Here is a 55980-nt window from a genome sequence, read left to right on the forward strand (position 1 = left end):
GCTTTGCCTCCTATCTCGCCGGCCGCGGCATCGGCCATGGCGACACGGTGGCGGCGATGCTGCCGAACATCCCGGCTATGAACGAGCTGCATTTTGCGGTGCCGATGGCCGGGGCGGTGCTGAACGCGCTCAACATTCGTCTCGACGCGTCGTCGATCGCGTTCCAGCTCGACCATGGCGGCGCGAAGATCATCCTCGTCGACCCCGAATTTTCCGCCGTGATCGCCGAAGCTTTGCCCCTGATGAAAGGTACAAAGCCGTTCGTGATCGACGTCGACGACGCAGCGTTTGACGGCGGCACGCGGATCGGCGAGATCGAGTATGAGGCAGCGGTCGCGCAAGGCGATCCCGCCTTCGTGGAACGGCCGCCGGCCGACGAATGGGACGCGATCGCGCTGAGCTACACGTCCGGCACGACGGGCAATCCCAAGGGTGTGGTGACGCATCACCGCGGCGCCTATCTGAACGCCGTCAGCAACATCCTGGCCGGCAATCTCGGCCAGCATCCTGTCTACTTGTGGACCCTGCCTATGTTTCACTGCAACGGCTGGTGCTTCCCTTGGACCCTGGCCGCGACCGCGGGCATCAACGTCTGCCTGCGCAAGGTCGATCCGGCCAAGATCTTCGAATTGATCCCGCAGCACGGCGTCACTCACATGTGCGGCGCGCCGATCGTTTACAATACGCTGATCAATGCCCCGAGCGCTCCCGGCGCCGGAAAGGCAACGTCCGTGGTCGGGCTGATCGCGGGCGCGGCACCGCCGGTCGCGGTGCTCGAAGGCGCCGAGCGTATCGGCATCAAACTGACTCATGTCTACGGCCTGACCGAGGTCTATGGCCCCGCCTCCGTCTGCGCCGAGCAGCCCGGCTGGGACGAGTTATCGGCTGACCAGCGCGCGCAATTGAAACGGCGCCAGGGCGTCTCCTATCCGCTGCAGGAAGGCGTCACGGTGCTCGATCCCGAGACCATGCGCGTGGTGCCGCGCGATGGCGAGACGATCGGCGAGGTCATGTTCCGCGGCAATATCGTGATGAAGGGCTATCTCAAGAACGAGAAGGCAACGCAGGAAGCTTTCGCCGGCGGCTGGTTTCACACCGGCGATCTCGGCGTCCTCGATGCGCACGGCTACGTCATCATCAAGGACCGCTCCAAGGACATCATCATCTCCGGCGGCGAGAACGTCTCCTCCGTCGAGGTCGAGGATGTCCTCTACAGGCACCCGGCCGTGCTGTTCGCGGCTGTCGTCGCAAAGCCGGATGCAAAATGGGGTGAAGTGCCCTGCGCCTTCATCGAGCTGAAGGACGGCGCCAAGGCCACCGAAGCCGAGATCATCGCCTATTGCCGCGAGCACATGCCGGGCTTCAAGACGCCCAAGTCAGTGGTGTTCGGCGCGATCCCGAAGACGTCGACCGGCAAGATCCAGAAATTCCTGCTGCGCAACGAGGTCGGATCGGCGAAGGCGATCACGGCGTGAGAGAGGGCACTCAGCGCTCCGCAAGCTGGCTGAGCAGCTGATAGAGCAATTCCTTCTGGCCGGCCTTGAGCGGCGCCAACGTCTTGGCAGTGCATTCGATTTCGATCGGGATCAATTGCTCGACCAGCGCAACCCCGGTGGCCGTCAGGTCGATCAGGATCAGCCGCTTGTCCGTCGGATCACGCCGGGTCGCGACCAGGCGCCGCTTCTTCAGCCGCAGCACCACGTCGCGGATATTGGCGGGCTCCATCGCGACGAGCCGGCCAAGCAGGTTTTGCGAGAGCGGGCCCCGCTCATAAAGCCGGGCCAGCGTCGCATATTGCGGAGCCGTCAGGTCGTAGGAACCGATCTGTTCGACCAAATTGGACGACGCGCGCTGATAGGCGCGGCGCAGCAGGAAGCCGACCTGGTCCTCCAGCCTGTAGTCTGGCGCCAGACGTTTCGCCGGCACAGCTGATTTAGTCGACGTTCTCGGCATCGCGGTACATCACCTTGTGGCGCGTGGTCGAAACCCATTCGTCGATCTGGGCTTCGGTCATGAAGTGCGAAGCATCGAACCTGTTCCAGTTGCTTATGTCAGCTAGGCTCTTCTTCCAGCGCTTGTACGGCGCCTTCGCAGGCGGACCGAAACACATGATATCGAGCACCGATAGCTCCGCAGGTATGCCGAGCAGCGGCTTCATGGCCTGCTGCGCCTTCTCCTGCCCGATCGCGGTCACCCACCAGACATTATATCCGAGTGCCGCGGCTGCCAGATGCGCAGACATCGTGGCGGCTGCCACGCTCTGGAGTAGGATCCGCTCCGCGTTCTCCTTGTACATCTTGTCGAGTTCGGACCCGTCGTTGAGGACCGGAAACGCTTTCACCCAGCGGAAGTCGCTGGCGACGACGATGAAGCCCGGGGCTGACGCAAGTCCGCGATAGTCGGGCGTCGGAAACTTCATCTTGAGCCGGGCACGGATGACCTGCTCCTCACGGAAATACTCCGTGATCTTGTTCTTCAGATCCTGATCGGTGACGGCAATGAAGTGCCACGGCTGCGCGTTGGCGCCTGATGGTGCGTGCCGCGCCGCCTCCAGGATCAGGTCGTAATGCTCCGACGGCATCGCGTACCTGGAATCGAATGCCCGGGTGGTCAGACGGTTTTTCACGACGTCCATCAGCGCGTCGTATCGCGTCCGATCGGTGTAATCGCGCGCTGCTGCAGTTTCCGCCATCTGATCCTCCCTGATCTATTCGTTATGATCATAACGATATACCCTCTGCGCAAAAGGTCAATGCAAGACCGCGGGCGATCTTACGCAACCGCCCCCCGCCCGCCGGGCGGTCGGTCCATAGCGGTGGTGGTAGCAAGGCCCGATCCGCGAAATGGGGTGAATCCCCCCGCTCCTTTGTCGAAGTGAGGGAAGGCGCGGGCGACGGAGGCCGAGATATCCGGCGCGCTCCCGAAGACATCGACCGAAAGATTCAGAAATTCCCGCGGCGCTATTAGCCCAGTTCAGCGTAAGCGTTTCGGCGTGGCGCAATCAGATCGTCGTCATTCGCCGGTAGACACAGCGAGCGATGCCTTGCCGCGTCGATGAAGGCCAGAATTTCCGCAATCGCGGGATCCGCCTCCGTCAGTTGCCTTACCTCGTGCAGACGCGCGGCAAACACACCGGGGCCGCGAAATAATTTTTGGTAGAACGCTCTGACCACCGCGAGCCGAGCGTGGGTAAAATCACGGCGTCGCATGCCAACCAAATTGAGCCCGGCGAGACCCGCGTACTGGCCGCTTGCGAGGCCAAACGGGATGACGTCGCCACGCACGCAACTTGCAGCCCCGATCATCGCCTGCGCCCCGATTCGAACGAATTGATGGGCCGACGAGAGGCCTCCCATAAAAACAAAATCGCCGATTTCGCAGTGGCCGCCGAGCGTCGCTGATGTCGCGAAGATGACGTCGTTGCCTACGACGCAGTCATGACCGACATGGCTGCAATTCATGAAATAGCCGCGATCGCCGACTCGGGTAACGCCGCCGCCCGCGACGGTTCCGGCGTTCATGGTAACCTGCTCCCGGATTGTGCATTGCTGGCCGATCTGAAGTTTGGTCAGTTCGCCGCGATGGCTCAGGGCTTGCGGGGGCGTGCCCAGCGAGACGAACGGATAGATCGTGCAGCCGCCACCGATCGTGGTCTCCGCGGTGATGTGCACGTGCGCGATAAGCTTGCAGTTTGCGCCGATAATGACGCGGGAACCAATAACGCAATAAGGACCAATCGACGTGCCGGCGCCGATCACCGCCCCATCCTCAATCCGCGCAGTGGGATCGACGAGCATAGAGTTCCCTCAAAGTGGATTGTTCGCGACCCGCAGGAGAGGGCAAGCTCAAGCAGAGTGCAAGCTCAAATGCCGACCGCGGCTGTGTGACCTATTAGACCTATTGCGGCGCGACACAACGGGTTGCTTCAGTTCGCCCGCTCCAGCGTCAGGCGCATGCCGTCATAGGCCGGGATCACGCTGGCCGGCAGGCTTTGCCGCAACACCTCGTAATCGAGGTCGGAATGCAGGTTAGTGAGAACCGCCCGCTTCGGCTTGAAGCGATCGATCCATGACAGCGCGTCGCTGAGGCTGAAATGGCTGGGATGCGGGGCATAGCGCAATGCGTCGACAATCCAGAGATCGAGACCCTGCAGCGCCGGCCAGCTTTCCTCTGGAATGTCGTGGAGATCGGGTGTGTAGGCGGCGTCACCAATGCGGTAGCCGAGCGCGGGGATGTTGCCGTGCTTGACCAGGAAGGCGGTGAGTTCGAGCGGGCCCCCCTTCCCGTCGATCGTCCGGCTTTCACCGGCCTCGATCGAGTGCCGCGTCAGGATCGGCGGATAATCGCTGCCCTCGGGCGAGATGAAGCAGTAGGAAAACCGCGCCATGATGTCGTTGGCGGTCGCAATGTTGAAATAAACCGGGATGCGGCGGCGCTGGTGCAGCACGACCGAGCGCAGATCGTCGATGCCGTGGGTCTGGTCGGCATGCTCATGCGTCAAAAACACCGCGTCGATATGGTCGACATTGGCGTCGATCAACTGCTCGCGCAAATCGGGTGAGGTGTCGATCACGACCCGCGTGGTGCCCTGCGCAGTCGTGCGCTCGGCCAACATTGAACAGCGGCGGCGTCGGTTCTTCGGGTTGTTGGGATCGCAGGCGCCCCAGCCAAGCGCCGGGCGCGGCACGCCGGCAGAGGAACCGCAGCCCATAATGGTCAGTGTCAGCGTCATCGAGCTACCTTAGGTGCCGGCACCTTGGAGAACAGCCGGAAGAAGTTTTCGGTGGTCTGGCGCGAGATCTCGTCCAGCGAGACGCCGCGCGTTTCCGCCAGCACCTTGGCGACCTCGACGACATAGGACGGCTCGTTGCGCTTGCCGCGGAATTTGCCGGGCGCCAAATACGGCGCGTCGGTCTCGACCATGATGCGGTCGGCAGGTAGTTCCGCCGCCAGCGCGCGCAGCGTGTCCGACTTCTTGAAGGTCAGGATGCCCGTGAACGAGATCGACAGCCCGAGGGCGATCGCCTTCATCGCAAGCTCGCGCCCGCCGGTGTAGCAGTGCAGAACGGCCTTGAACGGGCCCTTCGCCACCTCGTCTTCCAGGATCCGGCCGCAATCCTCGTCAGCCTCGCGGGTGTGGATGACAAGCGGCAGGCCAGTCGCACGGGCCGCCGCGATATGGGCGCGAAAGCCGCGCTCCTGCGCCTCGGACGAGCCGTGTTCGTAGAAATAGTCGAGCCCCGCCTCGCCGAGCGCGACGACCTTCGAATGGTTCGCGAGTTCTATCAGCTCGCTTGCGGGAATGCCGTCCTCTTCATCGGCATGATGCGGATGCGTTCCGACGGAGCAGTAGACATTCGGAAAGCGCTCGGCGATCGCGAGCAGGCCGCCGAGCCGTTTCACCCGGGTTGAGATCGTGACAATGCGCCCGATCCCGGCCGCCTCGGCGCGCCCGACGATCCCGTCGAGATCGTCGGCGAAATCGGGAAAATCCAGATGGCAGTGACTGTCGACCAGCATGATGTCCGAACCGCCTACTCGGTCTTCGGTTCCACGTAGCGCGGGAACACGCCGACGGGTGCCGGCAAGACCGTGCCCGGCTTGATCCGTTCGCCAAGCGCCGCGAAGCTGCGCGAGTCCTCGGGGATACCGAGGCTGTCGAGCATCTTGGCGCAAGATGCCGGCATTACCGGCTGCGCCAGGATCGCGATCCGACGTACCACTTCAGCGGTGACATAGAGCACCGTCTTCTGTCTGGCAGCATCGGTCTTCGCCAGCGCCCACGGCGCCTCACCCGCGAAATAACGGTTGGCTTCGGCGACCACGGCCCAGACCGTGTTGAGCCATTGATGGATCTGCTGCGTGGCCATTGCAGACCGCGACGCCTCCAGCATGGCGTCAGCCTGCGCCAGGATCGCCTTGTCGCTTTCGCTGAACGCGCCGGGCTCCGGCAACACGCCGCCAAGCTGCTTGGCGATCATTGACAGCGAGCGCTGCGCCAGATTGCCGAAGTCGTTGGCAAGGTCGGCATTGATGCGCGCGACGATGGCTTCATGATTGTAGTTGCCGTCCTGGCCGAACGGCACCTCGCGCATGAAGAAGTAACGCACCTGGTCGACGCCGTATTGTTCGGCGAGATTGAAGGGGTCGACGACGTTGCCGACCGACTTCGACATCTTCTCGCCCCTGTTGAACAGAAAGCCATGCGCGTAGACCCGTTTCTGGACGGGAATGCCCGCCGATATCAGGAACGCCGGCCAGTACACGGCGTGGAAACGGATGATGTCCTTGCCGATGATATGAACGTCAGCCGGCCAGTAACGCCAATTCGCATCGGTTTCGTCGGGATAGCCGACGCCGGTGATGTAGTTGGTCAGTGCGTCGACCCAGACGTACATCACGTGCTCGGGATTATCGGGGACCTTGACGCCCCAATCGAAAGTGGTGCGCGAGATCGAGAGATCCTTCAGGCCTCCCCGCACAAAACTCATCACCTCGTTGCGGCGCGAATCCGGGCCAATGAAGTCGGGCTGGCTCTCGTAGAGATGCAGTAGCCTGTCCTGATAGGCCGACAACTTGAAGAAGTAGCTCTTCTCCTCGACCCACTCGACCGGTGTGCCCTGCGGGCCGCGGCGGACATTGTCCTCGCCGACGACGGTCTCGTCCTCGGCATAGTAGGCCTCGTCGCGCACCGAGTACCAGCCGGCATAGCTGTCGATATAGATATCGCCGTTGTCCTGCATCCGATTCCAGATCGCCTGGCTCGAACGATGATGCTGCTCTTCCGAGGTGCGAATGAAGCGATTGAACGAGACGTTCAGTCGCTCGTCCATTTCCTTGAAACGCGCCGCGTTGCGGGTGGCGAGCTCGAGCGGCGTCAGGCCTTCACCCTGCGCGGTCTGGATCATCTTCTGGCCGTGCTCGTCGGTGCCGGTCAGGAAGAACACATCCTTGCCGTCGAGCCGTTGAAAGCGCGCCAATGCGTCGGTCGCGATCGCCTCGTAGGCGTGGCCGATATGCGGCTGGCCGTTCGGATAGGCGATGGCGGTCGTGATGTAGAACACGTTGCCGCGATCCGCTGATCGCACCGTTTTGGGAGCGGGCGCGACGACGGGCTTGGGTTGCTTCAGAACCAAAGTCGCCTTCGGGGCCTTCTTGGCTGCTCGAGGTTTCGGCGCAGCAGGCTTCACGGGGGGGGGCGTAACGGCCTCTACGGCTTGCTTCTTCGGCGGAGCCGAAGCGGCTTTCTTCGGAGCTTTCTTGACTGCCTTTTTGGCGGTCTTCTTCGCAGCCGATTTCTTGACGGCCTTCTTTGTCGTCTTCTTTGCCTTCTTGACGATCCGCTTGCTTGTCTTGGCAGCGCGCTTTTTTGCAGTCGTCTTTCTGGTCGCGCGCGCCGGCGAAGCCTTCTTCGTCTTGGCCTTTTTCTTGGACGATTTTGTCTTGGCGGCCACCACGGATTCCTTTGCAGATCAGAACAAGATTGTCGGGATAGAGGTCAGACGAAGCGTCTATCGGGTTGCGTCCGCAAGCATGGAAAACACCGAGAAAACCAGCGGCTTGCGCTCCAGATTGTAGGCTTCGGTGTCGCGCGCGGCGCGGACGATCTTTTCCCATACCTCCGCCAGCCGTGCAAGGCGCGGCAGGTTGGCATTGGCGTCGCCGGTGCGCATCTTGTCGCTGATCCAGCGATCGATGCCGTCGACGAATGCGGCGAGCGCGACGCGGTCGCTGGTGCCGAGCGCTTCGCCAAGCGCATGCAACTCGCGCGGATCGACCATGGGAAGCGTTGCCAGCAGCGCGGCCGTGCGCTGCTGCAGCTTCAGTGCGTCGCCGCCGAGCAGCGACAGCGCCCGCCCGACGCTGCCCTCGGAGGCCGCAGCGGCTTCGATCAGCGCGGGATCGTCGGCTGCGATGTCAGTTGCGGTCGCGGCGCTACGTACGACGTCGCCGGTCTCCAGCGGCCGCAGCAGCAATTTCCGGCAACGGGACAGGATGGTCGGCAGCACCCGCGACGGCGCGTTGCTGACCAGCAGGAACAGCGATTGTTGCGGCGGCTCCTCGAGGATCTTCAATAGCGCGTTCGCGGCGTTGGGATTGAGTTCGTCGACAGTGTCGACGATGCAGATGCGCCAACCCTCGACTGCGGCGGTCGAGCCGAAGAAGGAAATCGTCTCGCGGGTTTCGTCAACCGTGATGACGGTCCGCATCACGCCGCGATCGTTGAGGCCGCGCTCCAGCACCAACAGTCCGCCATGCGCGCCGGCGGTGATCTGCCGCGCCACGTGGTCGGCCGGATCAACCCGCAATGTCGGCGCCTGCTGCACCTGGGACGCCTTCGGATTGCGGAACGCCAGCACGAACCGCGCCATGCGATAGGCCAGTGTCGCCTTGCCGATGCCCTGCGCGCCACCGATCAGCCAGGCGTGCGGAATTCGCCCGCTGCGATAGGCATCGAGCAAGGTGCTCTCCGCCTCGCGATGCCCGAACAAATCGGACGTCTCGCGCGGATGCCGGACTGCAATCTCCTGTTCGACCTTGCGTGCGCTCATGCGGAATTTGCCGCCGTTTTTAGCGTCATCACGTGCTCGCGCAGCGCGGTCCAGACCTGCGATGCGACCGTATCGGGGTCGGCCGTGGCATCGATCAGCACGCAGCGTTGCGGATCTTCGGCCGCGATCTGCCGGTAGGCCTCGCGCAGGTCCTGGTGAAACTTGACGTCTTCCGCTTCGAAGCGATCGGCGGCAGCGTTGCCCCGGCGCGCGGCGGCGCGTTGCAGCCCAATTTCGACCGGCACGTCGAGGATGATGGTCAGGTCGGGCTTGAGATCACCGATCGTGACGCGCTGCATGGCGTTGAGGAGGCCGGGCAGCACCTGCCCGAGGTGGCCCTGATAGGCGCGCGTGGAATCGAAGAAGCGGTCGCACAGCACCCAGATGCCCTGGTCGAGCGCGGGCAGGATCACGGTGCGGACGTGGTCGTCGCGCGCGGCGGCAAACAGCAGCGTCTCGGCGTCAGGCCCGAGCAGCTTGCCCATCCCCGACAGCACGAGGTGGCGGATGATCTCGGCGCCCGGCGAACCACCCGGCTCGCGGGTCACGATGGCGCGCAGCTTGGCTGTGTCGAGACGTTCGGCGAGCTTTCGGATCTGGGTCGATTTACCAGACCCTTCGCCGCCTTCGAAGGTAATGAAGCGACCGCGCAAGCTCGGCCGTTTGACTGCTGCTTCCGCCATGTCAGAGCTTCTCGGCGCCGGCGCGGAACATGCCGATGACGAGTTCCTGGACGCCGTCGAGCGCACGGCGCATCGTCGATCCGGTGCCGACGGCATCCGCTGCAAACACCGGTGTCTCCATCGCGACATTGGCGCCGCGCCAGACCCTGACCACGCCGATCTTCTGGCCGGCGGTGATCGGCGCCTTGACCGGGCCGCTATAGACCACGCGCGCCAGCAGCTTGTCGTTGCCGTTCTTGGACACCATCACCTTGATTGGATCGGGGCTGACGAGCTTGACCGAACGGCTCTCGCCCCCGAACACCCGGGCGTAGCCGACCGGCTGGTTGGCCGCGATCAGGATTCGCGTCTCAAAACTGCGGAAGCCCCACTCCAGCATCTTCTTGGCTTCGGTGGCGCGGTCTTCCGAATCCTCGAGGCCGTTGACGACGACGATCAGCCGCGTGTCGTTCTGCACGGCCGAGCCGACCATGCCGTAACCACCTTCCTTGGTGTAGCCGGTCTTCAATCCATCGGCGCCGGGCATCGCGTTCAGCAGCGGGTTGCGGTTTTGCTGGCGGATCTTGTTCCAGGTGAACTCCTTCTCGCCGAACAGTTTGTACATGTCCGGATAGGTCTGGATGACATAGCGCGCCAGCGTCGCCAGTTCCCGCACCGTCATCTTGTTGGTGGGGTCCGGTAGCCCGTTGGAATTGCCGAAGGTCGATTTGGTCATGCCGAGCTCGCGGGCGCGCTTGGTCATGAAATCGGAAGCGAAGGTGTGCTCATTGCCGGCGATCCCTTCGGCGAGCGCGATGCAGGCATCGTTGCCGCTCGGGATGATCGCGCCGTGCAGGAGGTCGTCGATCGAGACCTTGCTGTTGATGGCCGCGAACATCGTGGATGTGCCGGACGGCGCTCCGCCCCGCCGCCAAGCGTTCTCGCTGATCCGGTACTCGTCCGTGAGCTTGATGTCGCCTTTCTTGATGGCGTTGAATACCACCTCTGCGGTCATCAGCTTCATCATGCTGGACGGCGCGCGCAGTTCGTCGGCGTTCTTCTCGAACAGCACGCTGCCTGAGGAGGCCTCGACCAGGATCGCCGTCGGGGCATCGCCGTCGAAACCGCCCTCTTCCTTCTTGGCGCCCTGAACACTGTTGTTGGCGGCGTAGACGACCCCGCTGCAGCCGATGCCGAGCACCACGACGGCCGCGATCAGCCCGCGCCAGCAACGCCCGGCGCGAGCGGCGAACGTGCGGGAAACTGCGGTCTGGCTTGCCATCGGCGATGTCCTGAAAGGCTGCGTTCTAACAGGTGGAAGTATCGCAAACAACTGAGGTATTTGCGCTCATGCACGGACGGTTGGATTGCCGCCTGCGCCGAACGTCCATATCGTCGGAACGACAGCAAAACCGGCAAACAAGGCGGAACCGCGATGCCTTCCTCACGCACCATCTCCGCCAACGGCATCGACATGTTCGTCCGTGAGGCCGGGCAAGGCCGGCTCGTCGTGCTCTGTCATGGCTGGCCGGAACTGTCCTACTCCTGGCGGCACCAGATCGCCGCGTTGGCGGACGCCGGCTTTCGGGTCGTCGCCCCTGATATGCGCGGCTTCGGCCGGACCAGCGCACCGGCTGAGGTCGGCGCCTACACGATCTTCGATACCGTCGGCGACATGGTCGCGTTGGTCGCGGCGCTCGGCGAGACGCAGGCCGCGATTATCGGCCATGATTGGGGAGCGCCGGTGGCCTGGCATGCCGCGCTGTTCCGGCCGGATGTCTTCACCAAAGTCGCCGGCCTGAGCGTGCCGCCGCCATTCCGGGGACGCGGCCGCCCACTGCAGACCCTGCGCGAGAGCGGCATCTCCAATTTCTATTGGCAATATTTTCAGCCACCCGGCGTCGCGGAGGCCGAGTTCGAACGCGACATCGCCCACACCATGCGGCTGGTGCTCGCGCGCGGCATATCCGACCCCAGTTCGATGTTCGTCGATGAGGTCAAGGGCTTCCTCGGCAATCTGCCGGGCGGCCAACCGCTGCCGGCCTGGCTGAGCGATGCCGACATCGCCGAGTTCGCGGCGGGCTACGCCGTGTCCGGTTTCCGCGGCGGCCTGAACTGGTACCGCAACCTCGACCGCAACTGGGAGCTGACCGCGCCCTGGCAGGACGCCCAGATCCACCAGCCTTCGCTGTTCATGGCGGGATCGAACGATTCGGTGATCACCGGGCTGATCGGCGCCAAGCGCGTCGCAGACATGGAACGGGTGCTGCCGAACCTGAAACAGAAGCGGATCATCGACGGCGCCGGTCACTGGATCCAGCAGGAACGGCCGGACGAGGTCAACGCAGCGCTGATCGCGTTTCTCAAATAGTCAGGCGAAAGTCTTGATTCAGTAGAGACCGCGCCCGCTCAGGACCTCCGACGGGCCGCGCGCATCGATCGGCACATAGGCCGACGCCGGGCTCGGGCTCGCCGCATAGCGGTTGTCGTTCTCGTAGGACACTTCCCGCGGATTGTTCATGACGCGGCCACGCGAGCGGCTTGAGGCGGACATTTCGGACGTGGCGGTGGTCGAGGCGTAGTCGGCCGAGGTATTGCCGAGGCTATAAGGCCTGCCCTCGGGCACCGGAACGTCGCCGCGGATGCGGCCAGAGGATGAGGACACCTCCGGCACGAACGGCCGCGCCGAGGCGACCCGTACCATCGACGGCGATGGCGCCGGCGTGCCGGTGCGCAGGGTCGCGATCAGCTGGCGGTCGTCGGAGCCTTCGAGCGGCGCCCGGCCGACATATTCGACGCGGACGCGCACCACGCCATTGCCTTTGAATTCAAGCAGTTCGGCGGCCTTGTTCGAGACGTCTATGAGGCGATTGCCGTGATACGGGCCACGGTCATTGACCCGCACGACGAGCGACTTGCCGTTGCTGAGATTGGTGACCCGGGCGTAGCTCGGCATCGGCAGGGTCGGATGGGCCGCCGTGAGCGACCCCATATCGAACACCTCGCCATTGGCGGTCAGGCGGCCGTGGAAATCGTCGCCGTACCAGGACGCGATGCCTTCAGCGCGGTAGTTGACGTCCTCTTCAGGCACATAGGTGCGGCCGCCGACGACATAGGGCTTGCCGATCCGGTAGGTGCCGCCGCCCTTCGGCACGGGGTCGCCGAGCGCCACGACGCGCGGGCTCGAGGAGACGCCGTATTTAGGATCGACGCGGCTTGCGAACTGGTTCGACGAGGCGCAATTGGCAAGGAGGAGGCACGTGGCCACCGCAACGGCGCCACGCGCCGTCCGGACGATCGAATCTGGCCGTTTAGTCCCCATTGCCCCAAGTACCACTCTGCCGGACGCCCGCCTACTCCGAGGCAGATGCGTCCAATTCGCCACGATGCGGCCCACCTTCCGCACCACATAGTGAAGATATCGCAACCGGAACACGGCGGAAATGGGGTGAGCCGCCCCGTGGTGAATGGTTCGTTGCGCACCCCTCCGTTGATCTACGGACTTCTCATCGCGCAACGCCGCCGCCCGTGGTGTCGCCTGTCCCGCGATCAGACACACTGTTGCAACAAATCATCAGTCAGGAGTGATCTCGATTCCGACAATTGAATCTTTTTGACTGTGCAAGCCTGCAATCGTCTTCTCCCCGGCGTGGGGCGCAAAGGAACGTTTGCGATGATCGAGACGGTTACAGCGGTTATGGGCCTGGTGAGTGTAGCCATCTTTTTGGCTCATGCCGTGGAAGGCTATCGATACCGGGCCTGAAGGCCCATTGAGGCGGAAAGACGCGTCACCTCTTTCCAGGAGCGACTGTACTGAAAGCTTTAATCAATTCGGACGAGCATCGGATCAGGCAGGTGCATCATGCGCAGTCACGATTTAGTCTCCGACGGATTTCTGACCCTGACCGCAGCCAGCCTTGTGCTGCTGTGCTCGAGCTTGCTGGCCTTCGCGTTTAGCTGAGCATCCGAACGCTAGGCGCCTCGGCGCCAATCCGGGGCTGCAGCTTGCCCCTTTCGCGTTTCTTTCCCCTTTGCTATGCCGCTCGCATCCGAGAGATGGAAGGGTGGCCGAGTGGTTTAAGGCACCGGTCTTGAAATACGAACGGCGCCGTCTCATTGGGTACGGCGCCGTCTGCTTTTGTAGCGATTTCAAACGTGTTCGGCACCTCACCATTCCAGCGCTGTCCGGCTTGTTAAGGCCTGTTATCGCTGGTTCGGGTCCAAGGTTGGGTCCAAATTCGATCGCGTCGGCCGCTACACGGTAGCGCTCAGCCATGACCAGCAGCGCGTGCCGCGTTTCCAGCAGCACCGCCCGCTCCGCGTCCTCTCGGCAAACCCGCTCCAGGCGTCGATAGTCGGCAAGCTCTCCCATGGGGCGGATCAGACTCCCGCCGGGATTCGCGGTCAAACGGCAGTTCAAGTGTTCGTGCTGGTGCACGGGGATGCTTCCCGGCCGTGCCGTGCACGCAACGCTCGGTTGCCAATCGATCTTGTAGCACCGCTTCATTCTTTCAAAAGAAAATCCGTTCGCTCATGCTCAAACTTCCCCGGGGGTACGGGCTTTCTTCTCGTAATCGTTTGATTTCCCGGAGGAAGGGTCAGTTTTTAATGGGGTAGTGTTATGCAACGTTGTCACCGATGCGAGGATGAGATCGCGGCAGAGAGAGCCAGCCTCAGAGCACGAATTGATAAGCTGGCCGCACTAATTGCGAAGTTAAAGGAGAGCGAAGCGTTCGCTCGGAATAATCGGCGACAGCTCGGGCCTGGTGCAGTTGTTTTGCCTTTCAAGCGCCGCCGAGGAGGCTGAGGCGCCTCACCGCCGCCGGAAGGGGCTGGCCATGACTCTGGCGAGGCCGCTGATGCGGGTCCAGTTTCCCCGCTGCTTGGGCCGGTCGATCGATGCCAGCGCACTGGGCGGCCGTCATTGCTACTCAGAGAAAAAGCCGGCGGGCGTTACACCGTCGGCTTCTCCTTGCGACTGCCGGCTCGATGTCCGGTGCCATCGCGATGTCGCTAAATCTGCATCCAGCCGATTAACGAGAGATTAATCACGTCGGAGAGGTCTCGCCGGTAGCCGTCAGCAGAATACGCGTCCCGCTCGACGTCGCTGTGATCCGCATCACTAAACAAAGAGCGGTTTCGATGACCGTGTTCTTACGGCCCCGCAATTGGCAAGCCGCTTGCGATGGATGCTTCAACTGTTCGGCTACCAAGGATCTGGATGTGCCGAACTCAGACATTCGGAGCACGCTCATGAATATGCAACCTCAGTCTGGGACACCGCGCGAGGTCATCGTAATTGGTAAGATACTGGTTGACCTTATTCGCACCCTGGAACTGATCGAGTCCGACATCGCCGCCGAAGAAAAGCGCGCTGGGATTTCCGACCGATCCGTCGTCAAGTATCCGATGTTGGCGAGGACACTGATCGAGCGGCGGGACAATATCAAGATGACCATCGCCGCCCTTGAAGAGCGTGAGCGAGCGAAGCACGAACAAGCAGCAACTGCGGCCTAGCGGCACGAAAAGCCCGGCAGAAAGGACCTGCCGGGCCATTCGCAAAGTAAGAATACGTAAAAGCAATGCTGCGATTAAAAGCTCACCCGCGTTACAAAGCGATGAAATTCGCGCCAGTATGATTGCGGAGACCCCACCGGTGAGCATCAGTGTTCACCGGTGGGAACACAGGCTGTAGCCTCCCCGCCCTTCCGTTACCGCCTCAGCCGGCGGGCATGTGCCGCCAGCCGCTGCCGGTTGCGCTTCCGGTGTGTTCGTCGACGGTGCTTCATTGATCGCACTCCGGGTATTTCTTGGAAATGGGTCCCGCGCCTTCGAGCAGCCATGCGAGGCTCACACTGTGCTTAACGGCAAACTCACCGATCTCCTGATGCTTGAGCCTCAAGACGGATTTGATCTCGTCATCCGGAAGATTGCGCGATGCGGCTAATTCCCTGATGCGCTGCCTCACCACCTCCTTGAACTCGCGCGAACGCGCCATTGCTTCGCTGTTTGACCGACGCGTCGGGTGAGCCTTAAGGAATGCGTCGTCTTCGTCGATTACCCGTTGGACACGCTCCTTACTGACGGGCAGATAAGGAAAACCGCGGCTCGAAAGTTGCTGCCGCTTCCATGTGACCGCGCGGGTATCTGGCGCCGGGGTAAGCAGCAATTTTGCAACAGCCTCGCGCCATTTGTCGACTAGCCCAAACCGGTTTTCATTCTCGGCCGGCGGGAACGAGGCGCTGTCGGCGATTCCGTATCGCTGGGCAATCTCGAGCCGGTGAGCAGTCGCCCGCTTGCAACCCATGGTGAGTGATGCCGATGCACTCGGCATCGCGCTGGCTGACGACGTGCTCGTGATGCCCGATCGCAAACGGCGGGACCGCATGCGGGAAGAGCGCAAGAACACTTTGCAGGAGATTTTGAGGGACCGCGCGGACCGCGCAAACAGACAGGGGGAAGGCAATGACTAAGCGATCACACGGCGAAGGCGGCATCGATGAACGCGGCGAGAATGTTTTCCGGCTGCGCTGGCGTGCCAACGGCCGGCGCTGCGCCAAGACGTTTCGCGGCACAAAAGCGGAAGCGCGGAAGGAATTGCGCTCGCTTGTCGGTGCTGTCGACACGGGCGGCCACGTCGACCCCAGCAAGCTCACGGTTTCAGTCTGGATCGACCAATGGATCGAGGCCGGCGCACCTGGCCGGCGCAAAAAAAAGGTCGGGCAGCGCACCTTGGAGCGCTACACCGAACTTCTGAACACCCACGTCAAGCCGGCGATCGGTGAGCGACCGCTTCAGCAGTTGCGGGCTCCCGAAATTGACAAACTTTATGCTGGCCTGGAAGGCAAGATTGCACCGCGCACCGCGCATCATGTGCATGTCGTGCTCGGCGCCGCGCTCGCGACCGCACACCGCAAGCAAATGATCGCCGCAAACCCGATGGCTCACGTTGAGCAGGTCCCCAATCCCGACCGACAGGTTTCCGAGGAAGCCGGCGACGACGATCTCGGCGAAGGTCTCGACGAAAAGGAACTGGCTGCCCTGGTCGCCGGCTTCAGGCCATCGGCCAGCATGTTTGCTCCGGTTGCGGTCGACGCGGCGACCGGCTTGCGGCGCAATGAACTGCTGGCGCTGCGCTGGTCTGATCTCAACGAGGAAACGAAAAAGGTGCGCATCGAGCGCGCCCTCGAGCAAACCAAGAAATTCGGTATCCGCGTGAAGCCGCCCAAAACAAAGCGCGGGTTTCGCACGATCGACCTGGATGACGGGACGATCGGGATACTCCTCGCCGAGCGGTCGAGATATCAGCGTTTGATGGCTGGGATCCCCGATGGGGTCGACGTCGACCTTAGCTTGGTCCGGCTGCCCGCCGGCGCGCTGATATTCCCCGCCCTGCCCGAGCCCGGCGCGCCGATTGATCTCAGCACGCCGCGCAACCCGCGGAACTTCTCAAAGGAATTCGCCCGGCGTGCCGAGGTGATCGGGTTTGGCCGGGTCCGGTTTCACGACCTGCGCGGCGTCCATGCGACCGCCCTGCTCGACGCTGGCATTCCCGTCCACCGGGTGGCCGAGCGGATCGGCGACGACCCCGCGGTCGTGTTGCGCAATTACGCGAAGCGCAAGCGCGCGAAGCAGGCGGACGAGTCCTTGTCGAATCCCTGGCCGCGATTGCCGGTGGTTTTCTCGGCTCCTGACCCCTTTGGGTCCATATCGGGTCCAAGTTCGCATTGCGTTCGATCCCGCCCTCGGCTAAGTGCCTGACTTTCCAGAGCTGGAAGGGTGGCCGAGTGGTTTAAGGCACCGGTCTTGAAATTCCATTTCGAAGAGTAACGCTTTTGTTCTGAAATACAGGAAACCCCTACCCTGTAAGGGTTTTTGGCACTTTTTTCCAATCAGATTAGACGCCGTAAACGCCAATAAAGCGCACTAATGCGGTTCGAGTGGCTACGATAATGGCTACGGCGTTCGTTCACGCCGTATCGTTGGCCCATGCGTTGCCGTAGGTTCGTTTCGTTCCTGTTTCTGTGTCCGTTCGCATTCAGCTAATGGTACTGGCCTGTTTCGACCCTCAGTGGCCTAATGGACCATAAAGCGGCAAGAAGCCGGGGTAGGAACAGTCTCCTCCAGAGCGCGTTCAAAGCTCATGACGCGGTATTTTTTCGACATTCGCGAAGGCGAGAGCGTCGCCCCAGATGAAGAGGGCCTAGAGTTCCCGCATGTCGAGGCGGCCCAAGAGGAAGCCGCCCGCGCCCTTGCCGATTTGGTTCGCGACAAGATCAGGGGTCACCCCAATAATTACATGGCGATAGAGGTCCGGGACAATGACGGGCCCGTTGTAGAAGCCAAGTTCGTATGGGAACTGAGACCTATAAGGAAGTAAGGCCGCCTCAGTTGGCGGCCTCTTTCACGGCCTGGCAGTTTCAATTTGCTCTTGCTATTTGAATGGCTAACGTCCCCGGGATCGCAGACACCCGACTAAGATGCCGAAATCAAAAGGCGGTCGAGGTGGCGCACGCACTGCTCAATTTCCTCGGTGAAGAGGAGGCATGCGGATCGCCTGACGGGATCGTCTATCCGCTCCACCAATTGGCGCATGTTGGAAATTTGCGCCTGTTGATCCACCAGCACGGCTATCTCATCGACCATGAGGCACGATACCCTTAGTTGAGACGTTGAGACCCGTAAAGAGGCCGCCGCCTCAGTTGGCGGCCTGTTCATTTCGAGAACCTCTAGGTCATAGCCCGAAGGAACGGTCCCGGCTGGGGCTTGGGGGGCATATAGGCCGGGACCGTCCGGGTCAAAGGTGCCCGCTGTCGGGCACCCAACATTCCTACGGTGCCGGTTCCACGGAAGTTCCAGAGCAAGCCCTAATTTCCTTCCGAAGTCCCTGAACCTTAGCACCATCCATGCAGACTCACGTATGTCCGAGATTTTGTCCGTTCCCTCTCGGGGCTGGATTGGCGCCGCTTAGCGATAGTTTTCAACGCTGGGCGGCGTTGTTATTTCACCGCTTAAAGAAGCGGCCCCAGCATCGGGGGCTGGCGCAATTGCTGGGGCCGTCCTTCACACGGACGATACAGGCGTGTCCCCACCTGTCCCGCCACGGGTCAGGTTAAACCCAAATACGACCCGGTGCCTGTCTGGCCCCGACATTGGGAGTGAACTCATTCCCCGCCGCGAGTGTCCGAACCAGGACAGCACCCGCACCACCAACCTGAAAAGCATCAGCGATACAAATCGGCTTGTAGTGTTCAAAAAAGTGCCGGTCGATTTCTCGGCCTGGCTCGAAACCCTCTTGCACGTGCGGCCGGGAGTGGAAACTTGAACTTTCACCTCGTCTGACCGTTGGTGCGGCAGGAGACTCCGCATGCATCGAGTGATGACCATCATCGAAGTCTGGCTTGTGCTAAATTTCGCGGTCCCGGCTTTTATTATCTACCAACGGTCCCCCAACTTTAGACTTCAGCTGTTTCGGTGGACGTTCGGCGGCCTGACGCACCCACGAGACCGCCAACTGGCGCATGTTTTGGTACATGCTGCCCGTGAACGCCGCTGATTGCGGGCCGATCATCTTCTGAACTGACCCGGCCCCGACAATCATCGACTAATCTTTTCGTTGCCAAGGGCGATTGCCGTCGGCGTCCCGATCCCACGGACGCGCCCCTGGTGCAGCTTTTTCCTCGGCTGCCATCCTCGCGCGATCGGCGTGGATTTGCTCGCGATGGGTCAGCGGCAACTTTGGCGGAGGGCTAGTTTGCGGCGGAGTGCTAGTTTGCGCCTGAGCAGGGTACGTCGCGAGCAGCATGACCATGATCAGTCTTTTCATGCCAGCCCCATTAGCACGCGGGCAAGGCGAAGTGCGATTTTGTTGCGACGCTTCTGATTGTCAATCACCCGCCCGGCAGAGCGCTCGTCCACGGAGGCTTGCTTGAGGCGCACGCAGCCAACGGCCCGCTTCATTTTGCGCGAGGCAATCGGTAGCGAACGATCATGCCCGCTGCATTGTTCCGAACTGCCATTAAAGTGTCGCCGGGCTTCATTTCCGCCAGCATGGCTTCGCAACAAAGTGGCATTCCGTGCACGGAGCCGGGACGCCCGCCAAGTTCACGAAGCAACTGCCCGGAGTCAATTGTAACGTCGATCCGGCCAACCTTTGTCGCTCGGCTCATTTGAGCAAGTAAGCCTTGCCGAAAGTAATCGACCGATACCATCGAAGGTCCCCACGCGGCCTCACATAACACAACTCCGCTCGGCGCTGGGTTAAACTTCCTTACAAGTTTACAGACGCTGGCACCGCACCGCTCACGGCGGTTATTTGACGTGAGCAACACAATGCCAGCAATTTCGCTGGCGATTTCAAAAAGTAGAAATATGATCGATAACAACAAGCTCAATTGCATCGACAGCCTTAGCTGTAGCCTAACCCGCACAGCCAATTGGCGGCGGGGATTGGACGCACGCTACAACGATCCAAGAAACGGAAAAGCATTCGGCTTGCTTGTTCGGCTGGCCGGTGAGACAGGCAACCTTACCGACCATGCTTGGTCAGAGCTTCGACCGTTCTACAATTGGTCTTCACCGACGTGGAGCGAAGCCGTATCAGCAGCGGCGAGAAAAGTAGGTTTCCACAACGTCGATACTTTCCCTGCATTTACAGAAACTCTAGTCGGCATTTTGTCCGAACAGAACCCAGCCACCTAACTTAAATGCTTGAGGAGAGTATTAGTGAAAGACGTTTTATGGACTCGATTTCTAATTTTGATGACTCCTTGCCCTTGCCCGATGAAGTCGCGCAAGAATTCTTCGACAAGGCCGGTGATAATTTGACTGCTGTCGCGTGGCTTGCCGAACACGGGGTTGAAACCGCCCCCGAACACATTGCCCTCATTCAGTACGGCATGATCTGGAATCCAGAAACTGGCAGATACCGATTTTTGATCTACGCGCCCGATCACGTCGGGCCGAAACACCCGCCAGAGCTAGCAATTCCGATCACTGAAGACGGCCAGCTTATTGATTTGCTCGTTATCAGCGACGAAATGTCCTTCGATCGCATCACCTGCCGTGCGCCGTGGCTGGGCCGTGAATATCTCACACTGCCGGTGGTACGGCTGCACGCTCACCCGATGGATTGGCTTGAGTCGGGCTGCACAGGTGTTTGTCATATCGAACCGATCAGTCGTAAGGCTCTCAAGGACCTGTCGCAGGCCACGACAATCGAGTGCAACGACATTCACACCGCACTTGAAGCGTGGGATTGGGGCTTTTCGGACGATGACGGCAAGCTAGCACGGTTTGTTATCGATGACTCGCCATTCTCGATTCGCTCATACTTCGAAGACGAAGTTAGGTGGCGTACCGCGTATCTGGCGCGGGCTTTGTCATGAAGTACAGCCTAAAGGACGTTTTTCAAGAAGGAACGTACTTCGTTGAAAAAACGGTCGCCAGCGTTGTTGCCGAAGCCGAAAGGATCAAGGCTGCGAACGGTAACAAGCCGAAGTCCCTGCAGTCGCCCGACCAGATAAAGGCCGATCTTAAAGAGCGTTTTCAGTTCACTTGGTTTGACGACGTTAATGCATCGGTGATCAAGGACGAACTTATCAAGGGTTTCTTGGGCGCTGGCGAGTTCTCGTTGTTTGTCGCAAAGCCTGGTAGCGGAAAAAGCGCCTTGATGGTCGATATCGGGTGTCACATCGCGGCCGGTATCGAGTGGCACGGCCGCAAGGTCAAGCAAGGCATGGTCGTTTTCTTCGCGGCGGAAAGAAAGCCTCTGACCGAGCGACGTGTTGCAGCTTGGCGAAAGAAGCATAACCTCTCCGGCATTCCGTTCGTTGTTGCCGGTGGCAAGCTCGACCTAACTGGCGGCATCGACGCCAAGATACTGGCCGCAGCTATCGCGGGACTTGAGGGGAAGAGCGGCCAAAAATGCGCTTTGGTCGTCTTAGATACGGTAACGAGGACCTTTGGACTCGGCGATCAAAACCAGTCCAAGGACATGCAACGGTACATCGCCTCAGTCGACGAACTGCACCGGGCCACCGGGGCGCATGTCGCCGCTATCCACCACTCCGGCTGGGAAGGCGATCGGGGCAAAGGCGCAATCGACCTTGATGGCGCAATTGACGTGTCTTTTGTGGTCGACGTGAAGGGCACCGGCCACGCCAAGGTGTTCACACTGACTTGCACGGGAGCGAACGACGGTGACGGCGAAGGCGTGGTCACGGGGTTCCGGCTGGACTCGGTTGAACTTGGCACCGACGCGGATGGCACCGTGACGACCGCTCCGGTGGTCATGCAGGTCGATGCCGTACCGTGCAAGACGGATGGCTCGAATCTCACAGGCAACGCTGCCAAGGCTTTCAAGAGCTTTGAGCTTGCCTTGGCTGAACACGGTCAACTTAGCTCGGAGGGCGCTCACGGCTTTCCGGATGGCTTGACGGTGGTTTCCCGCGACAGGTGGCAGGATCAATTCTACTCTGACGCCAGAGCCAAGGAAGAGAAGGTAACCGAAGACACGCTTAGCAAGCGGTTTAGGCGGGCTATCGTGGATTTGGTGAAAAGCCAGCAAATCGGAACATTAGGCCAATGGTTCTGGCTGGACACCCGGACAACCCCGGACATGTCCGGACAATAAGTTTTTTGTCCGGACCATCGTAGCCGGACGGACAGGACAAGGGTTTACCCTTGTCCGGCTGTCCGGTGGTTTGATTTGAATTAATATAGCTTGCGCGTGCCTTCAATAAGCCTCACCGACGGCGCGGCTCGCTCCGCTACCCTTGTTGTCCCGAGTCGCGCCTATCAGGGTTCGGCCCCATTATCATCGGGTCAGAGCGCATCTGTTGATGCGTATTTCGCTGGAAGCGCCAAGCTGTCTCTCGCTTTTCGAGGTCATGCCACCTATCGGCTTGGCCGAGCCACTTCCAACTACGTTCAGGGTCAGCCTTCGCGCGCTGGCGACACATCAATTCCATGGCGCGGCAGTTTGAAACTTCGTTCATGGATTTCCTCGCTGATTTTGCTTCTTGGAAATGTTTCGCAAGCAGCAAGCGCCTTGCCGGACGGAATGAAAAGACAGAGCTATTGACGTTCCAGTGCGACGTTGCGCGGTAAAGCGAGCAACGCGCCGGCCTGTCGATTGGTTTTGTCCGAGAGCTAACCATGCGGCCCGCGATCGGTGAGCCGCTTGCTTGCGTCTCGATGGAGCGCAGCTAATAGGATGGCCGGTGGTACCCCATAGGGGGAGTCATTTCTTCCAGAATCGACGGCCCCGCCGACCGACCGGTCCGTTCGCTCGCATTTCCGCAGTGCGGATTTTTTCATAACCTAAAGGACAAATTACATGACTAGACGAACCCCACTCGCAAAAGCCATTGCCACCGGGCGCGTGCTTCACGACCCCAAGCGATTTGCAAACCGCAAAGAACCTGAATCAACCGGACCACTAGGCCCGCCTCCGGCTTGGCTAAAAGAACCCGCAGCCGACGCTTGGGAGTCCTTCGCTGATGAATTGCCTTGGCTAAATCGTTCGCATCGATGCATCGTCGGGATCGCATCCACCGCACGAGCCGAACTCGCGGCTGGCTGCGCCGACACCCGAATGCTGAACCTGTTACGCCAATGCCTGGGCCAGCTTGGCGCGACACCCGCCGACTCCTCCAAGGTCACGCTGCCGGGTGAAGAAAGCCCGGAGGACCCTTCCGACAAGTATTTCGCCTAGCGCGATCGGGTTGGCCCTACCGACTCCTCGGCGGTCCTGAAGTGCCAGCCCGGCTATATGGCCGGGTTCGCCGCCCGGTGGAAGCCGGGCCGTCGCTGCCACCGTCAATCTGCGATTTGAAATGCGACAAGGCGGATTGTCCGCTTTCCGGGGTAGACCGGAAGTCATAGGCGGGCGAACAATATGACGCGATTGACCCGAATCGGACATCGGTCCGGCATAGGCGCATCCGAATTCGTCTACCCGCACTTGCTCCCGGCAAACGAAACCCATAGCATTCGTACTAATATTTCTCGCAACTTAATTTGTGCCGGTTTCCGCAGTGAGATAACCATGACCGACGTAAAGCAAGAGCGTTTGCAATCGGCTTCCAATCCTCGTCGCGCCACACTTGACGACGTCATTCCGCTTTCCCGACTGTTTGCTTCAGCATTCATGGACGATCCAGTCTTCGACTACATGGTTCGTTCAGGAGAAAAGCGCAGGGCGGCTCTAGAGACGTTTTTTAAAGCAATGTTTACGGCTCGCGACATTCCTCAAAACGAGGTGTGGATGAGCAACGACGGCAACGCCTGCGTAAGCTGGCTCCCCTCCGGAGCGCGCAGGGGGGCCAGCGGGCTTCGAATTCTTAAATGGCTTCCTTGGGCTTATCGAGTTTTCGGATTTGAAAAATTTGGTCGCGCAATGGCGATCCAAGAGGCGATGGAGAGGAACCACCCGAAAGAACCGCACTCCTATCTGGCTTTCATCGCAGTTTCATCGGAGTTTCAGGGTGCCGGTCTCGGATCACGCATTCTCAAGGCAACGCTTGAGAAGATCGATGCTGCCGGAATGTCTGCGTACGTTGAAAACAGCAGAGAGAGAAACACGCTTTTCTATCAACGCGCCGGGTTTGTCGCGCAAAGTAACATCTCACCGGAAGGCGCGCCGCCGCTTTTGGCGATGTGGCGCAAACCTCATATCTCCGTCGGTTAGTCCCAAGTCCGAAATTGGCCCTTTTCAGACCCTGCACAGTGTCGGCGACAAGTCCGCTGTGCGTCCCCAAGCGGACCATTCGAGCAACGCACGCCGTGAGTACGCGGCCAGCGCAAAGGCAACCAAAGCCGGGTTGGCCCGCTACGACCGCGCGGCGCAAGTCCGCCTGTGGCGTGCCAAGTAAATTTGTAAAACCACCTATCTCTTAATACCGTGGCCAGCTACAACACGAACACTGAGCACCCACCAAAAACAATTTCCTGACGCCCCGCGCGCGAGAGCGGCGCAGATTAAAAGTGTCCGCACCTATCAATTTGTAGGCGAATTCGTTACAACCGGTCTCGTTATAAAGAAATAGTGGACACAGGTAGAATCTTGCGTCGGAATTCATTACACCACTAAAGTTGATTTTTTTGATTTGGCCGCACTTTTCGCGGCACCCGACACCACCAAAAGTTATCCGGCCGGCCAGCGCTCACAGCGAGCGCTTAGCCCATCATTACAAGGAGACCTTGCGCGCGCGTTGGCGGGCGGCATGACGACCCGCGACCGTAATAGCGGCGCTGGTGAATCTATTTCAAATGGGGAATTCATGATTAGCACTGACGGCGGCATTATCGCGCGACTTGTTCCATTGGATGTAACGGTTTTAAATTGCTTCGATTCGATTGACGATGAAGATACTGTCGACGGCTCGCGCGATGAAAAGCCGAAGAAGCCCGAAACTGTCTTCGACGACACCGGCTTTGGTTCAGATACGTTCGAAGAACCGAAAGCGACAAAAGCGAAAAAGGCGATAAAGAAACCTTCCGAAAAGAAGAGCGACGCGCCACGAACGTTAGCCGAATACACGCCCTGTCAGCGTCGTATCGAGTTGTTGACACGTCCTTACGAGCCATCCGATTTCGATAAGGACCCTCGCCCACAATGGGCACCGCCGCAAGCTGCAAACGACAACCAAACGAGAAAGCACAACTTTCCAGCATTGAACGAAGCCAGAAACAACACGCTTATGGCCGGACGCGGCTTGGCACACACGAAGATTCAGAACGAATGGGCTTTCGATATTCTCGTTGAGACCAGCGAGCTTTTGGACGCCGCTGCGCCGCGTTCAGCCTGGCTACAACATAGCGGGCATGGCGCTGCGGATGAACAAGAAGCCGATGACTCCGCCAACTCAGGTTTCGGAATGGATGTTGTTCACGACTACGGGCCGTCAGAGGAGAAGATTAAGAAGCTATGGGAACGTGGCAGCACAAAAACGCCATCCAAAGACGGAGAGCCGTGGAATCTTGGAACAGTTGGGGATCTGAAGGAAGTCCTGTCTGAACCATCCAACACCATGGTTAAAGCGCTAAGCAGCGTGGGTGCGTTGGAAAGCAATCATCGTAATCACATCACTCATCTTCGAGACAAGAATGGCAAACCGCTGAAAATACACACACGAACTCGCCACGCAAAAGGAACGCGTCCCGCTTCGCAACTCGTTCCCGATCCGAAGACGTTGTGCGATTATCGTGACGCGGCCTTGCCCCGAAATAAGAGAGGCGAACTAAATGTTGGATTCTTCGGAGGAAAGATTGTTTCGTCGAACTCTATCCGACCTAATAGCATCCACTTTGCACCCGAGTCCGGCCCGACGCATTCTTCCAGTGATCCCTGGGCGGCTGACATAGCGGTTGAGAGAGCCCGTGACGACGCTACGACAAAACTGGCCGAATGCCGTTTGCTAGTCGGTGACAGGCCTTATGACGCGCTGACCCAGGCGGCTTCTGGCTTTCGCATTGGCGAGCTTTGCGGGGGCCGACTCGGCAACACTACGGATTCCGCGAGGGGCCGAAACCTATTGCAGATCGCGATCGAGCGGATAATCGAGGCGCGAACGGCGATCAAAACGGCCGCCTAAACAAGCGCTTATAGCGATCGAGCTAAACCGGACGCTCGGAACCTATAGATTAGAGGAGACGGTTACCCCTCCTTCCCTCCCGAAACACACGCGCACCCGGTGTCACCGCGCCGGGTGCTTCTTTCTCAAGTTTCAAAACCATCAATCTAATATTTGAGGAGTTACCATGCCCGCTCCGGCGGCCACCACGCATTACACGCCAGCCGAAGTTTTCAGCGCAACCGGCATTTCGGTCCCGAAACAAAATCAGTGGTACGATCGCCAAACCATTAAGCCGTCACGTCCCGACAAACTGCCGTCAGGATCAGGAAGCTACCGGCTGGTATGTGCAGCCACCGTCCACCAAATCGCGCTCACGGCAACGTGCGTCAATCTCGGTATGCCTGCGAGGCAGGCCGCAGAATCCGTGCGGTTGTTCGCCGTCGACCAACCAGGTCGACCGGCCAACGCGCTCTATGCATTCGACCGGACTTTGTTGGTTGTGAAAGCATCCGGCACGCAAATCATAAACGCTGACTTCAACGCCCCGCTGACTGAAATTTGCGGCCGCCCGTTTGAAGCCGCCATGATCGTCGACATAGGACAGACCATTAGGGCAGTCGATGAGGCTCTAGCTAAACAAAAGAAAGACAACAAGTGACGTTCAAGATCAAAAACCTTTCAGAATATCTCACTGAAGAGGATATCGCGCGAAACACGCGAAGAACCGAACTGGAACTGACTAGCCGTCGTTTAGACAATGATATCACCGCTGTTAAAGCGCTACAAGATGACGGTGAGAACAGGCAGCACGACCGTTACATCGACGCCCTGATTGAGGGCAAGGATGCGCCTCTTCCCAAAACTTCGTCAACGCAACTCAACGAACTTCGTCAGCAAAAGTGGAATGTCGAAAAGGCCTTGGATGTTTTGGCCAGCAAAGACGTTCACGCACAGACGGAAGCAAAAAAGCGACTCTGCCTCGACCTAAAGCCGCAATCGGAGTCGATGGGAAAACAGCTAGCGGAGGCGACGTCCGCGCTAAACAAGATTCATCTAGAATACTTCAAGATCAAGCGGCACCTCATAAACGAAGGCATTGGCCTCCACGGTGGAGTATTTTCCGTAGACCTCGAACGATTCTTCGGGATTCCCTCGGATCGAACCGGCCCTCTAGCGGATTATTTTCGCGATTCCGTAAAGGCCGGGCATCTCAAGAGCGTCCCAGAGGCATTACGCTGACATGGTGTTCCACCCGCAGCTTGGTTATGAAATCGCGTCGTATAACGGTGATCTTGAGTACAGCGATGGTGGTTTCATTACAGCCATTGATCGCCGCGCGGTCAAACACGCCGCGCCACGAAAGGCTGCCTCGCGATACGAACCAAAAATCGTCGAGGGTTTCGCGGTACTTAATCTCGTGCCCCATTACCACAAGAGTCGAATAGAGGCTCACCTGCAAGGCTGCTTCAATGAGACGTTAGAAAGCAAAACCAGAGTCGATTTCTGCATTGACCACGATAGGTCGCACTCTCTTGGAAATACCGACGATAACCTCGAATTGTTGGACACGCCGAAGGGATTAGCCTTTCGTCTGCGAGTTAGGTCTCAGGAAGATTTGGACCTTTTGCAGGGACGTACTGCGGTTTCAGTACGGTACATTGAGCGGGATTTCGACGTTCGTAAGGTCGAAGGCGAAGACGTGCGCTTTATCAAGAGCGGTCAACTGGTTGAGATATCGGCTGTCTTTCAGTCGGCGGTACCAAAGACGCATCTCATCGTGAGTGACGCTAAAGCAGTCGGTAACTTTCGTGATGACTGCGCGAGATTCGCCAGTGACGGCGCGTTCTTGGAGCTAAAACGGAAACTACAGAAATTGAACTCCACTCGCCCTTAGTAGCCTCTATCAGCGCGCTCGCCACGGACTTCCATGTTCCTTTGCTGTGGCGATGCTGCGCGATGCTGGCGCGGCTACGGCTGTACGAAGGCCGTAGCCGCGCAACGCCCTACCGATGGGTTGCCTCGCCAGGAACTACATCCGCGCGCTGGCTTTTAAGAATCTCTGACGAAACGGCCACCAGCACCGGATGCCAGGAAAACTTACATTTCCGCAAAATGGGAAAACCGGCGCCTTCCCCGAAACCATGTCAGAAAGCAATCTTTGAGCTACGATCTAACCATTACATCAACCTCGTTGACGCTCGCGCCAAATACTCCGATCCTTCTTGTACCGCTGAACCCTGCCCGCCGATTGTTGCTGCTCGCCAACACTGGCGTAAACCCTGTGACTATCAAGTTTCAATCGGCACCAGGTTCGGCAGTTGACGGGTTTTGTCTGGACGGAGCGTCCGTATCCGGCGGCCAGGGAGGCAGCATCCTTTTCAAGGATGACTCCCCGGCCATACAAGGATGCACCCCAATCGATGCGGTGTTTGCCTATTCAATGCTGGCAGCGACGGTCAGCGTTCAAGAAGGCGTAGTTGCCGGGTTCTTATGATTGGTAGGCATCGCAATTTGGCGGCTAGCCGCGCGTGCTCAGCGAGATTCCGAGCAACGACGCTTTTACCGTCGTGGCTGGAACGGTCCGCTTCAACGCTTTCGAGATTTTGTCGACGCCTGCCCCCTTCTTCGCGAGCCCTTTCATTTTTCGAATCTCGGTTGCGGTCCACACTCGCCGGGCGGCAACTTTCTTCTTTTTAACTGGCATTGCTTCCTCAATTTGTGAAGCGGTCTCGTAGCACGACTCAATATATTTCAGCAACACGCGCCGCAGTGCGCAAGGCGAAGGCGGGACGAAATCTATAATGGCAATCAGGGGCGGCCTACGGGCCGCTCCATTAATAGAGGCCACGCGCGCATCTACCTTCCGGCAGCGCAATCATTTCGGGTTGTGCAACGATGGTATTTGTAACACGCTCAATTCCGGCAGGCTCTGCTCACTCAGCACATATGCCCTGCCCCACGGTCTCAAGTCTGGCATTTTCCACGTCTCGTTTTCCGCTATCATTCGAAAGAGAGCCGGACCATCCGGATGTGTTGCCATCGCCGCAATGACCTTCGGATCATGAAACTCAGCATCTCTCCACGTATAGGCCAGCTTCATAACTTCCCGATCTTCTCGCAACAAAAAGGGCGCGGTATTTCCTCCAAGCGTTCCTGCCTCCGACGCCAAGCGCGCCATCAAAATCGGAATGTGCGCAGCTGGGAACATCTCCTTTACATATTGATCGCACTGTCGTCTCACGTGCTCGTCGAGGACCAACGCAACACCTTTGGCAACGCGCTCCCACACTGGTTGATCGCTATATTTCTCACCGGACCAATAGTTTACGATCCATTGTAGATCGTTGACAGTGATGCGACCGTCCTTTGCAAGCGGCGCATAGGTGATCCAATTTGCATCAACGTCCGAGATGGGCTCGTTGTAGTAGAGGTCTAGTTCAAGAAGATTCTTGGCTTGAAAATATGGCGGCCATTCAGGATCGTCAATTCTCGCTTCAGCGTCGGCACGTGATCGAAAGAAAAACATTCCGCGCATGCGCGAGATTTGTTGAGGGAAGTAAGTCAACCGCACTCTCTCGATCAAATCCTCATTGAACAGCCTTCGGTTATTAAGCGTTTCAACTATGCCGGCCTGCATGAACGAAATAAAGCCAGGACTTGGCGGGATGTACGCGTAGTCGGCTGAGACAAGCATGCCGCGCATCACTGCCCAGGCAACTACAGGATGCTCAAGGTCGAGGAAACAAAATACGCGAGTTGATTGCCTGAAATCAGCAAATGTAAAGCGGGACATGCGCGGCACCGGGTCGATGTGGATAGCTCGCGTTAAGAGCAGCTAAAACTACTGCTGACAACCTTGCCTACCTAGGGGAGCGCCTTTATGACCATGCCGATGGCCGACGGGATGGCTGTTCCAACCGGAATATCGGGAGCGTCCGCAGATTTCTTGGTAGGACGTATTTCGCCGTCGCGTACCGCTTTGTCGTAGCGAGCGCGATCGTTGGTGCAAGCCTTTTCGTCAACACAATTCCAGTAAGGACATGGGTCGTAGCCAGGGCGCGTGACATTTGTTTTGACGATCGCAAAGCAAAACTTTGAGATATGTTCGGCTGAACCGGAAAATTGGTCGCGGTAATGAATTGCTCCGGAGACGTACCATTGCTTTTTGGAATCGAAAAAAGCAACAGTCGGCATCCCCGCTTCCACGTGAATTTGCCCCTTAGGTGCGATAGTCGGCTCAAAGAACGCATCCGTCTCGCTGGGACGCTGGAATATCTCCTCGGGATCAAGCGAAAAATCCGCAGACGATCTGATGACATATCGCAATTGGGTGGGCGGGGTTCCGCCGCTATTTTCAAGAGTGGCTTTCAATGCCCAATAGCCTGGGAATCGGTCGATATCAGCACTAAGACCGACCCCAGAAATATAGGGTCTCAAACCAGCCCTATTCGTTTCATCAGTTTTTTCGAAGGTCCACCATTGCAGACTTAGTACCGCGACGGTGATAAGGCCTACGAATACGAGTCCCCCCGTCCAATCACGTAGAGATTTAGTGTATTGTTCCAAAAGCCCCTCATGTGGAACGTCTCCGGCTTTACCCGTTTGACTCTCGTTCGGGCTGGCAGAAGTTTGCGGAGTGATTGGCGCGGAAACCAATGGGCTTGTCGGGTTGCCTTTCTCATCGCCGTTATTGTTATTATTCAGGGCGTTCGTTGGTTTAATGTTTTTCGCGCGCCCTTTGTTTTTGTGGTCTCCACGCTTGCTCATCTAGCATCCTGATTGGGTGATGAAAATGTCCGCAGTGGAGCGGCACTGATTGCCATCGATCGGCTCCGGCCTGCTTAGTCCGTAATTATGGTAGAGATTTATTCCCCCGTGCGTTTTTCCGTTATCCTTCTCACCGCATGGCGCGAGATAGACTATTGAGAAACCGGCTGAGCATCTCGTCTCTCTAAACGGTGCTTAATGCCAAGCTTTGTTTCTAGCGCATCACGGAGCTTTAGTAGAACAGCCCACAACTCTTGACCGTCTTGGTCACACCGCTGCTGCATTGCTGCGACTAGCCCATTCAATTCGGTAGCGCGGGGGGCCAACCAATTCGCTTGTTCTTGTGTGAGGCCTGTCACGCCGACGTTGCCCGCCATTACGGCGCCAAAGCGATCGAGAACCTTTTGACGCATTTTCCCATACGCCTCGAAAATCGCAGCGGTACTGTTGTGAAGCTGATCGAGGGAAGCAATTTCATTGAACAATTTATCGTCAATAGACAATATGAGCGCCATTTCCTCTGGCGTGAAATTCACGGGATCGGTTGCCGGGACCATAGGTTGAACGATCTGCCAAGGAGCACCTCGAAAACCTTGCTTAGCTGCCTCATCGAAGCAACTCCTCATTGCCTTACTGAGGTTTTCCATGTTCGACGCCATTCTTATCATTTTGAATAAGAGGGCGTAGCCACGAACCTTTCTGACATCAAGCCTATCTTCTTCTCGTTGCTTCTTAGCCGAATCCAGATTTCGCTTCTGCACCACGAATGCAACGACCGTGCTAACTGCGCCACCGAGCAGCGACCCGCCAATGACACTGAATACTGCCCAAGCTGTCGATACCGTACTTATTTGTCCGGTTACTTCCCCAGGCATGTGTGCCCCCTACGGAATGCCTCCGGCCTTCCTACTACCACCAATCGACTGCGGCTTATTCAGAAAGAAGTCCCGGTTGCCAAGAGCAGACTCCGCGTACTGGTCGATCGCGACGATGATTGCCTGAACATGTTGGTAACACCACCCTTCGCGTGTCGCCCTGTGCCGCACTTCGGCAAGCGCTTTGATCCACGGCGGGTTGTCGGCGTTGTCGTCGTACCACTGCTTCACCAACTCCGACCGCCCAGCACGTTGCCCTTGGGCGCGGGCAACTCCTTCTTGAGCCGATCGCGCTGGGCGCAGAGATCATCGATTTTGGTGTGCATGCGGCCGAGAAGCAGTTCGGCGGAAGCTGTCGAAAGACCCGCTCGCTGAAGCTGGAGAATCTCTCTGCGCTGGCGCCCAACTTGGACGCGCATGTGTTCGATTTCCCGTCTGAGGTAGTCGAGGTCTGGCATTTTCGGCCCTTTGGATAGATCGGACCAATAAGAACAAAAATAGAACATGATGGCAAGTGGCCGGGAAGAAGCCGCCCGAGAAATTTATAACTGAAAACGACGCATATTGGAGCTATCGGACTTTATACCTATCCGCGAAAATTAAGAAAGTGGTTGCGGCACAGTCGCTTCTCTGATTATAGGAATAATGCCCTTAGTTGACAGATAGGACTAATGGTCCTACTTTCAATGACTTAGCGACATTTGTTCACTTTTCGTGCGCGATTGACTTACCTTGGGGTTCCAACCCATGTTCTGCCCTGGGCGCGGCCTTTCCGAGTCGCCCGGAGATTGAACAAAAATGAATATGCACGTCCAACCGGACATTTCCGGTATCGAGAACCTGTGCAAGCCGGGCTCTTCCCGGAATAAATCTGCGCGTGTTGTTGCAGCCAAAAAGTTCTCGGAAATGGCGGCCGAATATCGAGCGGCTCAAATCGTCAGCAACGACGAAAGCGTAGACGATGAGACGTCTTATAAATTCTTCTGTAAGTCGCGCGATGCCGTGGAAAAAATGACGAAGCCTAATGTTCCGATGAATAGATCGGATGAAGTCGCGCTGGCTAAAATCATTATTGAGGAAGTCGGCTATGGAGCTTTCAACGATACGATTGTCGAGGCACTTGTTATGAAGCTCGTGAACAACATGATCACGAGAAACGACATCGCTCCACTGTGATCCGCTATGCGTGGCCTACGAACACCCGCTCGTGCGATTTAGCGCGAGCGGTTTCTAGGCCGCCAACTGAGGCCCCTTACTGCTTTGCCTTAAATTCGCAAACCTTGCGATCGATTTGCCATAGCTCGACATCGTGACCGTCAACGAACTGCCTAGCGTGTTCTTTGGCGGTCTCATCATCTGCGCTGATGAAGTCGATACGTCGTCGGATATGTCCGTTCGGACCCATAATGTAAGCGCGGTACTCGCTCACTTCGGTGACTGTAAACCTGGTGAGGAAAGCCACTCATTCATGTGGCTGGCCGTTTCAATCTGCCTGATCTTTTTGAGCAGCGCGGCCTTTTCCTCACACATTGGCAGGACGGAGATTTGCGCTTCGATCTGGGCTTTCTCGGCCGCAAGATAGTCTTCGAGTGTGTGGGGGGTGGATCGTTTTCGACGTTGCATCGTGCCGACTCGCGCTTACGGGTCCTCGCCGTAGGGTTTGCACATCGGAGAATAATGCGGCGGTTCCCGCTCGTCGGTTCCCTACCGGACATAGTTCCGGGAACATTCACGCAAACAGGCCACTCCCAAATCCAACTTAGGCCACCAGGGATAAACTAGGCCAGCACCCCGCGCCGAATGAGAACGGATCACGAAACGAGAACGGAAAGGAATTTCCAAAAAGGGGCAAGTCCGGATCAGGGACCGGTCGGAACGTCTTCTTCAGTCGATCACGCTGAGGCTAACAGAGCCATCCCCGACATTCACACCCAGTTCGCGCTAAATCGCACGAGCTGGGTTTTCATTGCTCTTTTAATCGAACGCCGATTCCCTTCCCGCCTTTGGCCGGAATGAATTCGATTCCAGCCTCTTCGAGCGCCCGTTTGATTGCGTTGATATTGGCTGGCGTTGTCTCGCGTCGGCCACTCTCAAAATTCTTGATCGTGGCCAAGCCTAATGTCGCCGCTTTGGCTAAGTCGGCTTGCGTCCAATCTAACAGGCCGCGTGCTCCGCGCGATTGCTGGGCAAGAATAGCCATTTGAGAACCTCAAGTCCTTTTTCCCGATTGTCACCAAAAAGATCACTTGACTCTTTATAGTTTAGCTTTGTTTGATAGGCAAATGGACTCACATGATAGCTGCGAATGATAATCAAAAGGCTGAACGCGTTCACATTGAAGACGTAGTCGCGATTCTCGGAATTCCTCTGCGTTCCGTTCAAACGATGGCTTCGCGGGGAAAGATTCCGTCAGCGGCAAAGCTAGGTCGTCGCTGGACGTTTAACGAGTGCGCAGTGCGCTCTCTTCTGAAAGAGGAAGAAACTAAGTGGCAAAGCAGCGAAAGGCACCTACCGGTACATATTGGCGCAGTGGCGTCCTCTGGGGCCGCGTTCGGCTTACGGGCAAGCCAGCCTTCCAGCGATCACTTGACACAGACGATCCGAAAATTGCAGCGCGCCGTATCGAAGCGATCAAAGCTGAACTGAATGGTCGTGTAAAACACGGCGAAGCCCGTTACGCGTTCAGCGAGGCAACGGCTGCATGGGGCGTCAATTTGACAGACCGTGTTTCCGCTAACACAGCGAGCCGATATCTATGCTCGCTTGGCCAGCTAGCTCCGTATCTGAACGATAAATTCATTGACCAAATCAACGGCACGCTTATTGCCGAAATCATCAGGGGTCGCAGGGCGGACGGAGTGACGATCTCCACTGTGAAACGGGACCTTGTGGCTCTGTCGAGCGTCATGGGGTTCTGTATCGATGAAGGCTGGCTTGAGGCTAACCCGGTTCTGCCGCGCCTTGGCAGGCTCAAGGAACGCCGTGACCCTATCGTGCTGCCCGAACCCGACCATATCAAGATCATCGTTCAGCGGGCACCGGGCCGCCTTGCGGACCTGATCCAGGCGGCGTTGCTGACGGGTTGCCGAATGGATGAACTTGTTTCGGCAAAACGTTCGCAGTTCGTCGACAACAAACGGCAGCTAACGGTCGTCGGCAAACGGAATAAGATGCGGACGATAGATTTGAGCGATGCTGCCATGGAAGTCTTGCGCCGGACCGCGTCGGACAAGGCGGATTGGCTGTTCTCTCACGATGGGCAAAAATACAAGCAGGTATCGAGCCGGTGGCGAAATCTCTGTGACGGTAGCGCTGGTAAGGCGGGACCGAACAACGACGGCATTGTCCCCTTCCCGTTCCATAACTTGCGTCACCGGTATGCGGTCGACTATCTCAAAACGCCGCTGCCCGAAGGCGGCACGCCAAGCATTTACCTATTGAGCCAACATCTGGGCCATACCTCCGTAAAGACGACCGAGATATATCTGGCCTACCTGTCACCGACCGAAAAACAGGCTGTGATGTTCGGCAAGACCGGCTAAAAGGCGGCCGGTGGCCAGCCTTGCCGAACTGGCTACAATAATGGCTACCGGGCCGATTTATGAGAGCTGGAAGCAAGATAAATAACTAAATTATATCAACGGTTTGGAAGGGTGGCCGAGTGGTTTAAGGCACCGGTCTTGAAAACCGGCGTGCCCGCAAGGGTACCGTGGGTTCGAATCCCACCCCTTCCGCCAGTCAAGACCAAAAAGCCAATGATTTCAGGATTGGGCGGTTTTGGCTCACCAAAAGCTACTAACCAATACCGTAGCTTGCGCATAGGGGAGCCAAGGCCTAACTGCCTAGACAGAACAAAACGTGAACGATATAGTGCGTGTCGAATCTGCGGGGTAACGTGCATGCTGGGGACGTATCCACCCGAAGCTGTGCAAGGACAACTCCATTGGCAGGTGCGAAATTTTTTGATGAACGATCGGATCAATCGGAAACTAAAGCGAGGATTATCCAGAAATACTTTTACGCGTGGGCCAACGTGATCATACCGAGCGCAAAACTGCACGGAGGCAAGATTGCGTACATCGATCTTTATGCTGGACCCGGACGTTACAAGGATGGCGCTGCGTCAACGCCGCTGCTCGTGTTGGAGCACGCTATCGAAGATAAGAACATGCGCGACATGTTGGTGACTATCTTCAACGACGCGGATGGAAACCATACAGCGACATTGCAAGCAGAAATCGACGCGCTGCCCGGCATAGAGAAGCTGAAATACAAGCCGACCGTGAACTGTGGCGAGATTGGTGCCGACACCGAAAAGGAACTTTCCGAAAACCGATTGATACCTTCGTTCACGTTCGTTGATCCGTTTGGCTATAAGGGGCTGTCGCTCAAAATCGTAAATGGCGTCATTAAAGATTGGGGATGCGATTGCGTCTTTTTCTTCAACTATGGACGCATCAATGCCGGTCTTTCGAACCACTTGGTCAAGAAACACATGGACGCTCTGTTCGGCGTTGAACGTGCAGATGAACTGCGCAAGAAGATCGAAGGAAAATCGCCTGATGAGCGTGAGACGCTTATCCTTGAAGAGCTATCACAGGCGATCAAAGGCATGGGTGGAAAATTTGTGCTGCCCTTTCGTTTCAAGCGTGGTGCGCGAACCTCGCATAGTTTGATCTTCGTATCGAAGCACTTTAAAGGCTACGAGATCATGAAAGGGATCATGGCGGGCGAAAGCTCGACTGATGATCAGGGCGTTGCTTCATTCACATACTCCCCGGCAGACGCTTCCACTCCCCTCTTGTTCTCGCTCGCTCAGCCGTTTGACAAGCTACTAATCGACTTACCAAAGGTATATGCCGGCGAAACTTTGACAATGCGGAAAATCTATGAGGACCACTCTGTCGATACTCCATACACGGACAAAAATTACAAGGAAGCCCTCAGGCAGTTAGAAGCGGCAGGAAAAATTACGGCTGATCCGCCAGCAGCGGAGCGACCCAAGCGAAAAGGCATCGTTACTTTCGCTGAACACGTCAAAGTAACGTTTAAATAGGAGTTTCACGATGGCCACCAATTCACCAATCGAATGGACTGAGGCGACGTGGAATCCAGTTGCTGGTTGCACGATCCTGTCACCGGGTTGCACGAACTGCTACGCAATGCGCCTTGCTCGCCGATTGGAAGCGATGGGGCAACCAAAATACGCGGGCACCACTCGCGTGACCGGTGGCCGCGCTAAGTGGAATGGCAAAATCGTTCTAGACGATGCCGCCTTAAACATACCGCTGAAGTGGAAGACCCCAAAAATCATCTTCGTCAATTCGATGTCGGACTTGTTCCACGAGAACGTGCCACTGGAGTTCATCGGCAAAGTTTTTGATGTGATGCAACGTGCTCGACACCACACCTTTCAAATTTTGACCAAACGTGCAGAACGGCTCGCTAGTGTTGCGAACCAGATTCCGTGGCCGAATAACGTTTGGATGGGAGTAAGCGTCGAAAACAATGAATATACCGATCGAATTGACCATCTGCGTTCGACACCGGCATTCATTAAGTTCTTGAGCCTCGAACCGTTGCTTGGTCCACTTGAAAACTTAAATCTTGAAGGCATCGACTGGGCTATCGCTGGCGGCGAAAGCGGTCCAGCCGCGCGTCCGATGGACCCGGATTGGGTACGATCTATTCGGGATCAATGCGTAGACGCGGGCGTTGCCTTCCACTTTAAGCAGTGGGGTGGAGTGCAAAAGAAGCAAACCGGTCGGGTGTTGGACGGGCGAACGTGGGATGAACTTCCAACTGCGAAGGCCTCCGCGATTTTGGCTTAAGCTGAGTTTTCACACCAAATGGTCAGTAGTGCTGGTGAGCAGTGAAAAATGTCGAACGGTTTCAACGCAGATTACGGATGATGTTTCCGCGCTGGCTCTCAATTGAATATAAGGACTGACAATTAAGACAGCCGCCGCGGCTAGACTCTGCGGTTTTGGGATGGGGGACACCTTGGCGCTTTCTGATTTAACGGTTGATGCAATCCGGCAAGCGATCACGGAATTCGACAACATTGGGCGCGATGCCTTCTTGCAGAGGTACGGCTACGGCAAGTCCCGCGGCTATTTCCTCCGCCACAACGGAAGCAACTACGACAGCAAGGCAATTGCCGGCGCCGCGCATGGCCATGTCGCTGGTCTTCAGACCCTTTCGGCCAACGAATTTAGCGGAGGCGACAAGACCGTAGCTAGACGTCTGCGCGACCTAGGTTTTGAAGTGCTCGAACCTTCGGACACCCCTACCCTGGGCATCCCGTTCGAAGTTGGAAGTGTCTACCATCGCCAGAATGACATTCATCAAGTTTTTGGCGGCCAAGAGCGCGGTGGCATAGCTACCCCTGGCGATTGTCCGTTCGTTTTTCTATTCACCGGAGAATCGGGCGAGCAATTTGGCTATTCAGATGGCTGGCGACCTGACGGGGTCTTTGTTTACACCGGAGAAGGTCAAAAAGGCGATATGACTTTTATTCGCGGCAATCGCGCAATCCGTGACCACATGGCCGATGGCCGTGACCTGCTGCTCTTTGAGGCCATGAAGACTAAGGGAAACTATCGCTTCATGGGCTGTTTTGCGTTTGCGGGTTGGGAAACAGTCAAGGCTCCAGACCGCGACAGACAACAACGAAACACAATCGTCTTTGAGCTTGTTCCGGTCCCGGACAGTGGGCCGGCCCCGCATGTGGAACCAATTGAAGTAAATCTTCGAGACAAATCGCTGAACGAGCTCCGTTTGTTAGCGCTCGCTGCGGCCGCAACGCCGAAGGTCCCATCAAAAGAGTCACAACGAACCTATTACGCCCGTAGCGCCAAAGTGAAGGCTTACGTTCTGAAGCGGGCAAACGGGCATTGCGAAGCGTGCAAGAAACCTGCGCCATTCCTGAGGAGTGACGGCACTGCGTATTTAGAGCCGCACCACATCAAGAGAGTCGCAGATGGAGGCCCAGATCATCCCCAGTCCGTTGGTGCGGTCTGTCCGACCTGCCATAGGCTTATTCATCACGGCGATGGGGGCGCCACACTCAACCGCGAGCTCGAAAAATATGTCCTAGAGATTGAGCAGGTCCAAGAGTTGGGAAGCGCGGTCAAATAACTGCGGCCGCCCAGCGCTAACGGTTAGCTGCTCTGGTGAGTGACCGCAACTTATGAACCATTTCAAATCGAACGGCGGAGCATGGGTCCGCCGTTCGTCCGCTCTGGCGCGCATCCCCGGGCCGTCTAGATAGTGGCGCTTTCTGGTGGAGGCTCTCCATGGTTGATACACGCGTCCAGTGGCTCAAAGAGCTTGAGCGTTTAAGTAGCACCATCCACGGTTACGGCCTGAGTGGAACGCAGAAGGACGTGGCTTACGTCACGCGCGAGGGCGGGCAGTCAGTTTTCTCCGATAGCGATGCGTTCAACGTCGCGAATTCGCCGCCGCACAATGCGATCGTCGTAGATGCTATCGACGTTCTGCAAGGTAAGATGGCCGAGTCTGCCATCCGCGTTTTGTTGGGCGAACTCACCTTCCGCAAGACATACGGCGCGTTCAGCGAGGTGATGGCCTACAAATGGTTCGGAGATGCGGGGGTTGATTTCGTAGCCCAGGTCCCGTTGACAAAAACGGACGTGGTCAATTTTAACGGCTCGACCCTCGACGGGCAGGTGTCACTGGCGGGCGAAACGAAGGCCTACTTCGACGTCAAAGGTTTTGGATTCGTTGCACACAAACTCAAGCTCTTGCGGGAGCGGTTGGAAACTCAGCTTCCGGGCAAAAGCGTCCTGATCGAGGGCGATTGGAACGTGTCGATCGATATGCTTCAGGACTTGCACGACCATACCGGATTCTCCGCGCTTTTGAGCGAGTTGCAAGGCCCCGGTCGGGCCACGCGCGGTTCTCTTGAATTCCGTGCGCAGCAACAGCGGAGAATCACGATTTCGGCACACGCCAGCGACCCTCTGTCGCTCGCCCGGGAAAACCGGGATTATCCGTTACGTTTCGCAGGGCAGTATGCGCGCAACGCGCCGTTCTTGCTGGTCTTCGTCATTCACTCATGGTTCAGCCAGGGCGAACTCCATCAGAACTTCGGTGGATTTGTGGATGCCTTTACCAAAGAGTTGTCCAGGCTTGCCTTCGAATCGTTTGCGAACGATCAGACGCAATTGTTAGGTATGTCGCACGCTGATTTGACGCGGCTGCTCTCCGGTCTCGTCTTCCTCAATGGATGGCCGGCCGCCGGGACCGATGCGCCCCGCCCCAATCCATTCTGCCGAATCTATCTCAATGGACATGCCAAACATAAACTGAGGGTCTCCCACTTTGCAAAGTTCAAAGAGGCGTTTGGCGATGGTCTCGTCGTGGAAGAAATTCCACCTCCGCGCCGGTCAAGTTCACTCATGGCCGGGGTTGCATTGCTTGTCATTGTCGCAATCGGTTTTATAGGTTTGTATCTCGCGTTCAACCGTTGAAACGTGTTGTCTCCGTCCGCTTTGGGTCGAAATTCGATGCCGATGCGTTCCCGTCAGTTGTCCGGCCTGAGTTCAAGAGCAGACATCCAGGCCTAACCTGGTACATCACTCCTGCGGAGCAAGTGGCGCCAAATACGTCAACCGGTAAACGTTTTGGTGAGTGGGCATTAGTTCGTGAGTCATTGCAACTGAACCAGCGGACGAGGCGTCCGCCCTGGCGCCACTCCGAACAACTTTGTGCGTCCGACAAGGTGTCCGGGGCTTGCACGAACCGGGAGTACGCGACCAACCACCGGGGTATTCGTTTAACGTTTGTCGGGGGATGCAGCCGCAAGCAATGAGCGCAGATGATCGCTGTGAAGTTCTAGCTTCGCGTCATCGCCGTGCTTCTCCAACAACTCTCGCATGTAATCGAGATGTGAAAGCCCGGCTTCGCGGCGTTGTTCATCGGTGAATGCTGTTGCCATGTTTGTTGTTCCTCTGTTGCGATGTTCTGACGATTGATGGGCGGCCCGTCAGATCAGCCGATGGGTTTAAAAGCTTCACGCAATTCCGCGAATTCTTTAGGGTGTCCGTTGCGGACCTTTGCGCAGAAATAAGCGGCATCGCCCGGAGCGGTGTGCTCAATGCCTGCCACAACGCGGCACACTGCGCGCGTGATATCGTTGATGTCACTCGAATTCGGAAATAGCCGCATAAACGCATTGTTGAACGCTTCATCACGCAAGCCGGTCGTGTGCCATAACCATGCCATTACATCGGTCAGGGCGAAGCCGTCCAAGCACAGACAATCATCAGCGCTGACGTGGATTGGATCCGTTGTCACGTTGAGTGATTGCACGATGATTGCATGCGGGTTGATAGCGTTCGCGCGTGGTGCCTTCTGAATTTTGACGATTTTTCCGTTTAGGACGAGAATGTATAGGCTGGGTTGTTCAACGTAAAACAGCATAACAGTAATCCTGATAAATTCGCGCGGCGTCGGTGTCGGTCATGGTCGCGGTGATCGTCGGCATCGGGTCATAAAGCGCCTCCGCTACATCCTTGCGTAACGTCGGCAGTTTCTTGCCTTGCAAATCGGCCGCGTACATCCGCACATCCAGATCATCATCGAGCGTAACGTCGGCTTTACATTGCGCGATGAATGCGTCCATACGTTCGGAATACCGGTCGTAAATCTTGCGATGTTCGTCATTCAATCTTTCTACACGGGCCACCAGTGAATTGGCGGGCTTGACGATCGCCCTCAATGCGGCAAGTTGTTTCTTGATTGACGCGATTGTCACTTGTTTGGCTGTTGCTTTGCGAACGCTGTTAGTTCTTGCAAGTGACGCATAATGTCATCCATACTTGCGACGTTTTTCAACTTCTCCAGCGCCGCCGCTGCTGACTTAATCTCATCTGCGGTCATCTCCCCATCAATAAAAGCATTCTTGATCGTCTCGGGTTCAGCATTGTCTAGCTCCACAGTGCGTGCCGGTGGAAGGCAATAGCGCAAGATCAATTCCACCGCTTTCCAATGCGAAGGGTTGTCTTTGTCCCTGAAAGTATCGCGAACTCGCTCAATTGCTTCCGGCCCCATTTGCTTAATGCTCGCGAGCATTTCAGATGACAGCTTGTTGCGCGATCCGCGAGGCCTTCCGGTGTTGCCCGGCCCGGATACAAACCGTCCGAGTTCATCCTTAGCTGTGCCCGTTGAATTACCGGGAATAACGGCAAGGTTGCTCTGCGCGCTCATGGCTCTAAACCCAAATCACCTTGATTTCACGATAGTGACACCACTGTGCAATCGCTGCTGTGGGTGTCCACCATTCGTTGCCGCGACGTGTCGCAACGGGGAGGTTCTCCACCGATCTCCAACGGCTCAAGACCGATTTCGAACGTTTGAAAGAATTTTGCAGCGTCGCGGCATCGATCTCCGGTGTCGCTCGCAACACGACGACGCTTGGAAAATCCGGACGGCGCCCCCGCCTCATAGAAAAGCCCTCAGTGTTGATGGCCGGGCGATGTTGTCCGCCCGGCCATTTCGTCACTATTTGCGATCAAACGTTTTGTAGATGTCGCGCGGCGGCATATCGGTTGCGAGCGACAGAACATCACAAATTCGACGCAACATATCTTCGACGTTCGTGACTGCTTCGCTGCGTGCGTTCAATTTGTCGATTTCGCGCTTGGCGGCCTCGCGTGCTGCACTGTGATCCACTCCGGTTGCGAGCGGGCGCTCAAAGCTGGGCTGGATTTCGTGTGCAGCGGTTGATCCAGATTTTGCTAGCCAACGTTGGGCCATATAACGTTCGATCGCAGCATCGCGCGCGCGATCGGATACAGACGACAACGCGCCAATCTCAATCAAAGCAGCCGTCGTTTCATATGACGTTGCGTCTGACGATGCGATGGTTTCCTGCCCGGCTCGATCGGCGGCGTTCCATTTAACCAGAGCGTCGGCGCGTAGGTGCGCGTTTGCGATGGTTGCCGGATCGACAGCCGTCAGCGTGGCGCGCGAGGTGGCCACGTCCCGGGTTTCCTTGAGCCCAATATTCTGAATCTGTCCGCAGGTCTTGCCGAAGCGCGCGGCAGCCGCACCGCGTACCCGGTTGGTCAGTTCGTCACCTTTAAAACGTTCGTGCAAGCCAGCAACGTCAGCAACAAACGTTTTCGCAGCCTCGCCTGCATACGCAGTCATTTGCGCGAGCGGTGAAGCCTCATCGAGTTTCGCAAACAAGACGGAACTGGCGGTTCCGTTGCTCGCGTTAACGGTAAGCACAACACCACGTTCGTTATCGTCTACGCGGAACTGAGATGGCTTTTTGTCGCCCGACGTGTCGATAACCAATGGAAATTCTTGCTTAAGGGTCTTTTCGCTCATGGCAGTTCCTTTCAACGACATGGCGGGGTGCGCAACACTCCGAACGCCAAATTATTCACGACGCGTCGTGCTGCTATGAGTCATCCATGGCGCGTTGTCGAGAGGCGTCACCGGCACGGCGGAACGCCGCCGCACGTTGCGAAACGTGAGTTACAATTAATTTTGCGATGGTCATGTTTGTGATGCGTGGCGCTATTGCGACGTTACAAATTGATACGGGCAATAATCGCGAATTGATGCCCGCGAAAATTTCGATCGGTAGCAATTGACGAACCGTGCAACTTAACTGTTGATAAGTTGCATGGCTGCAACTCGCCCACGCGTTCCACCGATGCGTCCGATCTGGGGAGGGCTGGCTCGCGCGATCCGGGCAGCGGCGGCGACCATCCCTATCATCAACCGCAAGAGCATCGGTTCGGCTCGATATCAACACGGGTAATTGGTCAGCGGCTTTGGTGAACCGCGCGAAATCTAAAATGATTTCATAGAAACCGACGGATGGGTGATCCGCCGAAGAAACGACGCATCCGGTACATCCACAAGGATGGTTTATAGTGGATGCAGAAAACGCTCTGGTTTTCAGGCGTCTCATTCAGTGCATCCACTACATCCAGTAGAAATGATCGGAGGCGTACAAGAACGCTCCATAAATTGCGTAATTGTGGACAGCGTTGTGGGGCTCTGCGCGCATCTAGTCCGGGAGTGGATGCAGCGGATGCAAAATGCATTATTTGACATAAAGCCACGGTCCGCCGCGCTGCAACTGTCGGCGCTGGTATCCGAGCGCTTTCAAGATCGTGGCAACGCGTTTGTTCGTGGCGGCATTCAGCCGCTCATACGGCATGTTCAATGCTCGGAACACGTTGTCCATGCTCACCGGCATTCCGCCGACTGCCACGCAATGCCGGGCGACAATATCGTGCCAAGGGTCGATTTCGCGACGTTCCTCTTGTTCGGCGCGCGCCATTGTTTCTTCGATAGCTGTCAACCACCATTGTTCGCCGCGATTAAACCGCGCAAGTGCCTCAGCCCACAGTTGGTCGCGATCATCATGCAGTGCTTTGATATCAATCGTGCCGCATTTGACCGGCCAAAATCGACGATTGCCGGTTTGATCCTTCAAGTATCCTTCATCGTTCGTGGTCGCGACAAACAGGCATTGTCGTGGATGATCGCTCGCTATTTTCTCGTAAGGTGCGCGATACCGATCAATCCGTCTGGACATAAATTTTTTGGTTGTCTCAACATCTGATCGCTTCAACGCCGAGAGTTCGGAGACTTCAATGATCCACTTCCCAGCTAATTGAATTGCTGCATCCTTCGATTGAAGGTCGGGGAGTTCATCGGTAAACCAATCACTACCGGCTAGAATGCGAAAGCTAGTCGACTTCTGAATTCCTTGCGAACCCTCAAGAACTAGCACGTGATCGGATTGGCAACCGGGCCACATGATGCGGGCGACTGCACCTATCATAAAGCGAGTGCCAACTTGTGCGATGTACGGCGATTGCTGCGCTCCGAAATGCCGCGCCAGCATTTGGGGCAATCGTTGAATACCATCCCATTGTAATCGGTTCAAATAATCGCGCACTAGATGGAATTGATTGCGGTTGGCAATGATGCTTACGGCGTCAAAGGCTGTGTCTTTGCCCGGCGTTTTAAACAGTGCGTTCGCGAATAGTTGCGTATGTACGGTGTCAATCTCAGCCCAAGGTCGGGGAAACGTGCCGCTGCGATCCCACGGTAGCGGCGCCATCGCGAATATTGTTTGGGAAAACTCATCAAATGCGAGACTAACCGTGCCGTGAAGTAATTTTACAATTTCGATTAGAGTGCTTTTTCCACCATCCTCCGGCGCCGTTGCGATGATGTTCTGGTAACCGTCCAGTGGTGTGATTACTTCCCCGTTGATCGTCTGCGGGATTGTCGGTTGACCAAAGATTAATTCAGCCCGGACTTGTGGTGATGCTCTGCTGACCAGATAGGACCATCCAAGTTCTGTTCCATTTGCTATCGATCGCCAAAGCTTCTCATTGTCCGCGCTGCTGTTCTTTCCGTATTGAGCGCACCATCCATCCCATGTCAGCCGTATCATCGCATCATCGACGCCAAGCCCGGATGCCGACTGCCGGAAGGCGCATGAAATGTTGCGCCATTCGTCATAGTTCATTTCGTTCGGAATCGTCGAATAGAGCGCCTTAGTTGCATCGGCGAAACTAGGCGCATTGTCCGTTCCGAGCGGCTTGCGACTTTCGTGCGGTACGAGTTCGCTCTGAATTCGGATATCGCTGGTCATCCATGTTGGTGGTTCGGCCAACTGAAGGGACAAATTCGCACCGTACCATACGACATAGCCGCCCTCACCCCGGCGATCTAACCCCATCCCTATTTGGTCACTGTCAGTTTTCCAACGGCGTTGATCGCCGCGTGGAACGAAAAAATAGTAGTGTCCCCCGCCCGATGGCGTTTGCGTGGCAACGGTATTGGGAATGATCCAATTGTTCGCGTTGATTGTTGCAAAACCGTCTTTGTCGTTTTTGCGGTCAACATCCAGAACGTATAGACCGGATATGCTGCCGGTTCGGATGCCTATCAACGCGTCTGGCCAGCGCGTCCACAACGCTCCGATCGCGGCGCCGTCCGTGGTAGCGAATTTAAGACCGCCCTCGCCCTGGGGCGGCTCTGGCGATCCTATGGCGGCTGCAACATCGACGTTCGCGAATGGCCGCTTCGTCGCTGGATTGAGGGGAAAGACGTGGATCCCGAGAGAGGCCAGCCATCGTGCGTAATCAAGCCGCGACGGTGCGTTGCGCGCCTCGATCGGCTGCGCTATATCGGTCATTGCTGTATTCCTTATTGCCCGGCTCGCTCTGATCAGCGCGTCGGGCATTTTCTTAGGTGCGGCGGAAGCACTGACTGCTTACTGTCTTGAAATGATTCACGGATTGTTGGTGCTCACCAAAACGACTGGCCATTTAGGCGTTGGTTGAGCTGCCTGCCGCTTCATACCGCCGTGCAAGGTACCGTTCGACATCGCTGGCGAGATAGCCGACGCGGCGCGGGCCAAGTGGGATTTTGCGCGGAAAGTCGCTGACAGTCTTTGCGTAGCGGCGCAAAGTGGGCTCTGAAATCGTGAGCCGTTGGCACACCTGATTAACGGTCAGAATTGTAGTGTCAGGGGACATGGCGGATGCCTTCGGGCTTCGGGGTTGTGCAGGCATCCACCCGCGAACGCCGCTTTCTTCCTGCGGCTGAGGCCATCCGACCCGTACGCCGCTGTCATCCGATCAGGCGGCTAATTTGCAACTCTCATGTTCGCACATGTGCGTCAAGAGTCCCCAATAGAAAAAGACCCGCGAACGGGCCTCATCCCTAACTTATGCACCGATCCTGTTTCGAGACATGCAAAAAACCTAGAGCAGGAAAAGAACGTAGCCAGAAGCTGCTGAAGCAATGAGCCACGCAGCGAATGAGAAGGCCCCGAACACAAGACCTAATATATATCGCCATGGGCCGGGCGCATATTCCGGACTACCCGAAAGCGATGGCTCTTGATTTATGAAGAAGCTGGCCAAGCTGCTGTAGGAAAACGCGAACAGGAAGACGCCGCCGAGGTACACCGCCGTGATCAACTTTAGCAGGTCCATAATATCGTGAGATTTCGCGCCGAAATAATAGATCGCGACAAGCCCGCCAAATAGACCCGAACTATTGGCCGTCCCCACCTGCTTCACAGCATCAAAAAGGCGTTCAACATAAAACGAATAAGGTGGCGCGCGGTCAGAATCGCGCGCCGGTTGCTGGAAGTTCATGTTCTTATCACCCGACGATCCCGAAGGCTCTCGCGTTCGCGGATGCAAGTTAAGGCTGAGTCGGCGGTAAGAGACAATGAAAAGATGTTTGATGTAGTAGACGCGCGGGCTAGGCAACCAGTTTTTCCCAATTCGCTCGATAAGATTGCGGATCACTCAAGAGATAATCGCACCATTGTTGCATCAACGCCTTCCGGCGTTCGAAAGCATTGCCGCGTCTATATGCTTTCTTTGTTTTGTTCTTTATCGCGTGTGCGAGTGCCATATCTACAATCGTGTCGGGATGGAGTGTCGTATCTTCGGCCCAATCTTGAAACGTTGATCGAAAACCGTGAACGGTGCAACCATCACGCATTCCGCGTAGCATTTCTAACATTGCCATGTCGGATAGTGGCTTATTTGGCTTCATGCCCGGAAACACATATGGGTTTCCATCGATCCTGTGCAAATTGGTTAGAAGATCGACTGCGGCATTCGACAGGGGAACGCGATGGTCAACGCCAGCTTTCATCCGTTCAGCCGGAATAGTCCATATCCGCTCATCTAAATCGAATTCCGGCCAGATTGCGTTGATCGTTTCGTTCGTTCGCACGGCGCAAAGGATAGTCAGAAAAAGGGCCTTAGCCGAATAGTCCGCTTTTTGCTGTAGCTCTCGCACGAATAGGGGAGCGTCATTCCAATCCATGGCGGGGAAATGTTTCTTGGACTGTTTGCCGTTTACCCAATGCTGCATGTTATCTTCCCATCGCGCCGGATTGTGGTGATTGTTCCAAAGATCGCGTGTTTCGGGGTTGGACAAGCCTTTGGCTTTCGCCGCGCCGATCACAGTTTCAATGCGGCTTCTTACTCGCGACGCAGTTTCGCGCGCATTGGTCCATAGGGTGCCCGCTTTGCCCTTTCGCTCATGTTGTTGTTGCAGGATGCCCAAAACGTCATTCGTGGTGATCTCGTGCGGTAGCAACTTGCCGATTTTCGGATAGACGTATGTTGCGAGCGTGTTCTGCCATTGGGTGAGGTGCTTGCGATTTTTCCAACCATCTTTGTGTTGCGCGATGTATTCGCGCGCGACGTCCTCGAATGTATCAGCGGTCGCTCGGCTGATCGTCGTGGCAATCGTTTTGTTAGCGGCGGTGTTGCGTTCGGCTAACGGGTCGCGACCGGCTTTGACTTGTTTGCGATAGTCTGCCGCCTGCCATTCGAGCGCCTTCAATTTGGCGGCGTCGATCGGTTCGTATTGTTCGAGGGTCATCAATCGACGCTGGCCCGACCTCGTGGAATAGCGGAGCGCCCAAAAGGCCGATCCACTCTTTGCGACCGCAAGGCAAAGGCCGCGTTCGTGCGACCACATTCCCGGCTTCGCCGCTTGAACAAGCGCTTGGATGGTGCGGAGTGTCAGCCCCTTTTTTGGGGGACTGGATTGGCGTTTCTCAGGGGTTGTTCCGTGCATGAATGGCGACCTTGCTGGTTAATCGCCACGCTAGACACTCACCATTCGGAGTTCACCACTGCGTTTTGACCCTGATCGCTAGTGGCGATCATGATCGTCTAAACTTGTGGACAATCAAAACGGTAGTGGCGCTTCTGTCTGTTCGTGTCGTCGCGTGACGACGCAAAGCTACGGGCACCCCTTCCGCCAGTACACTGTTCTCCGTTGTTCGCCACCGTTCGGAACTCACAATAATATCAATAGCTTGCTTGGAGACGGAGTGCTTCAGTACTCGCTGATGTTCTCGTTGATCCGAGTGCAAACCGTAGCTTTTGACCGTGGGATCGGAGGACGGTTTTCATCGGAGAAACGGATGGCTGGAAAGCTCAAACCCCTCGACATTCAACGAACAGAGCAGCCCGGCAAGTATGCCGACGGCGACGGTCTCTATTTGATCGTCGGTGGCCCGACCTCGAAGAACTGGAGCTACCGCTACTGGTTCAAGGGCAAGGAGCGTTGGCATGGACTCGGCTCCTTCAAGGACGTGTCCATGAAAGACGCCCGCTTCGCCCGAGACGCCGCCCGCCTGCAGGTACGCGCCGGCGTCGACCTCGTTCAGGAGAAGCGAGACGCTCGCGAAGTGCAGAAAGCCGCTGAGGCGATTGAGAAGGCCAAGAGCTTCGAGGAGTGTGCGCAGGCCTACATCGACGAGCATTGGAACAGCTGGAGCGCGAAGCATCGCGCACAGTGGCCATCGTCGCTGAAGGCATATGCCTATCCCGTGATCGGCCAACTTACTATCGCCGAGATCAAACCCAGCCACATCCACGATCTGCTCAAGCCGATCTGGGTTGGGAAGCGGGAAACCGCGAACCGGGTCCGCGGTCGAATTGAAACCATCATTGCGAAGAATGTCGACGTCGACGATACGGATTTTCGTAATCCCGCGGAACTCACCAGGCAGTTGCGTGAGAAGCTTCCCAAGCGGCCCAAGCGCGTCGTGCAGCATCATCCGGCGTTGCCTTATGCCGATGCGTCGCGGTTCATGACCGATTTATCGGGCGCGGCCGGCACCGCCGCCGCGATGCTGCGCTTTCTGATCTTTACCTCATGCCGCACGAACGAGGTTGTAGAGGCGCGATGGTCCGAGATCGATAGGCCGTTACCCATGCTTGCGAAGGATTCTCTTCACCAAGACGCGCATTCGCGCACGCGCGCTTTCCCGGTGTGACCAATCGGGAGCGCGGATGTCAGTGAGGACGATGGACTGTCATAAGTGCCGCCCATTCACGACCGGTCAGCCTAGACAGTGACGCAGGATCTCGGCGCGCTCCAGACCGCCGTCCCCGCCCTGGAAATCTTAATCCGACAATAGTTTAGACAGCGGTATCGAAAGAGCCTCTGCAATTCGGGCCATCACCAATAAACTAGGATTGCGCTTACCTCGTTCAATTCCGCCCACGTAGGTCAGATCAATCTCAGATTCAAATGCGAGCTCTTCCTGAGTCATCCCCCGCTGCTTGCGAAGTCTGCGAACATTTTTGCCAACAATTGCACACCAATCCTGCATTGCGGGATCGGGCATCGCGGGGTATATAGTCTCTAGGGAATATAGTCCATATTTTGCGTTTCGCACCAAGTTCTCAGGGTGACTAGCGGCAATGACTGCAGCTATCGCGGGTCTTCTCAGCTTGGACGGCTGTTTGCCATGATTCAGCGCGAATATCGTGTGGACGCGCCCCGCCTTTCAAATGAGGATCCCCGTGAAGAAGCCGCCGCTTGATCCAGCTGTCGAAGACGTTGCTCCGGCCGACGCGATGCTCACCGTCTATGATGAGCAGCACGTGATTACTTATCTGCGTTTACTCGATGCCGATGCGGACGGCGCTGACTGGCGCGAGATTGCACGGGTTGTCCTACACATCGACCCTTCTCGTGAGCCCGCTCGTGCGGAGCTAGCGTTCAAGAGCCATTTCGCACGGGCCAAATGGATGACCGAGCAGGGATACCGCCATCTGTTGCGCGGCGGTGCCTCCAAATAGCCAAACGGGCAGCCTCCACCCAGAGGCGGAGAAGCTTCGACCTTGCCCCTTGTCGCGACGGGAGGGGACTTGTTCCCATTGCGCCTTACTGCCTTGGCCAGCCCTTGCCGGGCCGGCGACGGCCGGTCAGGGCCGCCAGCCGCGAAGCGGTGGCGTCGTAGCGCCAGCCTTGATGGGATGACGCCGGTCCGGCCAACTCGCGCCAGGCAAGTAAAGCCCCCTCGCCGGCCGATCTCACAACCCAAGCCCGCGTTTGCGTCCAAAACTCCAATCGACGCCGCTACCATTGCTCCGCATTGCGCCGGTGACGTGCTGACCGATACTCTGATCGAGGTGGGTTGCCAAGGTACAAGGCCAGAGCCGAGGCCTTCGTCGCCAATCAAGGTTTCCATCATCGCGAAGCGCCCACTGGCAAGGTCGGCGGAGCCGACGAGCTTGCCGCTGACATATTCACCAGCCTGGGGCGGTCGGAATGTCAGCGTGCGCGCGGCGGCCATCTCGGAGCCGAACCGCCACGCCGCCCTCTCCTTTGACGTGGACGACGTTTTGTCCGGCCATCGCAATTCTCATGCGACGAGCGAGCCGCACGTTGGAAAAACCTCAAAGCCTCATTGCGAGATGCAGAGGATCGTCCCCTCCTCTGCACTATATTGATTTCATTGAGCTCAGGGGGCACTCGCCGGAAAGCTACGGTTTGAACCCACGGTCACGGTTGCTTTTTGCCGAGTTGAACATAGGACGGATCCAGACGAGTTCTGTCCACCGCGCATAGCTAACGCAAGGTGTTAGGTAATTGAGCAACGGCCGCGTCACCCAGACGGCGCTCTCGCCTAAGTCCCCTACCCGCCACGCGCCGGACGACACGGCTCATTAAGCTTTCCGAGTCCGCTACTGTATGATCCGTCCCTTGCGAACCGACACAGGGCGCGCTTAGGCCATCTTTCGTAATCCCCCGCGCGAACAGCCGACAACTAATTCTGTCGATCGACGTAGCGTGGTCGGTCAAAGACTCCAACTTGTGCATCCGAGCTGCTGCCGAGAACGCGAAGGAAGCGCGCGAGACCGCAGAGAGGAAACATGCGAGGCGTGGAATCCCGCATACCGATACCTTGCGATCAGACACACGCTAAACTAGACTGATCAGTCGAGTTGCGATAAAGTTTGCCTTCCAGACGGGGAGCCTTCTCATGTCGGACGCAGCGTTTCATTCCCTCGCCGCCGCTGTGTCACCAGCGGCTTTGCGCGATGTCGTCCTCGTGGATTTTGCAAAAGACCGTTCATCGAGCCGTAGAGCCGTAGCCACGGATCGGACGCTTCTACAAATCCCGCGCAAGTTCGCGTCCAGCGCTGTCCCGCATTGAACGGCGCCCGCCATGACTGAATTGTCTACCCCATCCGAAGACGATCCGGTTCGGGGGCAACCGGACGCGGCTGTTACGACGGCGGCGCGGGTCAGCGCCCGTCCCTATGTTCCGCTGGAGGATCGCCTGAAATCGGCCGACGAGGTCAAACTGGAGTGGGATAATTTGCTGGTGTACCGCAACCTCGCGATCGGCGCGGCAGGCAGCCGTTCTAGTTCTCGGCAATGTGGTCAATTCCTACTATCAAGGTTTGCTCAAAGCCTCGTTCAACTATTATCTGTTCGGCGAACTCTTGGTGCGGGTCGGACTGATCGTCCTCACATTGCTGTGGATCCAGAGTGGGACGGTGGAACATGGCTATATCGTGCGCTGGATCCGGACGCCGCTGCTGCGCTCCCACCGCCCGGTGCAGATAATGCTGTCCTTCTTCGTCCTAGCGGCATTCTTTGCCGTGCTCATGATCCTCGCCGGTAGCGTGCATCTGCTGTTTCTGCTCTACAGCGCATTCCTGCTGGTCGATATCGCAACCATCAAGCTTCGGCGCGGCGATCGAGAGCGGGCAGCGTTTTCTGCGTTCGGCGGTTGCGTCGCAAGCCGATGGCGCAACTACCGAGCAGATAGAACGCGACCGCGCCTTGGCCGATCTCTTTGATCGGGCCTTGCAGGTGTTGCGCAGCTATTACTTCAACCGCCATCACATCACTCGTGTCGTCGCCACCCTGGCCGTCATGGGCAGCCTGGGCGTCGCTGCCTACGCTCTGCCACGCGGCGCCTGCAGCCTCGTGCCGGTCGATACATCGACCGAAACGTTGAGCCTAATGGGCCATTCGGTTCCGTTCGATATCGCACGGTTCGTGGGCTACGTACTATTTCTTCTCGTGCTGTTCTCGTCCGAGCTGGTGGTAGCGCATTGGCGCTCTATCATGCGCGACGAACTCTACAACGTGCGCGATGCCATTGAGATGAGTTGATGGCAAAATGCCACCTGCATGATGGCTCCCGGCACCCTCGGAGCGGCTATATCTCGGTCCGGGCTATCAAATGCTCCGCGGACATACACTCCGCTGACGGAACGTCCATCCTCTGCACTCAATTGATTTGATTGGAAATCCGCGCGGACGGTCAAAAAGCTACGGTCGATATCCACGGTCCGCTGCATTTCAGAGACAAAGGCCATCGTACTCCCTCACGGGAGCGATCACGTGAGGGCAACACTGTGCACGCGGACGCTCGAAGTGCCGTCATCACGCGAAACTATGCTCGCGCCTTCGATGCGTATGGCGACGCACACATGGAGGAGCGCTGCTATGCGCTGAACTGCTTCCACCGTTCGTTCAAATCAACGCGATTGAGAACCTTCGGAACACTGTCTTCGATTGCAATGTTGGCTTGCAGTGCTATGCTACCTAAAGATGAAATTTATTGCGGCGAATTTGATCGCCGAAAGCCTTAGCAAGAAAGTTTGGTGTGTCCCAATCGAAGGCGCGGGACCAACTGTCTTAGTGCAGCCGCTTAAAAGAGTGGTCCGCTCTCGCGTGGATATTCATCCTTGGGAGGCGTGTGATTGCCTATGCAGACCATTACCGCTACCTCGTTCGTCGATCTCTCCACGGAGCTGACCAATCTGCGCGCTGCGCTTCCGGCGCCGCTGCAGACAATCAAGGGGATTCACCCCCCGATCCCGCTCATTCCGATCCATCTCCCTGTCATCACAACATTGATGCGCGGCACGACCGTGATCGGTCATGTGATTACGCCCTCCGGTGCTCCCGTGCCGACCGCCGCGAACGTAGCGCTCGCCAGCGGAACGCTGTGGATCGAGGCGACCCTGCTCGGCGCGCCGTTTGCGTCTACTGCGGGTTTCGCTGGCATACCGTTCGCCAGCGCGTCGATGACCGTCTCGGGCCCGGTCACATTCGGCGGCGGCGAAATCGTGCTCGATACGACCGCCACACTGACCTTCTCGGTCGCCTCGGCGACCACGCCGGCAACCGGCCCGGCGGGCGATCCGATCGGTCCGGATTTCCTCGCGGCCAAGCTGACGCCGTTCGCGCACGCTACGATCACGCTTGCGCCGGCCGGCGCGACGATTGTGCTATCCGGAACCGGCGCAGCGAGCCTTTACGGCCAATCCATCTCGCTGACGCCGGCCGCGAGCCCGACGCTGGCCGAACTCAACTTCACTACCCCGCATGCCGCCATCTCCTGCAATTGCGCGCAATCGACGTTCACGGTGGCACAGTCGACGTCGCCCGAAGTCGTGATCGCGGGCAAGGCACCGATTGTCGGCGCCGGCGTCGTTTTTCCGATCCTCACCGCCGCGACACCGAACGCCCTTCCTGCTCCTGGCGACGCCTGGGGTATCGTCGTCGTCACTGGCAGCGGCCTCTCGGCGACGATCGCCCCACTGACCGCAGCGCTCATGCTCGGTGGCGCATCGTTCGCGCTCACCCCGGCGCGGCTGGTCGGGCTGGTCGCGAACGGTGCCGGCCGCGCGCAGGAATCGTATCTGTTGTGGGCTGTGCCTGCCCAACCGTCGCCGGTGCCACCGACCCAGCCGCCGCTCGCCCGGCCGCCCTCGCAGGTCACGCTCGACCTCGGCCCGGGCGCGCTGGTCTCCTTCAGCGCAGCCCCCGATCAGGAGACATCGATCGCTGCCGGGACCCTCAATGCGCTGCTCGATCGTCCGGTGGACTCCGGTGGCCAGAGGATCGTGCTGCAAGGACCGGCGTTGTTCGTCCGGGTGCACACCGCGACCTCGATCACGGTTGATGTCGGATCGGTGCTCACGCCAACCGCCAAGACGTCGCTGGCGCTGATAGCGGAAAACGCGCTCATTCCCGTCGGTACGCCGAACGGATTCTTGCTCAGCGGTACGCTTTCGCAGGGACAGATCTCAGGCGGTCTCTCCATCGGCTTTCCCGCCGGGGTGATCATTCCAACATTCCCCGATCCTTATGCGGCTTCTTATGCTGCCAGCGCGGGCCGCGAACTGCTTGCCGGCGTGGCCGCGTTGGTGACGTGGACAGCCACGACCCCGCCGGTCCTTACCATCAATCCGATCAAGACTTCGTCTCTCGCGCCGACCCCTGCAACGATCGGCAGTGCGACCACATCGCTGCTGCCCGTTGCGACCGCCGGCACCGGCTTCCGGCTGCTCGACGTTTCGAGCAACGCAGATCAATGGGGTATCGCCATCGGCGTGCTCGGCGGCTCGCAATTCAGCTTTGCGGGCCTGCAATTGCAAGCACCCGCAGCCGCCACCGCCGTTTTCACGGTGCCCGGAATCTCCTGGGAGCCGGTCGTCGACACGACCGGCGTGCCAGCGTGGCTTGCTGCGTTCTCACCCGATGACGGGATTCCGACCACGTTCCTCGTCGCCGTGACCGCGCCCACGCCAATCGTTCCCGTACTCGCGCTGGAGCAATACCAGGCCGGTGCCGGAAAGCTGCCGACGCAGGCCGCCTTTACGCTTCCGTTTGGCATCACGGCGAACCTTTCCGAGCCGACGCCCGCTTCCCCCGGACCGAGCTACGCCGTCCCGTCGGTGGAATTCCCCGACGAAGGTTTGACCGGCGCGCGCGTGCTGTCGATCACCGGACCGCAAGGCACGCTGCCGGGCACCGCCATCACGGGCTTCTCCGCCACTCCACCCGCTTACGGCGCGCAGGTTCTCGGCACCGCGCTGCCGAGCGTGGCGAAGTTCTGGGATGAAGATTTCGGCCCGGGCGGTCGTGGGTTCATGCCGGTCGCACGCATCGATCTCTCGGGCTACGGAACGACGCTGTTTTCCGATTGGCTCGATCCCGTACCGACCGATCCCGGCATCATCCGCGCGCTGTTCAACGTACTCCTGGGCAGAACCGCACACGAGATCATCACGGCGCAGACCTGGATACTGCCTTGGTGCATTCGTCTCCAGCGTACGATCACGTTTGACCGCTCCGATGCCGGCAAGGTCGTTAAGCACGACACCGGATGGCAGGCGGTCGGCCCCGGAATCTTCGAGTTGTTGGCCCCCAACGGCCTGCTCGCCGGCGCGGTAGAGTCCCTGAAAAATGTGCGCAACATCCAGTTCTCGAAGTCGGTCGTTACCGTTGGATCGATCCAGTACACGCCCTGCACGTTCGAGGCCGATGTCGAGTTCTTCCCGGCGATCCACATTACGGCCGACGGACAGACCAACATCCACATCTCGAGCGGAACCGCGATTCAGGGCTACGCTCAGGACACGATCACCAGCAGCGACCCGGCGAAACTCAGCCCTGCGCCACCCACGGCGGCCGACATTTTTGCGCTGATGCAGCAGCAGGGGCGTGTCAGTGGTACGACCCATTGCATTGCCAGTCTCGGGGGAACCGGCCCGCAACAATTCACGATGAACGTCTCCTCCTTCGGCGCGGCACTCGCCGCCGGCACGACGGCCAAGCTGCAGACCGCGCTGTTCGGTACTCCGCGTCTGCCAAAGGACGGCCAGTGGAGTGTCGCGAAACGTTCGAGCGCTGCCAACACGCCACAACCGGTTGATTCGCAGACGCCGGT

60 protein-coding genes, 1 tRNA gene and 3 pseudogenes (2 of these 64 only partly in view) are annotated in these 55980 nt (G+C 57.8%); 30 read left to right on the plus strand and 34 right to left on the minus strand.

The features are described 5' to 3' along the window. Nucleotides 1-1475, plus strand: partial view of an acyl-CoA synthetase gene (locus tag UP10_RS15295; protein ID WP_044588137.1) — the 3' portion only. 175 nt of this gene lie to the left of the window's left edge; the window shows 1475 of its 1650 coding nt (coding positions 176-1650); its start codon lies beyond the left edge, outside the window; its stop codon occupies nt 1473-1475. A gap of 10 nt (nt 1476-1485) precedes the next feature. Here the strand turns inward: UP10_RS15295 and UP10_RS15300 are convergent, their stop codons facing one another. From UP10_RS15300 to metG, 6 genes are all read right to left on the minus strand, one after another. Next, nucleotides 1486-1926 carry a MarR family winged helix-turn-helix transcriptional regulator gene (locus UP10_RS15300; protein ID WP_050043691.1) on the minus strand — a complete coding sequence of 147 codons (441 nt, stop codon included), beginning with the start codon at nt 1924-1926 and terminating at the stop codon, nt 1486-1488. A 7-nt stretch (nt 1927-1933) separates the two neighbouring features. Next, on the minus strand, nt 1934-2692 hold the full coding sequence (locus tag UP10_RS15305; RefSeq protein WP_044588139.1) for a nitroreductase family protein: 759 nt from the start codon (nt 2690-2692) through the stop codon (nt 1934-1936). Between the two features lie 271 nt (nt 2693-2963). Further along, nucleotides 2964-3797 carry an acyl-ACP--UDP-N-acetylglucosamine O-acyltransferase gene (lpxA, locus tag UP10_RS15310; protein WP_044588140.1) on the minus strand — a complete coding sequence of 278 codons (834 nt, stop codon included), beginning with the start codon at nt 3795-3797 and terminating at the stop codon, nt 2964-2966. A 128-nt stretch (nt 3798-3925) separates the two neighbouring features. Continuing rightward, nucleotides 3926-4732 (minus strand): MBL fold metallo-hydrolase, encoded by an 807-nt coding sequence (locus tag UP10_RS15315; protein ID WP_044588141.1) that lies wholly within the window; start codon nt 4730-4732, stop codon nt 3926-3928. After that, complete coding sequence (locus UP10_RS15320; protein ID WP_044588142.1) at nt 4729-5520, minus strand: TatD family hydrolase; 792 nt, start codon at nt 5518-5520, stop codon at nt 4729-4731. Before UP10_RS15320 ends, UP10_RS15315 begins: the two co-directional genes overlap by 4 nt. 14 nt (nt 5521-5534) lie before the next feature. Next, complete coding sequence (metG, locus tag UP10_RS15325; RefSeq protein WP_245321747.1) at nt 5535-7064, minus strand: methionine--tRNA ligase; 1530 nt, start codon at nt 7062-7064, stop codon at nt 5535-5537. 1 nt (nt 7065) lies between these two features. Here metG and UP10_RS45820 point away from each other — a divergent pair, with 1 nt between their 5' ends. Further along, nucleotides 7066-7578, plus strand: a complete 513-nt coding sequence (locus UP10_RS45820) for a hypothetical protein (RefSeq protein WP_245321748.1) — start codon at nt 7066-7068, stop codon at nt 7576-7578. Here the strand turns inward: UP10_RS45820 and UP10_RS15330 are convergent. The 3 genes from UP10_RS15330 to UP10_RS15340 are packed head-to-tail and all read right to left on the minus strand — an operon-like array spanning nt 7512 to nt 10496. Continuing rightward, nucleotides 7512-8552, minus strand: coding sequence for a DNA polymerase III subunit delta' (locus tag UP10_RS15330; RefSeq protein WP_044588143.1), 1041 nt, complete (start codon nt 8550-8552; stop codon nt 7512-7514). The genes UP10_RS45820 and UP10_RS15330 overlap by 67 nt on opposite strands. Continuing rightward, nucleotides 8549-9235 (minus strand): dTMP kinase, encoded by a 687-nt coding sequence (tmk, locus tag UP10_RS15335; protein ID WP_044542121.1) that lies wholly within the window; start codon nt 9233-9235, stop codon nt 8549-8551. The genes UP10_RS15330 and tmk overlap by 4 nt, the downstream gene beginning before the upstream one ends. Nucleotide 9236: 1 nt before the next feature. Then, complete coding sequence (locus UP10_RS15340) at nt 9237-10496, minus strand: D-alanyl-D-alanine carboxypeptidase family protein (RefSeq protein WP_044588144.1); 1260 nt, start codon at nt 10494-10496, stop codon at nt 9237-9239. 153 nt (nt 10497-10649) lie between these two features. Between UP10_RS15340 and UP10_RS15345 the strand changes: the two genes are divergently transcribed. Then, the gene (locus tag UP10_RS15345; RefSeq protein WP_044588145.1) at nt 10650-11585 is read left to right on the plus strand and encodes an alpha/beta fold hydrolase; all 936 of its coding nucleotides are present in this window, start codon (nt 10650-10652) and stop codon (nt 11583-11585) included. Between the two features lie 18 nt (nt 11586-11603). On the opposite strand, the gene UP10_RS15350 is transcribed toward UP10_RS15345, so the two are convergent. Beyond that, nucleotides 11604-12536 (minus strand): septal ring lytic transglycosylase RlpA family protein, encoded by a 933-nt coding sequence (locus UP10_RS15350; RefSeq protein ID WP_044588146.1) that lies wholly within the window; start codon nt 12534-12536, stop codon nt 11604-11606. A gap of 1931 nt (nt 12537-14467) precedes the next feature. Here UP10_RS15350 and UP10_RS15355 point away from each other — a divergent pair. Next, nucleotides 14468-14731, plus strand: a complete 264-nt coding sequence (locus tag UP10_RS15355; protein ID WP_044588147.1) for a hypothetical protein — start codon at nt 14468-14470, stop codon at nt 14729-14731. A gap of 268 nt (nt 14732-14999) precedes the next feature. Here UP10_RS15355 and UP10_RS15360 read toward each other — a convergent pair whose 3' ends face one another. Further along, entirely contained in the window at nt 15000-15521 is a 522-nt protein-coding gene (locus tag UP10_RS15360; RefSeq protein ID WP_044588148.1) for a hypothetical protein, read from the minus strand. A 1-nt stretch (nt 15522) separates the two neighbouring features. Here UP10_RS15360 and UP10_RS44245 point away from each other — a divergent pair, with 1 nt between their 5' ends. From UP10_RS44245 to UP10_RS46655, 3 genes are all read left to right on the plus strand, one after another. Next, on the plus strand, nt 15523-15687 hold the full coding sequence (locus UP10_RS44245; RefSeq protein ID WP_156179978.1) for a hypothetical protein: 165 nt from the start codon (nt 15523-15525) through the stop codon (nt 15685-15687). A 124-nt stretch (nt 15688-15811) separates the two neighbouring features. After that, nucleotides 15812-16975 carry a tyrosine-type recombinase/integrase gene (locus UP10_RS15365; RefSeq protein ID WP_197086818.1) on the plus strand — a complete coding sequence of 388 codons (1164 nt, stop codon included), beginning with the start codon at nt 15812-15814 and terminating at the stop codon, nt 16973-16975. A gap of 382 nt (nt 16976-17357) precedes the next feature. Next, nucleotides 17358-17594, plus strand: coding sequence for a DUF6894 family protein (locus UP10_RS46655; protein WP_044588150.1), 237 nt, complete (start codon nt 17358-17360; stop codon nt 17592-17594). A gap of 95 nt (nt 17595-17689) precedes the next feature. Here UP10_RS46655 and UP10_RS44250 read toward each other — a convergent pair whose 3' ends face one another. Beyond that, nucleotides 17690-17860: a hypothetical protein gene (locus tag UP10_RS44250; protein WP_156179981.1), complete on the minus strand. Its 171-nt coding sequence runs from the start codon at nt 17858-17860 to the stop codon at nt 17690-17692. Between the two features lie 1310 nt (nt 17861-19170). After that, a complete protein-coding gene (locus UP10_RS44255) occupies nt 19171-19425 on the minus strand; it encodes a hypothetical protein (protein ID WP_156179984.1) in 255 nt (84 codons plus the stop codon). Nucleotides 19426-19546: 121 nt separating this feature from the next. Here UP10_RS44255 and UP10_RS44260 point away from each other — a divergent pair, with 121 nt between their 5' ends. The 10 genes from UP10_RS44260 (at nt 19547) to UP10_RS44270 (ending at nt 28288) form a co-directional block, all read left to right on the plus strand. After that, nucleotides 19547-19915, plus strand: coding sequence for a hypothetical protein (locus UP10_RS44260; RefSeq protein ID WP_156179987.1), 369 nt, complete (start codon nt 19547-19549; stop codon nt 19913-19915). 38 nt (nt 19916-19953) lie between these two features. Beyond that, nucleotides 19954-20601 (plus strand): hypothetical protein, encoded by a 648-nt coding sequence (locus tag UP10_RS15385; protein WP_156179991.1) that lies wholly within the window; start codon nt 19954-19956, stop codon nt 20599-20601. After that, the gene (locus UP10_RS15390) at nt 20598-21848 is read left to right on the plus strand and encodes an AAA family ATPase (RefSeq protein ID WP_050043692.1); all 1251 of its coding nucleotides are present in this window, start codon (nt 20598-20600) and stop codon (nt 21846-21848) included. The genes UP10_RS15385 and UP10_RS15390 overlap by 4 nt, the downstream gene beginning before the upstream one ends. A gap of 705 nt (nt 21849-22553) precedes the next feature. Next, complete coding sequence (locus tag UP10_RS43045; protein ID WP_082077131.1) at nt 22554-22931, plus strand: hypothetical protein; 378 nt, start codon at nt 22554-22556, stop codon at nt 22929-22931. A gap of 333 nt (nt 22932-23264) precedes the next feature. After that, nucleotides 23265-23906: a GNAT family N-acetyltransferase gene (locus UP10_RS15395; protein WP_197086819.1), complete on the plus strand. Its 642-nt coding sequence runs from the start codon at nt 23265-23267 to the stop codon at nt 23904-23906. 535 nt (nt 23907-24441) lie between these two features. Continuing rightward, nucleotides 24442-25812, plus strand: a complete 1371-nt coding sequence (locus tag UP10_RS15400) for a hypothetical protein (RefSeq protein WP_156179994.1) — start codon at nt 24442-24444, stop codon at nt 25810-25812. 166 nt (nt 25813-25978) lie between these two features. Next, nucleotides 25979-26452: a hypothetical protein gene (locus UP10_RS44265; RefSeq protein ID WP_156179998.1), complete on the plus strand. Its 474-nt coding sequence runs from the start codon at nt 25979-25981 to the stop codon at nt 26450-26452. Further along, nucleotides 26449-27033 (plus strand): hypothetical protein, encoded by a 585-nt coding sequence (locus tag UP10_RS15410; protein WP_044588157.1) that lies wholly within the window; start codon nt 26449-26451, stop codon nt 27031-27033. Before UP10_RS44265 ends, UP10_RS15410 begins: the two co-directional genes overlap by 4 nt. A 1-nt stretch (nt 27034) precedes the next feature. After that, nucleotides 27035-27688, plus strand: a complete 654-nt coding sequence (locus UP10_RS15415) for an HK97 family phage prohead protease (protein WP_044588158.1) — start codon at nt 27035-27037, stop codon at nt 27686-27688. A gap of 264 nt (nt 27689-27952) precedes the next feature. Further along, complete coding sequence (locus UP10_RS44270; protein ID WP_156180001.1) at nt 27953-28288, plus strand: hypothetical protein; 336 nt, start codon at nt 27953-27955, stop codon at nt 28286-28288. A gap of 24 nt (nt 28289-28312) precedes the next feature. Here UP10_RS44270 and UP10_RS15420 read toward each other — a convergent pair whose 3' ends face one another. From UP10_RS15420 to UP10_RS15440, 6 genes are all read right to left on the minus strand, one after another. Beyond that, entirely contained in the window at nt 28313-28498 is a 186-nt protein-coding gene (locus UP10_RS15420; RefSeq protein WP_044588276.1) for a hypothetical protein, read from the minus strand. A 171-nt stretch (nt 28499-28669) separates the two neighbouring features. Continuing rightward, the gene (locus tag UP10_RS15425) at nt 28670-29587 is read right to left on the minus strand and encodes a DUF2441 domain-containing protein (RefSeq protein ID WP_044588159.1); all 918 of its coding nucleotides are present in this window, start codon (nt 29585-29587) and stop codon (nt 28670-28672) included. Nucleotides 29588-29658: 71 nt separating this feature from the next. Next, nucleotides 29659-30561 (minus strand): hypothetical protein, encoded by a 903-nt coding sequence (locus UP10_RS44275; RefSeq protein ID WP_156180004.1) that lies wholly within the window; start codon nt 30559-30561, stop codon nt 29659-29661. 152 nt (nt 30562-30713) lie between these two features. Further along, a complete protein-coding gene (locus UP10_RS15430) occupies nt 30714-31436 on the minus strand; it encodes a hypothetical protein (RefSeq protein WP_044588160.1) in 723 nt (240 codons plus the stop codon). 9 nt (nt 31437-31445) lie between these two features. Then, nucleotides 31446-31667, minus strand: a complete 222-nt coding sequence (locus UP10_RS15435) for a hypothetical protein (protein ID WP_502692192.1) — start codon at nt 31665-31667, stop codon at nt 31446-31448. Next, entirely contained in the window at nt 31664-31894 is a 231-nt protein-coding gene (locus UP10_RS15440) for a hypothetical protein (RefSeq protein ID WP_044588162.1), read from the minus strand. The genes UP10_RS15435 and UP10_RS15440 overlap by 4 nt, the downstream gene beginning before the upstream one ends. 340 nt (nt 31895-32234) lie before the next feature. On the opposite strand from UP10_RS15440, the gene UP10_RS15445 reads away from it, so the two are divergent. Then, nucleotides 32235-32612: a hypothetical protein gene (locus UP10_RS15445; protein ID WP_156180007.1), complete on the plus strand. Its 378-nt coding sequence runs from the start codon at nt 32235-32237 to the stop codon at nt 32610-32612. Between the two features lie 249 nt (nt 32613-32861). Here the strand turns inward: UP10_RS15445 and UP10_RS43050 are convergent, their stop codons facing one another. Then, complete coding sequence (locus UP10_RS43050; RefSeq protein ID WP_082077133.1) at nt 32862-33059, minus strand: hypothetical protein; 198 nt, start codon at nt 33057-33059, stop codon at nt 32862-32864. A 340-nt stretch (nt 33060-33399) separates the two neighbouring features. After that, nucleotides 33400-33636: a helix-turn-helix domain-containing protein gene (locus UP10_RS15455; RefSeq protein ID WP_044588165.1), complete on the minus strand. Its 237-nt coding sequence runs from the start codon at nt 33634-33636 to the stop codon at nt 33400-33402. 92 nt (nt 33637-33728) lie between these two features. Between UP10_RS15455 and UP10_RS46660 the strand changes: the two are divergent. The 7 genes and pseudogenes from UP10_RS46660 to UP10_RS15485 form a co-directional block, all read left to right on the plus strand. Then, nucleotides 33729-33896, plus strand: a pseudogene (locus UP10_RS46660) (helix-turn-helix domain-containing protein); the annotation flags it as partial. Between the two features lie 26 nt (nt 33897-33922). Continuing rightward, the gene (locus tag UP10_RS15460) at nt 33923-34978 is read left to right on the plus strand and encodes a tyrosine-type recombinase/integrase (protein WP_050043693.1); all 1056 of its coding nucleotides are present in this window, start codon (nt 33923-33925) and stop codon (nt 34976-34978) included. 105 nt (nt 34979-35083) lie between these two features. Next, a tRNA-Ser gene (locus tag UP10_RS15465) sits at nt 35084-35173 on the plus strand. 206 nt (nt 35174-35379) lie between these two features. Beyond that, on the plus strand, nt 35380-36492 hold the full coding sequence (locus tag UP10_RS15470; protein WP_044588167.1) for a three-Cys-motif partner protein TcmP: 1113 nt from the start codon (nt 35380-35382) through the stop codon (nt 36490-36492). Between the two features lie 10 nt (nt 36493-36502). Then, on the plus strand, nt 36503-37267 hold the full coding sequence (locus tag UP10_RS15475) for a DUF5131 family protein (protein WP_044588168.1): 765 nt from the start codon (nt 36503-36505) through the stop codon (nt 37265-37267). 172 nt (nt 37268-37439) lie between these two features. Further along, the gene (locus tag UP10_RS15480; RefSeq protein ID WP_245321749.1) at nt 37440-38576 is read left to right on the plus strand and encodes an HNH endonuclease; all 1137 of its coding nucleotides are present in this window, start codon (nt 37440-37442) and stop codon (nt 38574-38576) included. Between the two features lie 158 nt (nt 38577-38734). Beyond that, nucleotides 38735-39931: a hypothetical protein gene (locus UP10_RS15485; RefSeq protein ID WP_044588169.1), complete on the plus strand. Its 1197-nt coding sequence runs from the start codon at nt 38735-38737 to the stop codon at nt 39929-39931. A 305-nt stretch (nt 39932-40236) separates the two neighbouring features. Here UP10_RS15485 and UP10_RS45245 read toward each other — a convergent pair whose 3' ends face one another. From UP10_RS45245 to UP10_RS15520, 10 genes are all read right to left on the minus strand, one after another. Then, nucleotides 40237-40398: a hypothetical protein gene (locus UP10_RS45245; protein WP_197086821.1), complete on the minus strand. Its 162-nt coding sequence runs from the start codon at nt 40396-40398 to the stop codon at nt 40237-40239. A 53-nt stretch (nt 40399-40451) separates the two neighbouring features. After that, a complete protein-coding gene (locus UP10_RS15490) occupies nt 40452-40883 on the minus strand; it encodes a hypothetical protein (protein ID WP_044588170.1) in 432 nt (143 codons plus the stop codon). Next, on the minus strand, nt 40867-41217 hold the full coding sequence (locus UP10_RS15495; RefSeq protein ID WP_044588171.1) for a hypothetical protein: 351 nt from the start codon (nt 41215-41217) through the stop codon (nt 40867-40869). The genes UP10_RS15490 and UP10_RS15495 overlap by 17 nt, the downstream gene beginning before the upstream one ends. Next, the gene (locus UP10_RS15500; protein ID WP_156180010.1) at nt 41214-41669 is read right to left on the minus strand and encodes a hypothetical protein; all 456 of its coding nucleotides are present in this window, start codon (nt 41667-41669) and stop codon (nt 41214-41216) included. Before UP10_RS15500 ends, UP10_RS15495 begins: the two co-directional genes overlap by 4 nt. 294 nt (nt 41670-41963) lie before the next feature. Beyond that, nucleotides 41964-42797, minus strand: coding sequence for a hypothetical protein (locus UP10_RS15505; RefSeq protein ID WP_156180014.1), 834 nt, complete (start codon nt 42795-42797; stop codon nt 41964-41966). A 73-nt stretch (nt 42798-42870) separates the two neighbouring features. After that, nucleotides 42871-43389, minus strand: coding sequence for a hypothetical protein (locus UP10_RS44280; RefSeq protein WP_156180018.1), 519 nt, complete (start codon nt 43387-43389; stop codon nt 42871-42873). A 135-nt stretch (nt 43390-43524) separates the two neighbouring features. Continuing rightward, the gene (locus UP10_RS42085) at nt 43525-45639 is read right to left on the minus strand and encodes a VapE domain-containing protein (protein ID WP_050043694.1); all 2115 of its coding nucleotides are present in this window, start codon (nt 45637-45639) and stop codon (nt 43525-43527) included. Between the two features lie 133 nt (nt 45640-45772). Beyond that, a complete protein-coding gene (locus UP10_RS46665) occupies nt 45773-46018 on the minus strand; it encodes an AlpA family phage regulatory protein (protein ID WP_082077136.1) in 246 nt (81 codons plus the stop codon). Between the two features lie 192 nt (nt 46019-46210). Further along, entirely contained in the window at nt 46211-46609 is a 399-nt protein-coding gene (locus tag UP10_RS15515; RefSeq protein WP_044588174.1) for a hypothetical protein, read from the minus strand. A 109-nt stretch (nt 46610-46718) separates the two neighbouring features. Beyond that, nucleotides 46719-48056 carry a tyrosine-type recombinase/integrase gene (locus tag UP10_RS15520; protein WP_082077137.1) on the minus strand — a complete coding sequence of 446 codons (1338 nt, stop codon included), beginning with the start codon at nt 48054-48056 and terminating at the stop codon, nt 46719-46721. Between the two features lie 352 nt (nt 48057-48408). Between UP10_RS15520 and UP10_RS15525 the strand changes: the two genes are divergently transcribed. Continuing rightward, nucleotides 48409-49266, plus strand: coding sequence for a tyrosine-type recombinase/integrase (locus UP10_RS15525; protein ID WP_050043695.1), 858 nt, complete (start codon nt 48409-48411; stop codon nt 49264-49266). On the opposite strand, the pseudogene UP10_RS46670 reads toward UP10_RS15525, so the two are convergent. Then, a pseudogene (locus UP10_RS46670) lies at nt 49240-49299 on the minus strand (hypothetical protein); the annotation flags it as partial. The gene UP10_RS15525 and the pseudogene UP10_RS46670 sit on opposite strands and share 27 nt — an antisense overlap. Before the next feature lie 96 nt (nt 49300-49395). After that, complete coding sequence (locus UP10_RS43065; protein ID WP_197086823.1) at nt 49396-49620, minus strand: helix-turn-helix domain-containing protein; 225 nt, start codon at nt 49618-49620, stop codon at nt 49396-49398. A 178-nt stretch (nt 49621-49798) separates the two neighbouring features. Here UP10_RS43065 and UP10_RS15530 point away from each other — a divergent pair, with 178 nt between their 5' ends. After that, nucleotides 49799-50077, plus strand: coding sequence for a DNA -binding domain-containing protein (locus UP10_RS15530; RefSeq protein WP_044588280.1), 279 nt, complete (start codon nt 49799-49801; stop codon nt 50075-50077). 392 nt (nt 50078-50469) lie between these two features. Here the strand turns inward: UP10_RS15530 and UP10_RS46675 are convergent. Beyond that, nucleotides 50470-50574: pseudogene (locus tag UP10_RS46675) on the minus strand (hypothetical protein); the annotation flags it as partial. 1114 nt (nt 50575-51688) lie between these two features. On the opposite strand from UP10_RS46675, the gene UP10_RS15535 reads away from it, so the two are divergent. From UP10_RS15535 to UP10_RS15545, 3 genes are all read left to right on the plus strand, one after another. After that, nucleotides 51689-52090, plus strand: a complete 402-nt coding sequence (locus UP10_RS15535; protein ID WP_210167968.1) for a hypothetical protein — start codon at nt 51689-51691, stop codon at nt 52088-52090. Next, the gene (locus UP10_RS15540; RefSeq protein ID WP_044588177.1) at nt 52074-52409 is read left to right on the plus strand and encodes a hypothetical protein; all 336 of its coding nucleotides are present in this window, start codon (nt 52074-52076) and stop codon (nt 52407-52409) included. Before UP10_RS15535 ends, UP10_RS15540 begins: the two co-directional genes overlap by 17 nt. Nucleotides 52410-53008: 599 nt before the next feature. Then, nucleotides 53009-55980: the 5' portion of a hypothetical protein gene (locus UP10_RS15545; protein ID WP_044588178.1), read on the plus strand. It continues 1279 nt past the right edge of the window; 2972 of the gene's 4251 nt are visible here — the first part of the coding sequence; the start codon lies at nt 53009-53011; the stop codon falls past the right edge of the window.

Origin of the sequence: Bradyrhizobium sp. LTSPM299 (assembly GCF_000938235.1) — a bacterium.
GTDB lineage: Bacteria > Pseudomonadota > Alphaproteobacteria > Rhizobiales > Xanthobacteraceae > Bradyrhizobium.

Excerpts from the sequence above, each read along its gene's own strand:
- UP10_RS44275 (WP_156180004.1), bottom strand. The coding sequence starts at position 30,561 with ATGAGCAAGCGTGGAGACCACAAAAACAAAGGGCGCGCGAAAAACATT.
- UP10_RS15455 (WP_044588165.1), bottom strand. The coding sequence starts at position 33,636 with ATGGCTATTCTTGCCCAGCAATCGCGCGGAGCACGCGGCCTGTTAGAT.
- UP10_RS15390 (WP_050043692.1), top strand. The coding sequence starts at position 20,598 with ATGAAGTACAGCCTAAAGGACGTTTTTCAAGAAGGAACGTACTTCGTT.
- UP10_RS15430 (WP_044588160.1), bottom strand. The coding sequence starts at position 31,436 with ATGCCTGGGGAAGTAACCGGACAAATAAGTACGGTATCGACAGCTTGG.
- UP10_RS15360 (WP_044588148.1), bottom strand. The coding sequence starts at position 15,521 with ATGGGTTGCAAGCGGGCGACTGCTCACCGGCTCGAGATTGCCCAGCGA.
- UP10_RS15400 (WP_156179994.1), top strand. The coding sequence starts at position 24,442 with ATGACGACCCGCGACCGTAATAGCGGCGCTGGTGAATCTATTTCAAAT.
- UP10_RS15425 (WP_044588159.1), bottom strand. The coding sequence starts at position 29,587 with ATGTCCCGCTTTACATTTGCTGATTTCAGGCAATCAACTCGCGTATTT.
- UP10_RS43065 (WP_197086823.1), bottom strand. The coding sequence starts at position 49,620 with ATGCCCGATCCCGCAATGCAGGATTGGTGTGCAATTGTTGGCAAAAAT.
- UP10_RS15500 (WP_156180010.1), bottom strand. The coding sequence starts at position 41,669 with ATGAGCGCGCAGAGCAACCTTGCCGTTATTCCCGGTAATTCAACGGGC.
- UP10_RS15315 (WP_044588141.1), bottom strand. The coding sequence starts at position 4,732 with ATGACGCTGACACTGACCATTATGGGCTGCGGTTCCTCTGCCGGCGTG.
- UP10_RS46655 (WP_044588150.1), top strand. The coding sequence starts at position 17,358 with ATGACGCGGTATTTTTTCGACATTCGCGAAGGCGAGAGCGTCGCCCCA.
- UP10_RS44265 (WP_156179998.1), top strand. The coding sequence starts at position 25,979 with ATGCCCGCTCCGGCGGCCACCACGCATTACACGCCAGCCGAAGTTTTC.
- UP10_RS15395 (WP_197086819.1), top strand. The coding sequence starts at position 23,265 with ATGACCGACGTAAAGCAAGAGCGTTTGCAATCGGCTTCCAATCCTCGT.
- UP10_RS15440 (WP_044588162.1), bottom strand. The coding sequence starts at position 31,894 with ATGCCAGACCTCGACTACCTCAGACGGGAAATCGAACACATGCGCGTC.
- UP10_RS42085 (WP_050043694.1), bottom strand. The coding sequence starts at position 45,639 with ATGACCGATATAGCGCAGCCGATCGAGGCGCGCAACGCACCGTCGCGG.
- UP10_RS15320 (WP_044588142.1), bottom strand. The coding sequence starts at position 5,520 with ATGCTGGTCGACAGTCACTGCCATCTGGATTTTCCCGATTTCGCCGAC.
- UP10_RS15445 (WP_156180007.1), top strand. The coding sequence starts at position 32,235 with ATGAATATGCACGTCCAACCGGACATTTCCGGTATCGAGAACCTGTGC.
- UP10_RS15485 (WP_044588169.1), top strand. The coding sequence starts at position 38,735 with ATGGTTGATACACGCGTCCAGTGGCTCAAAGAGCTTGAGCGTTTAAGT.
- UP10_RS43045 (WP_082077131.1), top strand. The coding sequence starts at position 22,554 with ATGACTAGACGAACCCCACTCGCAAAAGCCATTGCCACCGGGCGCGTG.
- UP10_RS15385 (WP_156179991.1), top strand. The coding sequence starts at position 19,954 with ATGGACTCGATTTCTAATTTTGATGACTCCTTGCCCTTGCCCGATGAA.
- UP10_RS15355 (WP_044588147.1), top strand. The coding sequence starts at position 14,468 with ATGAATATGCAACCTCAGTCTGGGACACCGCGCGAGGTCATCGTAATT.
- UP10_RS45245 (WP_197086821.1), bottom strand. The coding sequence starts at position 40,398 with ATGGCAACAGCATTCACCGATGAACAACGCCGCGAAGCCGGGCTTTCA.
- UP10_RS44255 (WP_156179984.1), bottom strand. The coding sequence starts at position 19,425 with ATGGTATCGGTCGATTACTTTCGGCAAGGCTTACTTGCTCAAATGAGC.
- lpxA (WP_044588140.1), bottom strand. The coding sequence starts at position 3,797 with ATGCTCGTCGATCCCACTGCGCGGATTGAGGATGGGGCGGTGATCGGC.
- UP10_RS15420 (WP_044588276.1), bottom strand. The coding sequence starts at position 28,498 with ATGCCAGTTAAAAAGAAGAAAGTTGCCGCCCGGCGAGTGTGGACCGCA.
- UP10_RS15515 (WP_044588174.1), bottom strand. The coding sequence starts at position 46,609 with ATGAACTTCCAGCAACCGGCGCGCGATTCTGACCGCGCGCCACCTTAT.
- UP10_RS46665 (WP_082077136.1), bottom strand. The coding sequence starts at position 46,018 with ATGCCTGCACAACCCCGAAGCCCGAAGGCATCCGCCATGTCCCCTGAC.
- UP10_RS15490 (WP_044588170.1), bottom strand. The coding sequence starts at position 40,883 with ATGCTGTTTTACGTTGAACAACCCAGCCTATACATTCTCGTCCTAAAC.
- UP10_RS15525 (WP_050043695.1), top strand. The coding sequence starts at position 48,409 with ATGGCTGGAAAGCTCAAACCCCTCGACATTCAACGAACAGAGCAGCCC.
- UP10_RS15505 (WP_156180014.1), bottom strand. The coding sequence starts at position 42,797 with ATGAGCGAAAAGACCCTTAAGCAAGAATTTCCATTGGTTATCGACACG.
- UP10_RS15520 (WP_082077137.1), bottom strand. The coding sequence starts at position 48,056 with ATGCACGGAACAACCCCTGAGAAACGCCAATCCAGTCCCCCAAAAAAG.
- UP10_RS15345 (WP_044588145.1), top strand. The coding sequence starts at position 10,650 with ATGCCTTCCTCACGCACCATCTCCGCCAACGGCATCGACATGTTCGTC.
- UP10_RS15340 (WP_044588144.1), bottom strand. The coding sequence starts at position 10,496 with ATGGCAAGCCAGACCGCAGTTTCCCGCACGTTCGCCGCTCGCGCCGGG.
- UP10_RS15475 (WP_044588168.1), top strand. The coding sequence starts at position 36,503 with ATGGCCACCAATTCACCAATCGAATGGACTGAGGCGACGTGGAATCCA.
- UP10_RS44250 (WP_156179981.1), bottom strand. The coding sequence starts at position 17,860 with ATGGTCGATGAGATAGCCGTGCTGGTGGATCAACAGGCGCAAATTTCC.
- tmk (WP_044542121.1), bottom strand. The coding sequence starts at position 9,235 with ATGGCGGAAGCAGCAGTCAAACGGCCGAGCTTGCGCGGTCGCTTCATT.
- UP10_RS43050 (WP_082077133.1), bottom strand. The coding sequence starts at position 33,059 with ATGCAACGTCGAAAACGATCCACCCCCCACACACTCGAAGACTATCTT.
- UP10_RS44260 (WP_156179987.1), top strand. The coding sequence starts at position 19,547 with ATGCCAGCAATTTCGCTGGCGATTTCAAAAAGTAGAAATATGATCGAT.
- UP10_RS15415 (WP_044588158.1), top strand. The coding sequence starts at position 27,035 with ATGGTGTTCCACCCGCAGCTTGGTTATGAAATCGCGTCGTATAACGGT.
- UP10_RS44280 (WP_156180018.1), bottom strand. The coding sequence starts at position 43,389 with ATGAGACGCCTGAAAACCAGAGCGTTTTCTGCATCCACTATAAACCAT.
- UP10_RS15330 (WP_044588143.1), bottom strand. The coding sequence starts at position 8,552 with ATGAGCGCACGCAAGGTCGAACAGGAGATTGCAGTCCGGCATCCGCGC.
- UP10_RS15305 (WP_044588139.1), bottom strand. The coding sequence starts at position 2,692 with ATGGCGGAAACTGCAGCAGCGCGCGATTACACCGATCGGACGCGATAC.
- UP10_RS15350 (WP_044588146.1), bottom strand. The coding sequence starts at position 12,536 with ATGGGGACTAAACGGCCAGATTCGATCGTCCGGACGGCGCGTGGCGCC.